General features: G+C 69.9%; 43 protein-coding genes, 3 tRNA genes and 4 pseudogenes. 19 read left to right on the plus strand and 31 right to left on the minus strand.

The genetic code is table 11. The features are described 5' to 3' along the window. Positions 1-303: 303 nt before the first annotated feature. The 5 genes and pseudogenes from AC08OT_RS01485 to mscL form a co-directional block, all read right to left on the minus strand. Positions 304-390: pseudogene (locus AC08OT_RS01485) on the minus strand (DNA-binding response regulator); the annotation flags it as partial. Positions 391-489: 99 nt separating this feature from the next. Continuing rightward, positions 490-1,329: a hypothetical protein gene (locus AC08OT_RS01490; RefSeq protein WP_476602473.1), complete on the minus strand. Its 840-nt coding sequence runs from the start codon at positions 1,327-1,329 to the stop codon at positions 490-492. A 346-nt stretch (positions 1,330-1,675) separates the two neighbouring features. Then, complete coding sequence (locus tag AC08OT_RS01495; protein WP_476592289.1) at positions 1,676-1,942, minus strand: hypothetical protein; 267 nt, start codon at positions 1,940-1,942, stop codon at positions 1,676-1,678. A 403-nt stretch (positions 1,943-2,345) separates the two neighbouring features. Beyond that, complete coding sequence (locus AC08OT_RS01500) at positions 2,346-3,296, minus strand: S1C family serine protease (RefSeq protein WP_476592290.1); 951 nt, start codon at positions 3,294-3,296, stop codon at positions 2,346-2,348. A 1,002-nt stretch (positions 3,297-4,298) separates the two neighbouring features. Then, the gene (gene mscL / locus AC08OT_RS01505; protein ID WP_476592291.1) at positions 4,299-4,694 is read right to left on the minus strand and encodes a large conductance mechanosensitive channel protein MscL; all 396 of its coding nucleotides are present in this window, start codon (positions 4,692-4,694) and stop codon (positions 4,299-4,301) included. 901 nt (positions 4,695-5,595) lie between these two features. On the opposite strand from mscL, the gene AC08OT_RS01510 reads away from it, so the two are divergent. Further along, complete coding sequence (locus AC08OT_RS01510; RefSeq protein ID WP_476592292.1) at positions 5,596-6,414, plus strand: hypothetical protein; 819 nt, start codon at positions 5,596-5,598, stop codon at positions 6,412-6,414. 28 nt (positions 6,415-6,442) lie between these two features. Here AC08OT_RS01510 and AC08OT_RS01515 read toward each other — a convergent pair whose 3' ends face one another. The 3 genes from AC08OT_RS01515 to AC08OT_RS01525 form a co-directional block, all read right to left on the minus strand. Then, positions 6,443-7,621: a CE1 family esterase gene (locus tag AC08OT_RS01515; RefSeq protein ID WP_476592293.1), complete on the minus strand. Its 1,179-nt coding sequence runs from the start codon at positions 7,619-7,621 to the stop codon at positions 6,443-6,445. 27 nt (positions 7,622-7,648) lie between these two features. Next, positions 7,649-7,984: a hypothetical protein gene (locus AC08OT_RS01520; protein WP_462203044.1), complete on the minus strand. Its 336-nt coding sequence runs from the start codon at positions 7,982-7,984 to the stop codon at positions 7,649-7,651. Positions 7,985-8,244: 260 nt separating this feature from the next. After that, complete coding sequence (locus tag AC08OT_RS01525) at positions 8,245-9,132, minus strand: membrane protein (RefSeq protein WP_476592294.1); 888 nt, start codon at positions 9,130-9,132, stop codon at positions 8,245-8,247. Positions 9,133-9,506: 374 nt separating this feature from the next. On the opposite strand from AC08OT_RS01525, the gene AC08OT_RS01530 reads away from it, so the two are divergent. Beyond that, complete coding sequence (locus tag AC08OT_RS01530) at positions 9,507-10,163, plus strand: UdgX family uracil-DNA binding protein (RefSeq protein WP_476592295.1); 657 nt, start codon at positions 9,507-9,509, stop codon at positions 10,161-10,163. Between the two features lie 55 nt (positions 10,164-10,218). On the opposite strand, the gene AC08OT_RS01535 is transcribed toward AC08OT_RS01530, so the two are convergent. The 4 genes and pseudogenes from AC08OT_RS01535 to AC08OT_RS01550 form a co-directional block, all read right to left on the minus strand. Beyond that, positions 10,219-10,953, minus strand: coding sequence for a L,D-transpeptidase (locus tag AC08OT_RS01535; protein WP_476592296.1), 735 nt, complete (start codon positions 10,951-10,953; stop codon positions 10,219-10,221). Positions 10,954-10,973: 20 nt separating this feature from the next. Beyond that, positions 10,974-11,774, minus strand: a complete 801-nt coding sequence (locus AC08OT_RS01540; protein WP_476602474.1) for a hypothetical protein — start codon at positions 11,772-11,774, stop codon at positions 10,974-10,976. 380 nt (positions 11,775-12,154) lie between these two features. Then, positions 12,155-12,889, minus strand: a complete 735-nt coding sequence (pdxH, locus tag AC08OT_RS01545; protein ID WP_476602479.1) for a pyridoxamine 5'-phosphate oxidase — start codon at positions 12,887-12,889, stop codon at positions 12,155-12,157. A gap of 225 nt (positions 12,890-13,114) precedes the next feature. Then, a pseudogene (locus tag AC08OT_RS01550) lies at positions 13,115-13,402 on the minus strand (toll/interleukin-1 receptor domain-containing protein); the annotation flags it as partial. A 430-nt stretch (positions 13,403-13,832) separates the two neighbouring features. Between AC08OT_RS01550 and AC08OT_RS01555 the strand changes: the two are divergent. Continuing rightward, positions 13,833-14,942, plus strand: a complete 1,110-nt coding sequence (locus AC08OT_RS01555) for a citrate synthase 2 (protein ID WP_476592299.1) — start codon at positions 13,833-13,835, stop codon at positions 14,940-14,942. Beyond that, positions 14,935-16,059 (plus strand): phosphoserine transaminase, encoded by a 1,125-nt coding sequence (gene serC / locus AC08OT_RS01560; RefSeq protein ID WP_476592300.1) that lies wholly within the window; start codon positions 14,935-14,937, stop codon positions 16,057-16,059. Before AC08OT_RS01555 ends, serC begins: the two co-directional genes overlap by 8 nt. 85 nt (positions 16,060-16,144) lie before the next feature. Here the strand turns inward: serC and AC08OT_RS01565 are convergent, their stop codons facing one another. The 3 genes from AC08OT_RS01565 to AC08OT_RS01575 form a co-directional block, all read right to left on the minus strand. After that, positions 16,145-17,512 (minus strand): citrate synthase, encoded by a 1,368-nt coding sequence (locus AC08OT_RS01565; RefSeq protein ID WP_476602475.1) that lies wholly within the window; start codon positions 17,510-17,512, stop codon positions 16,145-16,147. 266 nt (positions 17,513-17,778) lie between these two features. Beyond that, on the minus strand, positions 17,779-18,468 hold the full coding sequence (locus AC08OT_RS01570; RefSeq protein ID WP_476592302.1) for a response regulator transcription factor: 690 nt from the start codon (positions 18,466-18,468) through the stop codon (positions 17,779-17,781). After that, complete coding sequence (locus AC08OT_RS01575; RefSeq protein WP_476602476.1) at positions 18,459-19,730, minus strand: sensor histidine kinase; 1,272 nt, start codon at positions 19,728-19,730, stop codon at positions 18,459-18,461. The genes AC08OT_RS01570 and AC08OT_RS01575 overlap by 10 nt, the downstream gene beginning before the upstream one ends. Positions 19,731-19,919: 189 nt before the next feature. On the opposite strand from AC08OT_RS01575, the gene AC08OT_RS01580 reads away from it, so the two are divergent. Further along, a complete protein-coding gene (locus AC08OT_RS01580; RefSeq protein WP_476592304.1) occupies positions 19,920-20,216 on the plus strand; it encodes a hypothetical protein in 297 nt (98 codons plus the stop codon). Between the two features lie 353 nt (positions 20,217-20,569). Further along, a complete protein-coding gene (locus AC08OT_RS01585) occupies positions 20,570-21,001 on the plus strand; it encodes a MarR family transcriptional regulator (RefSeq protein WP_476592305.1) in 432 nt (143 codons plus the stop codon). 36 nt (positions 21,002-21,037) lie between these two features. On the opposite strand, the gene AC08OT_RS01590 is transcribed toward AC08OT_RS01585, so the two are convergent. Continuing rightward, positions 21,038-22,051 (minus strand): Gfo/Idh/MocA family oxidoreductase, encoded by a 1,014-nt coding sequence (locus tag AC08OT_RS01590; protein WP_476592306.1) that lies wholly within the window; start codon positions 22,049-22,051, stop codon positions 21,038-21,040. Positions 22,052-22,270: 219 nt separating this feature from the next. Here AC08OT_RS01590 and AC08OT_RS01595 point away from each other — a divergent pair, with 219 nt between their 5' ends. After that, positions 22,271-22,930 carry a 2'-5' RNA ligase family protein gene (locus tag AC08OT_RS01595; RefSeq protein ID WP_476592307.1) on the plus strand — a complete coding sequence of 220 codons (660 nt, stop codon included), beginning with the start codon at positions 22,271-22,273 and terminating at the stop codon, positions 22,928-22,930. Here the strand turns inward: AC08OT_RS01595 and AC08OT_RS01600 are convergent. Continuing rightward, the gene (locus AC08OT_RS01600; protein WP_476592308.1) at positions 22,897-23,397 is read right to left on the minus strand and encodes a winged helix-turn-helix domain-containing protein; all 501 of its coding nucleotides are present in this window, start codon (positions 23,395-23,397) and stop codon (positions 22,897-22,899) included. The genes AC08OT_RS01595 and AC08OT_RS01600 overlap by 34 nt on opposite strands. Before the next feature lie 373 nt (positions 23,398-23,770). Then, positions 23,771-23,851 carry a putative leader peptide gene (locus AC08OT_RS01605; protein WP_347272474.1) on the minus strand — a complete coding sequence of 27 codons (81 nt, stop codon included), beginning with the start codon at positions 23,849-23,851 and terminating at the stop codon, positions 23,771-23,773. A 207-nt stretch (positions 23,852-24,058) separates the two neighbouring features. On the opposite strand from AC08OT_RS01605, the gene AC08OT_RS01610 reads away from it, so the two are divergent. Then, positions 24,059-24,949 carry a sulfotransferase gene (locus tag AC08OT_RS01610; protein WP_476595441.1) on the plus strand — a complete coding sequence of 297 codons (891 nt, stop codon included), beginning with the start codon at positions 24,059-24,061 and terminating at the stop codon, positions 24,947-24,949. Between the two features lie 43 nt (positions 24,950-24,992). Then, complete coding sequence (locus AC08OT_RS01615) at positions 24,993-25,334, plus strand: DUF2530 domain-containing protein (RefSeq protein WP_476595442.1); 342 nt, start codon at positions 24,993-24,995, stop codon at positions 25,332-25,334. Positions 25,335-25,362: 28 nt separating this feature from the next. Here AC08OT_RS01615 and AC08OT_RS01620 read toward each other — a convergent pair whose 3' ends face one another. Next, on the minus strand, positions 25,363-28,944 hold the full coding sequence (locus AC08OT_RS01620) for a sacsin N-terminal ATP-binding-like domain-containing protein (protein ID WP_476592452.1): 3,582 nt from the start codon (positions 28,942-28,944) through the stop codon (positions 25,363-25,365). Positions 28,945-29,132: 188 nt separating this feature from the next. Between AC08OT_RS01620 and AC08OT_RS01625 the strand changes: the two genes are divergently transcribed. The 3 genes from AC08OT_RS01625 (at position 29,133) to purM (ending at position 32,910) form a co-directional block, all read left to right on the plus strand. Then, positions 29,133-29,945, plus strand: coding sequence for a sterol carrier family protein (locus tag AC08OT_RS01625; RefSeq protein ID WP_476592453.1), 813 nt, complete (start codon positions 29,133-29,135; stop codon positions 29,943-29,945). Positions 29,946-30,193: 248 nt separating this feature from the next. Then, positions 30,194-31,804 (plus strand): amidophosphoribosyltransferase, encoded by a 1,611-nt coding sequence (gene purF, locus AC08OT_RS01630; RefSeq protein WP_476592454.1) that lies wholly within the window; start codon positions 30,194-30,196, stop codon positions 31,802-31,804. Further along, complete coding sequence (purM, locus tag AC08OT_RS01635) at positions 31,801-32,910, plus strand: phosphoribosylformylglycinamidine cyclo-ligase (protein WP_476602477.1); 1,110 nt, start codon at positions 31,801-31,803, stop codon at positions 32,908-32,910. Before purF ends, purM begins: the two co-directional genes overlap by 4 nt. A gap of 254 nt (positions 32,911-33,164) precedes the next feature. On the opposite strand, the gene AC08OT_RS01640 is transcribed toward purM, so the two are convergent. Together AC08OT_RS01640 and AC08OT_RS01645 are read right to left on the minus strand one after the other, a co-directional pair. Further along, the gene (locus AC08OT_RS01640; RefSeq protein ID WP_011434572.1) at positions 33,165-33,371 is read right to left on the minus strand and encodes a DUF3073 domain-containing protein; all 207 of its coding nucleotides are present in this window, start codon (positions 33,369-33,371) and stop codon (positions 33,165-33,167) included. 330 nt (positions 33,372-33,701) lie between these two features. After that, entirely contained in the window at positions 33,702-34,772 is a 1,071-nt protein-coding gene (locus AC08OT_RS01645) for a Glu/Leu/Phe/Val family dehydrogenase (RefSeq protein ID WP_476592456.1), read from the minus strand. A 249-nt stretch (positions 34,773-35,021) separates the two neighbouring features. Here AC08OT_RS01645 and AC08OT_RS01650 point away from each other — a divergent pair, with 249 nt between their 5' ends. The 4 genes and pseudogenes from AC08OT_RS01650 (at position 35,022) to AC08OT_RS01665 (ending at position 37,817) form a co-directional block, all read left to right on the plus strand. Further along, positions 35,022-35,852: a DUF8083 family protein gene (locus AC08OT_RS01650; protein WP_462186996.1), complete on the plus strand. Its 831-nt coding sequence runs from the start codon at positions 35,022-35,024 to the stop codon at positions 35,850-35,852. Between the two features lie 152 nt (positions 35,853-36,004). Beyond that, positions 36,005-36,211 carry a developmental transcriptional regulator BldC gene (bldC, locus tag AC08OT_RS01655; RefSeq protein WP_006540950.1) on the plus strand — a complete coding sequence of 69 codons (207 nt, stop codon included), beginning with the start codon at positions 36,005-36,007 and terminating at the stop codon, positions 36,209-36,211. Between the two features lie 544 nt (positions 36,212-36,755). Beyond that, positions 36,756-37,538 (plus strand): annotated as a pseudogene (locus AC08OT_RS01660) (hypothetical protein). Positions 37,539-37,744: 206 nt separating this feature from the next. Continuing rightward, positions 37,745-37,817 (plus strand) — tRNA-Glu (locus AC08OT_RS01665). A gap of 447 nt (positions 37,818-38,264) precedes the next feature. Here AC08OT_RS01665 and AC08OT_RS01670 read toward each other — a convergent pair. The 4 genes from AC08OT_RS01670 to vapB form a co-directional block, all read right to left on the minus strand. After that, positions 38,265-38,723, minus strand: a complete 459-nt coding sequence (locus AC08OT_RS01670) for a PIN domain-containing protein (RefSeq protein WP_476592457.1) — start codon at positions 38,721-38,723, stop codon at positions 38,265-38,267. After that, positions 38,713-38,982, minus strand: a complete 270-nt coding sequence (locus tag AC08OT_RS01675; protein ID WP_476592458.1) for a type II toxin-antitoxin system Phd/YefM family antitoxin — start codon at positions 38,980-38,982, stop codon at positions 38,713-38,715. The genes AC08OT_RS01670 and AC08OT_RS01675 overlap by 11 nt, the downstream gene beginning before the upstream one ends. Before the next feature lie 392 nt (positions 38,983-39,374). Then, positions 39,375-39,800: a PIN domain-containing protein gene (locus tag AC08OT_RS01680; RefSeq protein WP_476592459.1), complete on the minus strand. Its 426-nt coding sequence runs from the start codon at positions 39,798-39,800 to the stop codon at positions 39,375-39,377. Beyond that, the gene (gene vapB, locus AC08OT_RS01685) at positions 39,797-40,018 is read right to left on the minus strand and encodes a type II toxin-antitoxin system VapB family antitoxin (protein ID WP_462186980.1); all 222 of its coding nucleotides are present in this window, start codon (positions 40,016-40,018) and stop codon (positions 39,797-39,799) included. Before vapB ends, AC08OT_RS01680 begins: the two co-directional genes overlap by 4 nt. Before the next feature lie 1,191 nt (positions 40,019-41,209). Between vapB and AC08OT_RS01690 the strand changes: the two genes are divergently transcribed. Next, positions 41,210-41,968 (plus strand): glycosyltransferase family 2 protein, encoded by a 759-nt coding sequence (locus tag AC08OT_RS01690; protein ID WP_476595448.1) that lies wholly within the window; start codon positions 41,210-41,212, stop codon positions 41,966-41,968. 96 nt (positions 41,969-42,064) lie between these two features. On the opposite strand, the gene AC08OT_RS01695 is transcribed toward AC08OT_RS01690, so the two are convergent. From AC08OT_RS01695 to AC08OT_RS01720, 6 genes and pseudogenes are all read right to left on the minus strand, one after another. Further along, on the minus strand, positions 42,065-43,603 hold the full coding sequence (locus AC08OT_RS01695) for a hypothetical protein (RefSeq protein ID WP_476592462.1): 1,539 nt from the start codon (positions 43,601-43,603) through the stop codon (positions 42,065-42,067). A gap of 225 nt (positions 43,604-43,828) precedes the next feature. Further along, positions 43,829-44,787: pseudogene (locus AC08OT_RS01700) on the minus strand (intradiol ring-cleavage dioxygenase). A 172-nt stretch (positions 44,788-44,959) separates the two neighbouring features. Next, the gene (locus AC08OT_RS01705; RefSeq protein ID WP_476592463.1) at positions 44,960-45,346 is read right to left on the minus strand and encodes a DUF7715 family protein; all 387 of its coding nucleotides are present in this window, start codon (positions 45,344-45,346) and stop codon (positions 44,960-44,962) included. A 213-nt stretch (positions 45,347-45,559) separates the two neighbouring features. Then, the gene (locus AC08OT_RS01710; protein WP_476592464.1) at positions 45,560-45,709 is read right to left on the minus strand and encodes a hypothetical protein; all 150 of its coding nucleotides are present in this window, start codon (positions 45,707-45,709) and stop codon (positions 45,560-45,562) included. A 92-nt stretch (positions 45,710-45,801) separates the two neighbouring features. Next, on the minus strand, positions 45,802-49,572 hold the full coding sequence (gene metH, locus AC08OT_RS01715) for a methionine synthase (RefSeq protein WP_476602478.1): 3,771 nt from the start codon (positions 49,570-49,572) through the stop codon (positions 45,802-45,804). A gap of 215 nt (positions 49,573-49,787) precedes the next feature. Next, the gene (locus AC08OT_RS01720; protein ID WP_476594334.1) at positions 49,788-50,954 is read right to left on the minus strand and encodes a PfkB family carbohydrate kinase; all 1,167 of its coding nucleotides are present in this window, start codon (positions 50,952-50,954) and stop codon (positions 49,788-49,790) included. 376 nt (positions 50,955-51,330) lie between these two features. On the opposite strand from AC08OT_RS01720, the gene AC08OT_RS01725 reads away from it, so the two are divergent. Then, positions 51,331-51,405 (plus strand) — tRNA-Asp (locus AC08OT_RS01725). A gap of 52 nt (positions 51,406-51,457) precedes the next feature. After that, positions 51,458-51,531: transfer RNA gene (locus AC08OT_RS01730), tRNA-Phe, on the plus strand. The last annotated feature ends 770 nt before the right edge of the window (positions 51,532-52,301 follow it).

The raw sequence follows: 52,301 nt of genomic DNA on the forward strand, positions 1-52,301 counted from the left end.
AGTGGAACTACATGTTCACTTCCCGTAGACCCGACATAAAATAATCAAGTTATTTCAATGCAAATCCGTAGATCGTCGGCGGAGGCGACATCGAGAACTCCATTTGCTTGCGTATGTGGTCGCCACAGCCGCAAGCCATGCGCTGTTCCGCGGTGCGGTCTTCCTCGACGGGCGTAGGGGTTGACTCCGTGGCGAGTGTGACGCAGAATCGACCATGTGTTCGGGTGGCTCCTGTCATCCTTTCAAGTGTGCGGGCTTTCAAGTACGCGAGCACAGCCAGAACATGGTGATGATCTTCCGTGAGAGATAACCACTTGTGCTAGCATCATCGGCGAGTAACTCTGCGGCATATTTCTTTTCGACATACTGGCTGAGAACAAGGACCGGGGACTCCGAGTGAAAAATGCGTGATTATGGCGCCGACGGGTCCGGGACCGAACCGCAGTCCCTTCCAGGCCTACTATCGGCACTCGGCGGATCTCGGGATTTTTAACGTCCTGCTCGATCTGGCATCTTTTGAGTATGCCCGTATCCACATTGTTGTGCAATGTGGACTAGAGAAAAGACTAGATGAAAATGGGTAGTGGTATTGTAATCGGATTGATGATCCAGTCGCCTGTGTCGGGCGAACTTGTCCTTCCGGTGGAGAAGCTGCTGGGAGCGGGTCCGGTACTTGGGCTCCCGGGGTTGCCACTCGGTGGGGACGTCGACGTCGGAGCGCCCACCTCGGTCGGTGCCGTCGAGGGTGGGGTGCTCGGTGGTGCCGTCGGCGGTTGGCTGGCTGACGATGGAGTCGTGGTCGGCGGCTGTGTAGGAGTCGTGGTCGGTGGCTCCGTCGTCGGCGTGCGTGGCGCCGGGGCGGTGGACGGCGAGGACGGAGGCGGTGCCGCAGGCGTCTTGACAAAAGCAGGGTCGGGACGGGTGAGAGGCGGAGGGCGAGGGCTTGCTGACCTGCCGCGCGATGGGCTCCATGAGGCGTGGTTCCAAGCCCCCGGGCGACGCAGCCCGGCTGGTGAACGCTCCGGCGACCGTCGGGACGACTGTCGAGGACGTCGCGGCCGCATTGCTGGGTGCGGCCGCAGGCATGGGCGGACGTACCGCGTCCGGGGTCGGCGCCTGCGTCACCTGCCCCTGCGTGATATTCGGCCTGTCCTCCGACAGCAGCTGGGCATCGGAGGTGGGCCAGTTCATGACCGCCGTGAGGCCGGCGACGGCAATGGCCGTCACCACGGCGACTGCCACCGCCGACCGCCTGCGCCATCCCGCGGTGCCGCGGCCAGTATGAGTCTGTGGTGCGTCGGTGAGGTCATTGTCGGAGTCCATGCGCATGAGCGGGAGTAGACGCGTGGGGTGCGTGGTGGCGGCGATGATGGTTTTCTCGGCATCGGCGTACCTGTCACCGCTGGGTGGAGCAGTCGGTACCTTGACGAGATTGACCTTCGGTGTCTCCTTGGTGGTCTCGCCGACTTCGCTCTTAGTATCGGTATCGGTATCGGCCGCGGCGGGCCGCTGCCGCAGCCCGCCGACTGGCGGCTGAGGCTGCGGCTACAGCCGCGACAGCGGCGCGATCGAAGGTGCGCGCGAGGCCGACCCGCAGACTCGCCGGCGCCGGAACCACGGCACCGGTGAGGAGCTCTTCGGGCGAGACTCCATGGGGTACCGGGATGCTGCGCGCCTAGGGCGATCCCGACCAGGCCAGAGCGCTTCCTCGAGCAAGCTCGAGTAGCCAGGACCGCAGCCGGGTGGGATCGCTCAGGGGATTTAGACGAGTGCGGGCGACGAGGGCGAACGCCGTCCCGGCCGCTGCGCGGGCCACGGTGGGATCGCCCAGAATCAGCAGGCACATCGAGAAGACATCATCGGCGTACAGATCGTAGAGATCGTCGAACGCCTGCCGGTCACCACGTCGGACACGGGCCACCAGGTCCGCGTCGTCGTCCATACTCAGCTTCTCCCCGGGGACTAGCGGCGGCCCCGGAACGGGCCGGCATCGCCCCATCGGTAGCCCGGTGAGGCAGTCCCAATGCTAGAAGTTCGTCCCCCGCAGCGGGTGAACGTCGTGAAGATTTTGTTGTCGCCGATTCGACAGTCGATAACGCTTGACTACTGACGTCGTCGCACTTTGATCCCCATCGACTACGGCTGGTTACTTTGCCTGGTAGGTCTCACGGCAGGGTGGCCATGTCCCGTCGGAGACGGGACCAATCCACCCTGGACGAACCTGCCTTCAATGGGTATAAGCCGAAATCTGTCACCAATTCGGCAGAACTGGCGTTCGGAACCGGACCGGCCATTCGCGGCCTTCCGCTGGAAGGCGCCACGCTTCTTGCGGGTCGGGACATAGCTCAGGATGCTGGTGGTTGTTGGGCGAGCCGGGCCTTGACGGTGCCGCTCTGTCCATCACGGGTATAGGTCACTTCCACCTCGTCGCCGATGGCGTGGGACCGGACCGCCGCGATGAGGGAGTCGACGTCGTTGACAGCACGGTTGCCGACCTTCGTGATGACGTCGTCGGCGCGAAGGCCGGCCTTTTCGGCGGGTCCACCCGGAACCATGGAGCGGATCTTTGCACCGTTGCCGCTGGAGGCGGTGGAGCGGGTGTTCTCCTCCGAGGTGGAGGCGCTGACGCCCAGGTACGGGTGTCGGGCGCTGCCCGTAGAGATCAACTCGGTGGCCACCGACCCGGCATAGTTGCCCGGAATAGCGAAACCGACGCCGATGTTGCCGGACTGCTGGCCGCCACCGAAGGGACTTCCACCACCCACGGTCGCGATCGCGCTGTTCACGCCGATGATCTCGCCGCGACTGTTGACCAGCGGACCACCGGAGTTACCGGGGTTGATTGATGCGTCGGTCTGGATTGCGTCGAGCACGGTGTTCTGCTGATCCCGCACGGTTGAATCCCCGGTGCGCACCGGGCGATGCACGGCACTGACGATGCCGGACGTGACCGTGCCGTTCAGCCCGAGCGGGCTGCCGACCGCTACCATCAGTTCCCCGATGCTCAGCGTGTCGGAATTGCCGAACGTGGCCGCCGTGAGACCGGTGGCATTGATTTTGATCACCGCGAGGTCCGAGCTCGGATCCGTGCCTACGACCTGCGCATCGAAAGTACGACCGTCCTGCAGAGTGACCGTCAGCGAGCCGCCATTCGCGGCACCCGAGACCACATGGTTGTTCGTCAGGATATGCCCGTCCGAACGGATGATGGTGCCGGAGCCGGTGCCTGACTCGCTGCTCGATTCCTCGGAGATTGTCACGACACTCGGCAGGATCTTCTGCGCCGCGGCCGACACAGTGTTCGCGGCTGCGGGCGACGTTCCACCGGAACTGTCCACGGTGTTGTGCAGACCGGCGGATGTGACGATGGTCTGCCCCCCGTTGTTGTCGGCGACCAGCGCTCCGACACCGCCACCCACACCGGCCGAGACCAGGGCGATGGCGAGTCCGGCGGCGACGAGCCGCCGTCGGCGCCAAGGGGGCGAGGCGACCATGGTTGTCTCGTTGCCGTAGAGGTCCTGGGTGGGTGGCGAGCCGGCGCCGCTCGGAGAACTCCATGGCGGTCCCCAGGAATACCCTCCGGTCGGGGGGCCCGCGGGAGGTCCCGCGGGGCCGGCCGCGCCGTTCACGGCTCTCGGGGCAGCGGGACCACCGGGTGGCGGACCTGAAGGCGGTCCCCACGGGCCGCCGGGCGACGCCGTCGGAGGCGGGCTTCCCGCGGAGAGCGCGGCCTGCGGCTGGCTGGCCTGGGACGGCCCGGCCGGGTACGGAGAATCCGGATACGGACGAGGATCCCCATGCGGGGGATGGGGATTCGGATACTGAGGATGCTGGCCGGAGGGTGGCCCCAGCGTCGGCGGTTGGCTGTACGGCGAGCCGGGCGGACGGGAAGGCGGGCCCGCCGGGAGGCCGGGTTCGGAGCTGGCGGGACCAGCCGGGTGATCTTGGCCGGCTCGTGTCGCGGCCGCGCCGCCGATGGGCGGAGCCCAAGGGGAGGGGGGGAAGTCATGCCCGGCGCCGGACCCCTCCCTGCCGCCGCCCCTGGGGGCGTCCTCGGCGCTACTGCTGAAGGGGAGACGCGGTGTCATGGTAGGCACTTTCCCTTGAAAGCCTGAGCGATTCCTGAATGCCGACCAACGTTCGGGTAAGCGATCCGGTGTGGAGCCGCGCGGTGTGGAGCCGCGCGGTGTGGAGCCGCGCGGTGTGGAGCCGCGCGGTGTGGAGCCGCGCGGTGTGGAGCCGCGCGGTGTGGAGCCGCGCGGTGTGGAGCCGCGCTGGGTCGGCCCGGGTCGGCTGGGTCAGCCGGTGGGACGGTGTTCCGCCAGTAGATCACGGATTTCCGTGAGCAGGCGTGCTTCGTCGGTGAGTACTGGGTCCTCCTCCGGCGGGACCTGCCCCCGCGTCCGTCGCTCGTTGATGGTGTTCAGGGGGAGTACTACTACGAAATAGATCACTGTAGCGACTGAGAGGAATGCGATGATACTGTTGATGAACTCGCCGTACCGAAACATGCTGCCGTTGATGGTGAAGGTGAGGGCCGAGAAGTCGGGTTTGCCGAAGATCGCGGCGATCAGCGGGGTGAAGATGGTCTTCACCAGCGACGTCACCACTGCGGTGAAGGCGGTACCGACCACGACCGCGACCGCCAGGTCGACGACGTTCCCTCGCATCAGAAACTGCCTGAAGCCCTTCATGCGGCGTCCCCCCTGAAATATGTGCCTGATGACATGGGAGGATATCGGTGCAGATCAGTGGGTGACCGGCGAGGTACCTGGCCGATCCCTTTACGCCTTCGGTGGGCTACTATCAACTAAGCTCGCGCAACGTCGACGCAACGCCGTGGTACAGCGGTGGGACGGGCGGACGCAAGCGGAGCTCGGGATCGGAGGTCGTCTGGTGACGGACGGTGTGCGACGGACCGAGTGGGACGACGACCGGCAGTCTCCCTACTATCAGGGGGGCGGTAGCAGTCCCTCGATGGAGCCGTATCAGCCAGCGGGGCCGGATCCGCGCCCGCAGCATAGCGGCTACGGCCCTCCGACCGGGTCATATGACGCCGCTGGACCGGTGACCGGGCCCTACCACCCGGTACCGGCGAGCCACGGCAATCCATATCAGGGCAGTTCGATACAGCCCGAGGATACCGATTCGCCGTCCACCGGCACCTCGATGCGCCGGGCGCTCGTCCCGCCCGCTCGGACCGAGGGCCGGCGGTCCCGAGTCGTTCCTGGTTCCGCTCCCGCAGCCGCACCCGGGCGTCAACCACCCGAATGGGCTACCGATGGAAGGTCGGATCCACGAGGTGGACCGAATCGGCAGAATGAGGGCGGTCTGCCGCGGGCCAAGACGGCGATGCCGACACGTCGGGCCGACGGTGCCCCTACAGGCGGTCCGTCGACCGGCGGCGCCGGAATGAGGGACGGTGGAACAGGCCTGCGGACGCCCTACGGCAGGGATGCCGGCGACGACCTCGGACTCGACCGGCGCCGTGCCGATCGCACCGATCCCGGTCGGCCTGATCGGCCTGACCGGTCCGGTCGACCCGACCGACCCGAGGCTTACCCGCCGGGCGGGGGGCGGAGCCGGCCGAATCCGGTGCGGTTCGGCGCCGACCAGCGGGTCGCGGCGCGTCGCTCAGGGGGCCTGACCTCCGCCGCGGGCACAGTCGATTTCCCCGACGAGGACGACGCTCGCGATTCCCGGCAGGGAGATCGTGATTCCGACACCATGCCCTTCCTGCATCGGGTCGGGGTGGCCCTGGTGGTGCTGGCCGTGGCACTTGGGGTGGGCGTCGGGGCCGGTGCCGTCTGGGAGACGGTCCGGCCCAGCGGCCGGACCGCCACCAATGCGGCCCCGGCGCCGACGGCAGTATCGTCCGGCGGTCCCGCAGCGGCCGCGCCTAGCCCGAGCACGGGGGCAGCCGGCGGTAAGGCAGCTGGCGGTCAGGCGGCCGCGGGCCAGATCGCGGTGCCGGCGGACTGGACCTCGTTCACCGACACTGTGCAGAAGGCCACCTTCTCCCACCCGCCGGTGTGGAAGCAGCGGCGCGACAACACCGGCATCTTTTATGGCGAGCCCGGCACCGTCTCGGAGTACGGACCGCAGAGGATCGGGGTGGCCCGGGTCGCGGTGCAGGATCCGGTGGCAGCGCTCACGCAGGTCCAGTCCGCCGAGTTCAACACGGTCCCCGGTCTGACCAGGGACCGTTCCGGCCCGGCGACGGACACCAGCGGTCAGCCCACCCAGGAACTCGTCGGCTCGTACGACCGGGAGGGGCAGCGGGTCTCTTACCTCATGCGCACGGTGTCGGTGTCCGGTGCCGTGTACGTGCTCATCGCGCGAGTGTCGACCGACGTCCTGGCGTCGCTCAATACGCTGATGGGCGCGCTGCGATCCTCGTTCGCGCCGGCCTGATCCGTCCCTGCCGGCTGGCCGTCGCGGGTCACATCCGCGGGCCGGGCCGCGCGGAACGGGCCGGAGCCAGCAAATTCCAGATCACCCTGCCCGTGGCGAAGGCGGCCGGTCCGGAGACGGCCGGCCAGCCGTGGGCCAGGGCGGGCAGCAGGAATTGCACGACCCGGGCCGAGGAGGCACAGGGGGTCTCCTTGCGCAGGGCGACGGCCGGTGACGTCACCGTGGTCGAATTCGCGGGCACACCCGGGACGGCGCTCGGCATCAGGACCCGCGGGGCGGCGTTCACCAGCGCGCTTGCAGGGTGCGCCGGCCCGCTTGCCGGGGGCACCGGGGGCACGGCGACGGGCGCGGCCACGTCCGCGTCCGTTCCAACGCTCAGCGCGGACTGTGATGCCACCGGGGCGTGCCATGGCATGCCGGTCGAATCCGTGAGGACAGTGTCCGTAGGCCGGCTCGGGACGGGGCAACGATCCACCGACCGGAACGGGATCATGCTCTCCTCGACCGGCGTGATCGCGGTCCGCAGCACCGGCGACCAGAGGGTCCCCTGGTAGGGCACATGGCCGTCCGCCCCGCCGTGGACGACCACGACGGTCAGCGGGGCGCCCGGACGGCAGTCCGACACCTGACGGCTGGCCGCCACGACGGCGATGCCCGCGAGTTCGTCCCCGTGTTCGCAGGCGTACCGGTAGGCCAGCATGCCGCCGTTGGACAGACCGATCAGGCTGACCCTGTTCCGGTCGATCGGGTAATGCTCGCTGAGATGCGCGATCAACGCGCGTAGCCAGCCGGCGTCATCGGTATGGTTGATCACGGCGGTGTCGCAGCAGGTTCCAGCGTTCCATGCCCTGTTGAGGCCGTCCGGGTACACGACGGCGAGGCCGGCGGCACGGGCGAGGTTGTCCAGGTCCCAGTGCTGCTTGGGGTCCGCGCCGTCGTAGTGCAGGCTGTGCAGCGCCACGAGCAGGGGATAGGGCTTCGGGGCGTCGGACGGGGGCAGGGTCATCCGGATGCGGGCGCCCCGTCCGGAGCGTTCGAACGCATCGGGACCCGTGGTGGGCGCCGGGGTGGCGGCCAGGACTACATGACCACGTCGGGGACCCTCCAGCACGCCGCAGCCGGACGTCGTCAGCAGAAGGGGAACCAGGAGGGTGAGGAGCCAGACCGCGGCGACGCGGCGGCGACGGACGGCCGGCACGAGGGCCATTCTGACGCGCGTCCAGCGCCCCGGGCGTCACCGGTGTCGATGATTGCTCTTCGTGTTCGAACTACTACGAGCGAGATCGCCCTCGGGGGTGCGGACCACATTGAGTCTGGGACGATCCGCGTCGGAAGGCACCCAGCGGCCCGATGATCGTGTCTCCGTGTTTTCCGCGGCCGTGCGGTAACGGTCGAACGCCTCCTGGGCACGGCTTTCCAGATCGCCCACGAGAGCGAGTGACTCGCGTACCCGCCGCTCCCCGGCGGGACCGGCGGCGAGCAGGTCCGACAGACAGTTGTCCACGGCACGCCGCGCCGCCAGCCAGCCGAGGAGCAGTCGGGAGCGCTCCATATCCGAGAGCTCGTCCACCGAGATGTCCCTCCGCTCGCCACTCGTGACGTTGATGAGGTTTCCGCCGTGAGGATCGGCCACCTGCGGACCGATCTGGCAGGGTCCCCTGGCTGGGTCAGGTGTCCGGGTCAGGGCGATATGCGTGGTCGAGGTCAGCGACCGACTTTTACCGTCCGTCCTCTCCCAGAGTGCCCCACCTGAGGCCCGAACACGCCGCAGTTCGCCGAACGCACACCCACCGGCCGACGGCGACCGGGATGTGGGGGACGGACCACACGTTACGTGGGTCCCCCCGGAAGCGGTCGGCCGGCGGGCGGCGGGGGCTCGTCCACCGCAGACGGTGGAGGCCGTTCGGAGGAGCCGGTTTTGGACAGTGGCCCCTCGCCCGGTGGCGGGATCGGGGGTCGAGGCGAGGCGACGGCCGGCGGTGGCAGCGGCCGTTCCGGCGCGTGTGCCGGGGAGGTGGTGGGGCGGCGATCGTGCCACTTCGCCCGAGCCTCGGCGGCGGTGTCCTCGACGTGTTCGAGGATCTCCTCCCATCGGATCTGCATGGGTCGAATGAGGCCGCCTCCCACGCCGACGACGATCACACCGGTGAGGGAGGCCAGGATCGCCCAGAGGACCGGTGTGGTGACCGACGTCGCGAGTCCCACCTCGTCCAACCCCGTTTTGCCGAAGGCGACTACGAGCACGGTGGCCACGATGTTGCCGGCCGCCCGTCCGTACGCGAGGTCGCGTAGTGCCTCCGTGACGAAGGTCCGGACGACCCGGGCGAGGCCGACCCCGATCATGATGACCAGCGTCGCGAGCAGGGTGCGGAGCAGCAGAGCGAGTAGATCGGTCACGGTGTCCTCGGCCGTGTTCGGTCCGAAGACCCCCAGCGCGATCCGCAGCACGCCGAGCAGGCCGATGCCCATGAGCACCCGGAGCCCGCTCGCCCGCACGCTCTGGGCCGGCTGGTGCAATAGCCGCGGCAGGCCGGCGCGATCGATGATCCGATCCAGGCCGGCGCGTTCGGTGAACCGGGTGACGAGGCGCGTACCCGCCCGGACCAACAGCCAACCGAGCAGACAGATCGCGAGGAAGAGGCCTACTTTCGGAGCTGTCGCGGCGATTTGCGACCATGCGTCGGAGAAGCCCCGATCCCACTCCACGGCAAGCGTCACCCGTACAGCACAACAGCAAACGCTGTGTAGTTGAATGATGACACGCCGCTATTTTGCGGGGTGGTCCCGTGGATTGGCCACCCTTGATCCTGGGCAGGGGGATGCGTGGGCAGGATCCCCCGCTCGAAGACCGGCGGAGAAGTGGCGGGCTCCGCCGGAGGTGGTCGCGTCGGCGTGGGATGTGGAGGGCAGCTCACGCACGGCGCGCCACGCATCTCCGCGTACCACGCATCGCTCCGCACCACGCATCGCCCTGTACCACGCATTGCCCCGCACCCCCGGCACCGGGGTCCCGGCACGCCGGGTCTCCCAGGGCTCGTGCGGCTCGTGCGGCTCGTGCGGACGGGCGAGGGCCCGTCCGGTTGAATCGGTGGATGAGCATGCAGCCCGTACACATACCACCACGGGCGGACCTGCCGACCCTGGCGGCGGCGGCCGCCGACTGCCAGGGATGCGACCTCGCGCAGCTGCCCGGTACCCGCACGGTCTTCGGGGTCGGCCCCGCGCACGGCTGGCTCGCCCTCGTCGGCGAGCAGCCGGGCGACATCGAGGACCGGCGGGGTGCGCCGTTCGTGGGCCCCGCCGGCAAGCTGCTCGACCGGGCCCTCGGCGAGGTGGGACTCGACCGTGCCGAGGTGTACATGACGAACGCCGTCAAGCACTTCCGGTATCGCACCGGCAACGGCCCGCGGCGGATCCACCAGACCCCGGACCCGCGGCATGTCACCGCGTGCCGTCCCTGGCTATCCGCGGAGCTCAACCTCGTTCGGCCGGCGATCGTCGTGATCCTGGGGGCTACGGCCGGTATGTCGCTGCTCGGACCGTCGTTCCGGGTGACGAAGATGCGTGGCCGGCTGCTCCCCGGGCCGGCCGGCTCCGGGGCTCAGCTGCTCGCCACGCTGCATCCCAGTGCGGTGCTACGGGCAGATCCCGCCCGCCGTGACGAGGTCTACGCCGGATTCGTCGACGATCTGCGGATCGCCGTGGCGGCCCGTCCCGCCATGGGCCCGTCCGCCTCGGTGGATGCATAGCCCACCCGGGCCCCGGCGATCCTCCGCCGGGAAGGGCCTCGTTACCGATCTTCTTCTAGGCGATGATGTCGATCGGTGTACCGAGGGGAACGGTCTGGGCGAGTCTGGTGATCGCGTCGTTGCTCAGGCGGATGCATCCGTGGCTGACGTCCTTGCCGATGAGCTTTGGTTCGTTCGTCCCGTACATGCCGATGACCGGCTTGTGGCCGCCGAACGAGCTGAGTGATGTCGAGAAGCCGTTAAGCCCGAAGGCATACGGCCCGTACGGACCGTTCGGATCACGCGGCTTGAGCAGCTCCATGAGATAGAAGCGCCCGCCCGGCGTCGGGGTGTCGGCGGTGCCGATCCCCACCGGCTCCTCGGCGATCTGCGTCCCGTTGCTGAACACATGGAGTCGGTGCCTGCCGCGGGAGACAACCAGCCGGTACGACGTCTCGGACGCGGCGACCTGGTCCGCCTTCAACCAGCCGGTGCTGCCGTTCGGCTGCACCGGCAGCAGTACCTGCCACCATCCCGACAGCTTGGCCTGGACGAGGAAGACCCGCTTGACGCCGTTCTCATTCGGACTGGCCAGCGTGGAGGAGGGTTGGGTGTCAGTCGGGGCGCTGTAGACGTCGACGCTGGCACCCACGGCCGTGACCACGGTGCTCTTTCCCTGGCCGAGCCCGGCGACGGCGGCGAGCTGGTTGCGCACCTGCAGGGAGAGATCGGTGGAGGCGTTCCTGGCGCCGTCGCCGCAGCTGGTCAGCACGACGCCACCCAGGATGGCCGCGAGGGCGCCCGCGGCCATCCTGGGACCAGGTCCGGAGCTCATCGCGTGTAGTGCGGATCGGCCGGGACGGCGCTCGTGGCGGCGGGCACCGCGACGGGTAGCGGAGCGGGCGGTGCGAGCGGCAGCGGGGCCGACCCGCCCGTGCAGTTGGAGACACCGACCGTCGGCACGGTCACGAGCAGAACCTTGGTCTTGGCGTCCCAGGGGGAGCCGATTACCGCGAGCGCCTTCGAGGGGACGTCAACGGTCTGCTTCGGCCCGATGTCCAGAATCCCGCCGTGCAGGCTGGTGTCGAACCAGCCGAATCCAAAGGCCTTGTCCGCGGTGTTCTTCAGTTTCCAGGAGGGGACGGAGCCGTCGCAGGTGAAGGTGAGGAACAACGGGTTGACGTCCATGTCGTCGATGCTGTTGATCTGCTTGTCCAGCGGGACCTCGAAGGGCAGCAGGTCGAGGAAACCGTCGAGTGTCGGGTTGCCGGTGCCGTTGATCGGGCTCGCGGAGGACGTCGCGTCCGCCGTCGCGCCCGGAATCAGGGCCGCGGCGTCGGTGGGCGTGGCATTCGGCGTGGCGCTCGGATCGAGGCTCGGAGTGGCGGTCGGGCCGGCCGTCGGGTCCACGCCGGCCAACGGCACCGTCGGGTCCACGCCGGCCAACGGCTCTGTCTTCGGTGTCGCCGTCGGGGCGTCGGCAACGAGGGGGGACGGGCTCGGCTGGGTGACGGCTGTGGCTGTGGCCGTGGGCGACGGTTCCGGAGTTTCGGCGAGCGCCGGGAAGGCCAGTGCGATGGTCGCCGTGCCGAGAACGCCGGCCACCGCGGCACGCATTCTGGTGATACGCATAAATCCGTCTCCTCGACGTGTGCCGAGCACGTTGATTGCGGGCAGGAGCGATTGCAGCCAAGAAGGTAGCAACGCGCCGTTCGTCCCCGGGAGGCCGGGTCCGGCGTAGCGGAACTGTTGGGTGGCGCGGCCGCGGTTTCGTGGTTGTCCGATGGGGTCCGTTGAGTCCGGCACGTTCAGCACCGGCCCAGTACGTTCAGTATCGTTCCGGCACGTTCAGTGCGGATCCGATGGGTTCAACGGCGAGCGGCGAGCGGCGAGCGGCGAACGGCGAACGGCGAACGGCGAACGGACGTCAGTGAAGACCGCTAAGCCGGGCCGAGTCAATAAGGTGTCTCCGGGTGTGTCGCCGGCCGGCGGATGCGCGATTGCCGTGACGGTCAGGGGGCGAGGCGTTCGATGACCCAGAGATCTCCGGCCGCGGTCGGGACGACGGAGTCCGTGCCGTCGCCGTCGGCCGGTACCGACACCCGCCGGTACCGCAGCCGGTCGTGCAGCCGGTCCGCGCGGCCCTGCCAGAACTCCACGATGTCCGGCACGATGCGTAACCCACCCCAGAACTCCGGTGTCGGCACCCGGGTGCCCTCGGGCCAACGGGCCGCGAGCTTGGCGGCGCGGTCGTCGAGCACCGTACGGGACTCGATGATCGTCGACTGGTGGCTGGCCCAGGCGCCGAGCTGCGAACCACGCGGACGCGACTGGAAGTAGCGTTCCGTCTCGGCCCGGCTCACGCGCTCGATCGATCCGATGACGACGACCTGGCGCTCGAGGGCGTACCAGGGGAAGACCAGCGAGCCGAAGGGGTTCTCGGCAGCCTCACGGCCCTTGCGCGAGGTGTAGTTCGTGTAGATCACAAAGCCCCGCTGGTCGAACCCCTTGAGCAGCACGGTCCTGGCACTGGGCCGCCCGGCGGCGGATGCCGTCGCGAACACGGCCGCGTTGGCCTCCGGAACGCCTACCCCGGGGGTGGCTGCGTCGGTGAACCAGGCGGCGAACTGTTCGACCCAGGTCGGCGCGAGATGCTCCGGCTCCAGATGACCGGTGCGGTAGCCCTGGCGGAGCAGGGCGGGATCGGGGACGTCCGGATCGGGGACGTCCGGATCCGGACCGCCCACCGGCGGCTCGTCGGCAGCGGAGGCTGGGGCCACGCCCCGATCCTGCCAGGCAGGCCGCGCGCGCCAGCGGGACGGCCCCGAGGGTGATCCCGCCGGGCCAGGGTCCGTCGTCCTGGTCAGGAGAGCTCGGTCAGGAGCTCGCGGACGCCGAGGTCCCAGCGGAACCGTAAGGTCGGTGCACCGCCGGCCAGCCAGCCGATATGGCGCGTCGCCGCCCGACGACCCCGACAGCAATGCTGGTACCAGGGTGATACCGCGGGCGGCGAGATCATCGGCCAGTGCGGGTAGCCATTCCTGGACGATCCACGGCGCGTGGATTCCCAACGTGGAGTATCCGAGCACGAGAAAGTCGGCGGCGGCGAGCGTCTCATTCATGAACATGGACACGGTGTCGCCGATGCGTATCTCCCAACGGTCCAGGTGCACCGCGTGCCCCGCCGCGCTGATCGCCCGGCCCAACCGTTCGGCGGATGCGATGTCCGCCGCGCGATGACTGATGAAGACGAACGCCATGATCCTCCCGTCGTGTTCGCGCTGCGTGACTGCCGCCGGTCAGGCGTTCCAGGCACGAGGCCCGACCGTAGCGCGGAATGATCTCAGTTGACCAAACTTTCCGTTCACCGCTCTCGGCATATTCGTATAAATAGTAATATGATGAAAAAACTGTTGTGACTTACGTCATATTTTATGGGTTTCGCGTTGCCCAGTGCATCGGTCTGTGCGCGGTCGGTTCCAGATCAGGGTTGGATGGAGCATCGCGGGGCACGCGGGGCACCTGCGCCCTGGCGCGGTGGGATGCCTCGCGGCAGGATCGGATGGAGCAGCACCCACGGGGCAGCACCCACGAAGCAGCACCGACGGGGCAGGACGCGGACGGGCCGCCGGCGGGACCATAGAGACAGAACCGGTGGGACCAAGAGACAGAAGCGGAGATCCGGACTCGATGGCCGAGAAAACAAGCGATTTCAAGCCCGGTCTGGAAGGTGTGATCGCCTTCGAGACGGAGATCGCCGAGCCGGACAGGGAAGGTAGCGCGCTGCGTTACCGCGGCGTCGACATCGAAGACCTTGTTGGCAAGGTCGACTACGGCCACGTCTGGGGGCTGCTGGTCGACGGGGCGTTCGAGCCCGGACTGCCGCCGGCCGAGCCCTTTCCGGTCCCGGTGCACTCTGGTGACATCCGGGTGGACGTGCAGAGCGCGCTCGCGATGCTCGCGCCCTACTGGGGCCTGGGCCAGCTGATCGACATCACCCCGGAGCAGGTGCGGGACGATCTTGCCCGGGCGTCGGTCGTGGCGTTGTCGTTCGTCGCCCAGTCCGCGCGGGGCCTCGGTCAGCCGGCGGTGCCGCAGAAGGAAGTTGACCGGGCCCGGACGATAACCGAGCGGTTCATGATCCGTTGGCGTGGTGAGCCGGATCCCAGGCACGTCCAGGCCGTGGACGCCTACTGGGTCTCGGCCGCCGAGCACGGCATGAACGCCTCGACGTTCACCGCCCGGGTGGTCGCCTCGACCGGCGCGGACGCCTCGGCGGCGCTGTCGGCCGCCGTCGGTGCGCTGTCCGGTCCGCTGCACGGCGGTGCTCCGTCCCGGGTGCTCGCGATGCTCGACGAGGTCGAGCGCACCGGCGACCCCCTCGGCTACGTCCGCCGCGCCCTGGACCGTAAGGAGCGCCTGATGGGCTTCGGGCACCGGGTGTACCGCGCCGAGGACCCGCGGGCCCGGGTGCTGCGCCGGACCGCTCGTGACCTGGGCTCGACCCGCTACGAGGTGGCGGAGGCGTTGGAGGCCGCCGCGATCGAGGAGCTGGCCAACCGGTTCCCGGATCGCCCGCTGCGGACCAACGTCGAGTTCTGGTCGGCGGTGGTGCTGGACTTCGCCGAGGTGCCGGCCCATATGTTCACGTCCATGTTCACCTGTGCCCGCACCGCCGGCTGGAGTGCCCACATCCTGGAACAACAACGCACCGGGCGGCTGATCCGCCCGTCCGCGCGGTACGTAGGCCCCGCTCCGCGCCCGCTCGGTGACGTCCTGCCGGGGGTCAGCCGTGGCTGACGCTCCCGCGATCGTGCTGCCCGACCGGCTGCGTCCCCGGGACGGCCGGTTCGGCTGTGGCCCGTCGAAGATCCGTCCTGAGGCGGTCGAGGCCCTCGCCGCGAGCGGGGCGACCTACCTCGGCACCTCGCACCGGCAGAAGCCGGTCAAGAGCCTGGTCGGCCGGGTGCGGGCAGGCCTGTCCGAGCTGTTCTCCCTGCCCGAGGGCTACGAGGTCGTGCTCGGGATCGGCGGTGCCACCGCCTTCTGGGACGCGGCCGCCTTCAACCTCGTCCGGACCCGCTCCCAGCACCTCGTCTTCGGCGAGTTCGGGGGCAAGTTCGCCGACACGACGAAGGGCGCGCCGTTCCTGGCCGCGCCGTCGGTGATCTCCTCGCCGCCCGGTACGCATCCGGACTGGGCGCCGGAGGCGGGCATCGACGTCTACGCCACCCCGCACAACGAGACCTCGACCGGTGTCGCCCGTCCGGTCCGCCTGCCGGTGGGTGCGGACGACGGCGCCCTGCACCTAGTCGACGCCACCTCGGGAGCCGGCGGGCTGCCGGTCGATGTGCGCGAGGTGGACGTCTACTACTTCGCGCCGCAGAAGAGCTTTGCCTCCGACGGCGGCCTGTGGACGGCGCTCGTGTCCCCGGCGGCGATCGACCGGCTCGCCGAGATCGCCGCAACGGACCGGTGGATCCCGCCGTTCCTCGATCTCGCCACGGCCCGGGACAACAGCTCCAAGGACCAGACCTACAACACCCCGGCGGTCGCGACGCTGTTCCTGTTCGCCGACCAGATCGAGTGGATGCTCGCCCAGGGCGGGCTGGACTGGTGCGTGCGGAGGACCGCGGAATCGTCGTCCATCCTCTACACCTGGGCCGAGAAGACTTCCTACGCGACACCGTTCGTCGCCGACCCGGCCGCGCGTTCGCAGGTCGTCGTGACGGTCGACTTCGAGGGGGTGGACGCCGCCGCCGTGGCCAAGGTGCTGCGCGCAAACGGTGTCGTCGACGTCGAGCCCTACCGCAAGCTCGGCCGCAACCAGCTGCGGGTGGCCTGCTTCCCGGCGGTCGAGCCGGCCGACGTCGAGGCGCTCACCGCGAGCATCGACTACGTGGTCGAGCACCTGTAGGCGCCGGGAACCGGCGGGAGCCGCCGGCAACCACAAGGGCCGGGGCCGCGGGAGACACCGCGGCCCCGGTGGGGGCTACGGCCGGTCAGCGCAGCGGGCGCTCCGGTGCCGCCTGGGCCGCCTGGGCCGCGATCGGGTCGGTCCCGCTGTCCACGACCCCGCTACGGTCGTCGATCGGGACATATGGCCGCTGGTCGTAGCCGATGTACAGCTGGCGCGGTCGGGCGATCTTCTGCTCGGGGTCGAGCAGGCCCTCTTCCCACTGTGCCAGCCATCCCGGCATCCGGCCGATGGCGAACAGCACCGGGAACATCTCCACCGGGAAGCCCATCGCCTGGTAGATGATGCCGGTGTAGAAGTCGACGTTCGGGTAGAGCTTGCGCGCGACGAAGTACTCGTCCTCCAGCGCGATCCGCTCCAGCTCCATGGCCAGGTCGAGGAACGGGTTCGTGCCGGTGACCTTGAAAACCTCGTCGGCGACCTGACGGATCACCCGGGCCCGCGGGTCGTAGTTCTTGTAGACCCGGTGGCCGAAGCCCATCAGCTTTTTCTTGCCCTCCTTCACCTGGGCGATGAAGGCGGGGATGTTCTCGACCGACCCGATCTCCGAGAGCATCCGCAGCACCTGCTCGTTGGCGCCACCGTGCAGCGGACCGTAGAGCGCGGAGATCGCGGCGGCGGCCGCCGAGAACGGGTCCGCCTGCGAGCTGCCGACCGCGCGCATCGCGTTGGCCGAGCAGTTCTGCTCGTGGTCGGCGTGCAGGATGAACAGCACGTCGAGGGCGTGCTCCAGGTTGGGGTCCGGCTCGTACTTGAGCTCGGTGGCCTTCCACATCATGTTGAGGAAGTTGCCGGCGTAGGACAGGTCATTGTCCGGGTAGACGTACGGGAAACCGACCGAGTGCCGGTAGGAGAACGCTGCCAATGTCGTGATCTTGGCGATCAGGCGGACGATCTGCAGCCGGCGCAGCCCCGGGTCGTCGATCGTCTTGGCGTCCGGGTAGAAGGTCGACAGCGCACCCACCGTGGAGACTAGCATGCCCATCGGGTGCGCGTCGTGGTGGAAGCCGTCGATGAACTTCTTGATCGACTCGTGGACCAGGGTGTGATGGGTGATCTCGTCTTCCCAGGTCGACAGCTCCTCGGCGGAGGGAAGCTCGCCGGCGAGGAGCAGGTAGGCGACCTCGAGGAAGCTGCTCTTCTCCGCCAGCTCCTGGATCGGATAGCCGCGGTAGCGCAGGATGCCGGCGTCACCGTCGATGTAGGTGATCGCACTTCTACAGCTCGCCGTGTTCGTGAAGGCGGGGTCGTACGTCATCAGCCCGAAGTCGTCGTCGCTCGTTTTGATCGAGCGAAACGCACTCGCACGTACCGTGCCGTCCGTAACCGGTATCTCATATGTTTTTCCGGTGCGGCTGTCGGTGACGGTCAGTGTGCTGACCTGCTCGGACACGCCGGGCTCCTCTCGCTGTGGCGGTGCCGCAATGACGGCACTGGCCCAAGTCGGGGCGCGCGTCCGGGTACGGAGCGCTCACGCCGGTTCGCTGGCTCACATGGTTGTTCCCAAGTTTGGCCGTTCGTGCCTGCACATGCCCGTGATCGGGGGGCTCCGTCCCACGTGGGCTGCGCCACCCCGGTGGGACAGAGTCTTCCGTGGCTGCGCTCGGGGGTGGAATCACGCTTCGATGGTCACTGCGGCTCGCCCAACCGGGTGGACCGCTACTCGGAGAGCGAGGAGTGGTCCTCGCCGCCGGCCTCGCCACCGGTGGCTCGGAGCCAGGCCAGCACGGCCAGTACCCGACGGTTGTCGTCCGCGGAGGCCGGCATCCGTAGCTTCGTGAAGACGTTGGCTACGTGGTTCTCGACGGTCTTCGGCGCCAGATGGAGCTTGGCGCCGATGCCCTGGTTCGATCGCCCCTCGGCCATGTGCCGGAGCACGGCCCGCTCCCTGGCGGTGAGGCGTTCCAGTTCGCCGGCCCGCCGGCGATGGGTCAACAGGCCGGCGATGATCTCCTCGTCGACGACGAGCCGACCGCTGACCACCCTGCGTAACGCGTCGTGCAGCGCGGTGATGTCGTCCACCCGGTCCTTGAGCAGATATCCGATGCCGCCGCCCCCGTCACCCAGCAGCCGCAGCGCGTATGGCGTCTCGGCGTACGTGGACAGCACCAAGACGCCCATCGCGGGATGGGCCGCACGTATCGCCTCGGCCGCTAGCAGCCCTTCGTCGGTGAACGTCGGAGGCATCCGGATGTCCAGGATGACGGCGTCGGGCCGGCCGCAGGCGAGCTGGTCGATGATCTCGTCCGCGGTCCCGGCCTGCGCGACGACCTCGACTCCCGCGGCAGCCAGCAGCATGGCCAGCCCCTCGCGGAACAGTACTGAGTCATCCGCGACGGCTACCCGCACGGGATGCTCGCCGTCAGTCGGGTGCCGCCGCCGGACGGGCTGAGGATGCTCAGGTCGCCGCCGAGCGCACGTACCCGGTCCGCGAGACCCGCGAGCCCGCCACCCTCGACCACGACGGCACCGCCCTTACCGTCATCGGTGACCTCGATCAGGATGCCGTCGTCCACGCACCGGACCGTCACCCGGACCTGGGCCGCCCCGGCGTGTTTGACCGTGTTCGTCAGCGCCTCGCAGATCGTGTAGTAGGCGCCGGCCTCCAGGATCGGCTCGAACCGGACGGTCGGGATGTCGAACTCGACCTTGACGGGGAGGGGCTCGACCACCACCTCCAGGGCTGGGAGCAGCCCACCCTGACTCAGCATGGCCGGGTGGATTCCCCGGGCCAGACTGCGCAGGTCCTGGAGAGCATGATGCAGATCCTCGCGAGCGGCTTCGATGGCAGAGATCGTATCGGGGTCGGAGGTCTTTGTCCGGGCGAGTCCCAGCCTGGTGGCGAGGGCCAGCAGCCGTTGCTGGACGCCGTCGTGCAGATCGCGCTCGAGGCGGCGCCGTTCGATCAGGCCGACCTCCACGATGCGGGCCCGGGAGGCGCGCACGGCGTCCAGCTGCGCGGCCACGGCGGCGTGCAGCCGGGCGTTCTCCAGCGCCATGGCGCTGGCCTGCAGTGCGACCGTGACCAGGTCGCGGTTGCGCTCCTGGGCGGCGGCGGCGGAGATCAGCGCCAGTGGCGCGCCCGACGAGGTCGTCACCGGCACGAGCAGCCGGCTGGCTCCGGGACGGGGCGGGGTGGCCGTTGCGCCTTCGGCGTCGACGTGCCGCCGCTCCTGCGGCATCCACAGGAAGAGCCCGGCGGAGTCGTCGTGCAGAGCCGTACGCAGGATGTCTCGTACGGCCGGGACCGTCGGCGGCATCGGCAGCGTCGCCAGGAGCTGTGCGATGCGGGCGCGGGCGAGCTGGCGGCGTACGCCCGCCGCGGCGAAGGACAGGGGGATGGTCAGCAGCGCGAGCGCGATGAGGATGAAGGCCGGCGGGACGTAGGCTCCGCTGGGGTTGTAAACGAAGATGTTGACCGTGGCGACGAGGGTGAACGCGACCAGCAGTGCGATGGCGACCGGTCCGAAGATCCGGCGGTCGAGCGCGGAGTAGCGGCGCAGCCGCGCGCGGACAACCCAAAAAAGGCCGCGGCCAGCACGAGGGTCAGGCTGTTGAGGACCCAGATGATCTCCTCGAAGACATCCCGGTCGATCGGCGAGCCATACCACCAGACATTTCGGGAATATCCGAGCCAGGTCGGGTCGGAGATGCCGACCAGTCCCAGGTTCGCCACCGGGATGACGAGGACGGCGCTTGCCAGCAGGGCGCGCTCGCGGTTGCTCTGCAATCGCCCGACCGGATATCGCAGCGCGCCCCAGCCGAGACAGACCCAGAAATGCGTGTAGGCGAACGTGGAGATGAAAGCCGACGGACCCTTGTCCCATGCCACGGTCCAGGTCAGTGCCCACAGCAGACCACTGAAGATCATGGCTCCGGTGGCGCTGCCCAACGCGTCCTCGCCGTTCAGCAGCACTCCGGTGAGGACGAAGGCGAGCGCCACCGAGACGTTGATGCCCGCCGCCACCGGGTTGTCGGAGAATGCCGGCCACTGGCAGGCGACCGTTCCGGCCGTGGTGGCTATACCCCCGATGCTGAAGCACCATGAGCGGTGGCGGGCGGCGCAGGCGGCCAGTCGGCGGGGTACACGCGGATGAGGCACCTCAATCCACCATATGTAGCCGGAATCTCACCGAACAAGCGTCGCACATGACGACCGGGGGTTTCGAGGGTTCCCCCCTACTCTCCTGGCGGCAACCCCCCGAAGAACTCTGGAGCTGCCCCCGAAGCCAGCGGTGGCATCGAAGGTGGAGGCTGGGAGAAACGGGTCGGTGTCCCTCGGGGACCGGACCTTCGGGGGCCGAGCCTTCGGGGGCCGGAGATCGCGAGAGGCCTCCTGTGGTGGTGGGTCGGCTGCCGCTGGGGGGTAGCCGGCCCGCCTCCTGCTGTTTTCGGCGGTTCACCAGAATGTCATTCGTTTCTGAGTGTCGCTAACGAGTACCGTCGTGAGATGGAGACCGAGACGGCACGTGAGGCCGAACTCGCGTCCGCGCTGCGCCTGTCGGTGATGCGGCTTTCTCGGCGCATGCGCCAGGAGCGGTCGAGCCGGTTCACCCCCACGCAGACTTCCGCGCTTGCTACACTGGAACGGCATGGCCCTATGACGCTTGGGGAGATCGCCGTCCACGAGCGCGTCCAGCCGCCGTCGATGACCCGGGTGATCGCGCATCTGGCCGTCACCGGGCTCGTCGAGCGCCGGCCGCACCCCACCGACGGCCGTCAAGTGATCGCTGAGGTGACCGAGGCGGGTCGAGCCCTGCTCGAGGACGACCGTCGGCGCCGGGACGAATGGCTGACCGATCGGCTGGCCGAGCTCTCACTCGAGGAGATCGCCGCGCTGAACCGCGCCGCACCGATCCTGGACGCGCTTGCCGGCTCGTAGGCCGCCCGCCGATCCGAGCATCGTTCCAAGCGCCATTCAGAGCTCCACCCAACCGCCCCGCTGATGGGAGGTCTGCGCGGCGGCCATCAGATGGTTCGCAGTGAGCAGGTCGTGGAAGGTGGCGCCGCGGACCAGCCGGGCGTCGTCGAGTTCGGTGGCGCGCACCACGTCGTAGGTGGCCTCCACCAGCCCCGGCCGGGAGGTCGGCACGGTCGGCATCATCAGATCCCGGATGCCGCTGCCGTCCTGGCGGCGGACCAGACGGCCCTGGACGACGATGCGTCCGGAGTCGCCGCACACCGTGAGGGTGGCGGTGCCGAGGTCCCCGCCCATCTGCTCGTTGATCAGAACCGTCGCGCCGCTCGCCGCCAGCAGGGCCAGCGTCACCGGTGCGTCCGGGGTGAGCGCCGGGGCGGGCATCGCGGCCGGATCGGCGCAGACCGCGAGGATCTCGCCGCACCAGCGCGTCGCCAGATCGATGATCTCGACCCGCCCGGCGGGCCCGTCCGGCGCGCCCACCACGGTCATCTGGGTGAGCCGGCCCAGGGAGGGAACGGTCGCCGCGACGTGGGTGGCGGCAGGCCAGGCCCGCCCGTCGAGCGCGACCACGTGGGCGAGATCGCCCTCCTCGGCGAGGTCGGCGACCGCGCGCAGGGCCTCGGCCTCGACGATCGCCGGCCCGGCCAGGAGCACGTGCAGGCCGATCTCGGCCGCTTGCCGGGCGACGATGTCGGACGCGGGCGGCGGCATCTCCACGCAGACCGCCTCGATGTCGTCCGAGAGCAGGGTGAGCAGATCTGCGTACGCCCGTCGGACACCTGCCTCGGCGGCCCAGGCCAGGGACTCCAGCGGTTCCGGGGCGAGGAGACCGACGACGTCGACCCCGGCGTCGCGCAGCACCTCGGCGGTGGTGCTGTCCGAGCCATCGGTGACCAGGGCCATCGCGAGGGGCAGGTCCGGCTGCCGCCGGCGCACGACGCGCCGCAGCTCCCGCCATGCCTGAGAAAGGGCGGGATCGCGCGGCGGCACCAGATCGGGGAGCGTCGTCACAGCATTGATAGTGCTCCCCGTCTGGTGGCGAGGGTCGCCGGTCAGCCCGATTGTCGCCGAGAATCTACCGGAGGCCGAGCGCTCGCCATCCGAGCCCGGAGCAGGTCCGTGTCGCACTGTTCGTCTCGTCCCAGGGAGACTGTCGTCCCAGGGAGAGGGAGCCTGTCATTCCAGGGAGGTTGTCGTTCCAGGGAGGTTGAGCTGGCGACCAGACTGTTCGTGGCGGCCGTCCCACCCCCCGAGGTCGCCGAGGCGCTGCTCGCGGCCGTGCACAGGACGCGCGCCGCGGCGGCGGATCTGCGCTGGCCCACGCCGGACCAGTGGCACGTCACGTTCGCCTTCCTCGGGCCAGTGCCGGACGACCGGCGCGCCGAGCTCGACGCGAGACTGGCGCGGGTGGCACGCTGGCACGGCCCGTTCGCCGTCGAGACGGTCGGTGGCGGACCGTTCGGCGACCGGGTGCTGTGGACCGCGGTGCGGCAGCCACCGCCGGTGACCGCGGACGCATCCGTCGACTGCATTGCCGCAGCCGCAGCCGCCGGTGACGTGGCAGGCTCGCGAGCCAGCCCACGCCTGACGGCGCTGGCAGTGGGGGTCCGGCGGGCCGCCGAGCGTGCCGGGGCGGCCGGCCGGGACACCCGTCCGCTGCGCGCACATCTGACGTTCGCCCGGGTGCCGAACGGGCGCGGGCGGGCACTGCAACCGCTCGTCGAGCTGTTGCGTGCCGATGTCCCACCGCTGCCCTGGAGCGTCGAGCGTCTCATCCTGATGAGCAGCTCGGGCGGCGGCGAGTCCGGATCATCCCCCACCTACCGGGCGGAGACGGTCTGGGACCTCGTCGGCGGTCAACCGTCGGTCGAGGGATCCGCCGGGCGGTAGCGATAGCCCACGCGGCGGATGGTCTCGATGCGATCCCGGTGCTCCGGGCCGAGCTTGCGTCGCAGCCGCGTCACCAGGACATCCACCGTGCGGATATCGGGAGCCGACTCGTCGTCGACCTGATGGCCCCAGACCGAGCAGAGCAGTGCCTCCCGACTGTACGCCTGCCCGGGATGGCGGACGAAGAAGTCCAGTACCTCGAACTCCAGGTAGGTCAGCTGCAGGGCCCGGCCGTCAACGGTGGCGAGCCAGGCGGTGCGGTCGACCCACACCCCGCGCCGGGGCGGCGCCGCGATCTCCCACTGGCCGGTCCGGAGGCCGGCGCCGGGCGTGTGTGCAGGCGCCGTCGCGGGCAGGGATGGTCTCGGCAGGGACGGTCGTGGAAGGGACGCCGCCGGGACGGACGCCGCACGGGCGGGCGCGGTGCGGGGCGTCCGGTACGGGAGGACGGTCGTCTGTGGGGGCATTGCTGGCCTTTCGGTCAGGTTTCTCTCGGTCACCGAAGATCGGGCGGGCGGCGAGATGCCGTCGACGTGTCAGCGTTCTGGACGGTGGGTGTTCTGGACGGTGGGTCCGCCGGGTACGCGGCGCGGTGGCGCGAAGATGGTGGCGGTGCCTCTCACCGTCGGCGGCGGGGGAGGGCGGGGCCGATGCTGTTCGGGGGAGGTCGGCATATGCAGCTACCAGCGATGACGCTGCCCGGTGGGGCTTTCCTGGCGATACTCGCCGGTTCACGCGAGACGAGGCAACGTCGGTCGACAGGCGGTGGTGTGTCCTAGTAAAGCGTCCGGATCGGCTGACGCTTCGTGAAGCGCCGTGCGGGAGACAGGCGGCTGCCCGTCAGGCCGCCGGACAGGCGGCCGAGGCAACGCGGAGCAGATCAATGTGGCCCCGGGTGACCAGGATCAGCCGCTTCAACACAAGAGCAACGGAAGCACACTGCTTTGGCGGTCGCCAAGCATTGAAAAGTATGACTTATCTCACTTCTTGGTCTTTCGGTTGGATCTGTGGTGCATGGCGCAGGCCGTGGAGGTCCCGGGATGTCAATCTTCCCGATGGAAAATCGTGAATATACTCACGGGCCTGTTCCAGGAACCGCGGCCGGGGACGTCGGGAACAGGAGATGCCGTGGCTCTGCCTGATTTCTTCGTGATCGGTGCTCCCGACGCGGGTACGGAGGTCTTGCACGAGGAACTCGGCCGCCATCGATCCATCTTCATGTCCGAGATCCCGCAACCGGGGTACTTCCTGGCCGGGCGCATGCCGGAAAGCGGGCTCGATGTCACCACGGCCGGCCGGGCCGGCGTCGTCTGTTCCGCTTGGGACGAGGCCGGCAGGAGTGCCGGCCTTCCGGGCTGTGTGGCTTGCGCCGGGCCGGGCGAGCGATCACTTGTCCGTCGGCGATCCGACTACGAGGCGCTGTTCGACGCGGCTCCGGCGGGCGCGGTGCGCGGCGAGAGCACCCCGTATTATCTCGCCGACTTTACGGCGTTGCGGCATATTCACGAACTGCTTCCCTACGCGAAGCTCATCGTCGTTCTTCGCGATCCGGTGGAGCGGGCCTACGCGAACTGGGTCCGGATGCGGCTGGCCGGTCTTGAGGACCTCGACGATTTCGGACGTGCCGTGGCTGCCGAGGCCGCCCGGACGGCCGCGGGCTGGCCCTGGCCGTGGCGCTACCTGGCTCTGGGCAGGTACGGTACGCAGCTGCAGCGGCTGTTCACGCTGTTCCCCCGCGAGCAGGTACTCCTGACGGCGCACCGCGATCTGATCGGGGATCCCGCCGCCGTCATCCGACGAGCCCACGGTTTGCTGGGGGTCGAGCGCCGAGGCCGACCCGGACTACCCGGGACGTCCGTGCCGGCGCTCCCGTCCGTGCTGGCTTTCCCGGCCCCCCGGCTGGATCCGGCGATCGGGGCCCGGCTGCGGGACGGGTTCCGCTCCGACATCGCCCTGCTGAGCGACGTGACGAGACGCCGGTTCGACGAGTGGCTCGTCGAACCGGTGGACGACTCCTGACCAGCACCTTGGCCCGCGAGCCAAGAGGGTAGCGTCGACCGGGATGAGCGTGTCAGCAAGCAGCGATTCCACGGGTGGTGCGCACGCCCCCGAGGTCCCGCCCGTCCCGGGGGACGGCGAGCCCGCCGCCGCGACAACCCGCCCGCCCACGCCCGAACCGTTGCCCTACGACGGGGTCGCCTCCGTCGCGGTGGGAACCGTGCTGTGGGCCATTGCCGCGCTGGTCCTGGCGTTCTTCCTCGACGACCTGCGGGACGACGGCCGGCTCTGGTGGTTCGCGACGGCGATCTGCGGCTTCGTCCTCGGGCTCGCCGGCCTGTGGATCGTGATCCGCCGCCGCAACCGGCTGCGGGCGCGGGGAACCCCCGACCACACGGATCGATAGTCCAGCGACCGGAACCCACCGGCGCGGCTCAGGTCTCGTCGAGGTCGTCCTCCGCGGCTCGGAAGGCGGTACCGTCAGGGTCGCGCAGCGCCGCGGCCAGCGCATGCCGCCGGTCCCACTGCCCGCCGCGCCAGGCCAGGGCCCGCGCGAGCGCGTCCGAGCCGGCCTCGGCATCCACGTGGATCTCGCCGCCGATCCCGCCGAGTACCCGCCAGGGCACCCGGGTCGGCCGGCCGGCGAGATCCTCGACCAGCAGCGGGTCGTGAACCCGGTACGGTGTGCCGTCCGGTGCCTGCCGGGCCTCGCCGGGGCCCGCCGAGACGATCTCGCAGGTGCCCGCCTCGGCGGCGAGGCGCACGCCGAGGACGTGGGCCACCTCGGCCGCCCGGTCCAGCGGGAGACGCAGCCCGAAGCGGTCCGCGCCGAGCAGCCCCAGCATGTCCGGTGCGTCCACCACCACGACGTCGGCGCAGGCCCGGACGCCGTCCGGGGTGCGGACGGTCAGCGGCGGGTCGAACCGCCCGTCGTGGGCGGAACCGTCCGGCGCCGTCAGGACCCGGGCCACCGCGTCGACCGCGGCGATGTACAGCGTGCGAGCCGCGGGCCACGGTACGTCCCGGTCGGCGTCGCCCAGCCGGTCGAGCAGGTCCATCACCGCGCCCAGGTCGCCGAGGACGTCCTCCAGCGTCAGCCGGCAGCCGAGGTGGCGCAGGAACTCGTCGTCGACCCCCGGGAGCGGTGCCGCCGGCGCGAACAGCCCGGTGAGCAGGGGGTCCGCGTCGGGTAGGACGAGCTCGCCCGGAGGCAGAACCCTGCCGTCCCGGTGCGCCAGGTGTTCCGCGGAGCGCTCCGCCGGGTGTTCCGCGGAGTGGGGCGCCCGGCCGTCGCCACCGACGGGCAGCACCGCGTGTCGCGCCAGCCACCAGCGCGTATAGGACGGCTCGGGGGCGAACACGACGTCCCGCAACGGTGATCGGGCGAGCTCGGCGAGCGCCTCGGGCCAGGCGGCCCGGTCGACGAGTTCGAGGTCGCGTACCGCCGCGAACACCCCGATCATGGCGGGTGCCGGTGGCCCGCCGGGAGGCGGACGACGCAGGTTCGCCGAGCCGCCCGGCGCACCGTGGTCGTCCGCCGTGACGTCGTCAACCCAGGTATCGCTGTCGTCGAGGTCGAGCAGGATCTGCTCGTCGGGATCCAACGGCAGGTCGTGGGCGTGCAACACCCCGAAGGTATGCAGCACACCGACCTTCGCCAGCACCTCGGCGGGCCAGGCCCGCGCGACCTCGGCGCTCAGGGTGCCGAAGGGTGCGTCCTCGGCGAGCACCCGATCCAGGGGGCCTCCCTGGATCAGCAGCTCGCCGGCCGGGGTGAAGCCACCGTCGCCGTCCGGCAGCAGCAGCTCGTCGAGCCAGCTCAGGTCGGCCGTGGACTCCTCGCTCGCGTCCCGGGCCAGCGCCAGCACCGCGTTCGCCAGGGCAATGAGATCATCGGGATCGTCCTCCGGATCGGCGTCCAGGACCGCCTCGCGTACCGCCGCATCCCGTAGGACACCCGCCGGAGTGCCCTCAAGCGCGCCGAGGGTGCGCAGGGCATCCCGCGCCGCGTCCTGGGCGCAGGCGTCGGGATGTACGACCCGCAGCGGCAGCCCCGATCGGGCCAGCGCGACGATGTCGAGGTCGGCGGTGGGCAGCAGGGTCCCACGCGGACCGGTGACCATCCGCGTCCGCAAGGCGCTGGACCCGGCTGCGCCGCTCGGCTCGGTGCCCTCCCAGGGCGCGGGAACCTCCGCGACCGGTACTGGAAGCGCGCCGAGCGCGTCCCGGTCCGGCGCCCCGACCAGGAGCGGATAGAGACGTCCCCACCAGTGTGGCGGGCGGGACACCCCGGAGAGCAGCTCGACCAGGGCGGCGCTGTCCACCCGTCGAACGCCCAGGGTGGAGAGTGCGGTACGCCACCGGCGGGCAGCATAGGCCGCCGGGAGCAGGCCGGGAACCTTCCCAGCGACCTTCGCCGCGACCTTCGCCGCGACGGTGTCGTCACCATCCGGACCCGCCCCGTCCGTGCCGGCGATCTCGGCCGGGTCGGTCCCGGTCCAGGCCTCGGCCAGGTCGGCCCCGGTCCAGGAGGAGCGCAGCAGCTCGGTGACCGCATCGGTCGCGGGGCCGAGATCGCAGACGGAACAGTCCCGGCCACGCAGACCGCCGGGCAGTAGCGCCGCGTCCGGGAGAAGTCGGGTCAGCGCGTCCCGTAGCCTGCCGTCGATCTCGCCCACCGGCAGCCCCGTCGGCACGAGGGCCAGCGCGGCCAGCGGGTCGCCAGGCGTCTCGTCTGGATCTCTGCCGGCATCTGGATCCCTGCCGGCGCCCAGGTATTCGGCCAGCGCCACGGTGGCTGCGCTCAGCTGATCGGTGAGCCAGTCCTGTAACGGACCCGATACCGTGTGTCGACGCGAGGGATCCAGTGGCAGCTCGACGCTCGCCAGGATCGGCAGCGAGATCGGTTCGTCCGTCGGCTGAGGTGCCCGCACGACCCGGGCGACGCCCTCGGGCCATCCGCCGTCGCGGACCATGACCCGGGCGGTGAAGCGGTTCCGGCCGCGCTCCTCTACCGGGCGGTCGGCCAGCAGGCTGGCCGGGATCATGCCGCTACGGGCGATGCCGCGCCAGCGCTCGCCGTCGAGATCGCCGTCGAGCTCGGCGATCTCCACACGCGTCGACGTCGCGCTCGACGCGGGCTGGGATGAGCCGCCCCCGCGGATCCATCGACAGGTGATCGTTCGAACGGTCCCGTTGACGTCGACCACGATCTCGCTGGGACCGCCGAGGACGAGCGGCAGGGTCGGATCGAGCCCGGCCAGCAGATCCCGGGCCGCCGTGGCCGCCGCGACGTCCCGCAGCGGGAGGCGGACCACGGTGTCGTACCCGTCCGGCGGTGCAGGCGGCGCGGGAAGATCGAACGGTAGCCGGAGGATGGGTACCGCCCCGTCGCGCCGGGCCAGTTCTTCGGGCAGGCCCGGCGCCGGCGCCGTGGTGCCGGCGCCGCCGCCCACCCCCGCGGCCGTCACGGCCTCGATCACCCTGCTCTTCGACCAGGTGACTCCGGACGCCCCCGCGCCCGGGCAGGACCGGGAGACGATCGAGGGATCGTCGCTCACCGCGAGTACCGCGGCGAATCCGGCGCCGAACCGCCCTACCGACGTGGTGTCCCGTTTCGCCGAGGCACGCAGGGTCGACAGCGCCTCCACCCCCGCCGGGCTCAGCGGTGCCCCCGTGTTGGCGATCTCTAACAGGCCGCCGGGACCGGCGCCGGTCTTCGAAACATCAGGAGCATCCGGGGCAGCTAGAACGTCCGGTGCATCCGACTCCGAAGCGGAGGTGCGCAGCCGCAGGTACACCCGGGCCGGGACGCCGGCCTCACGCGCGGCGTCGACCGCGTTCTGCACAAGTTCGACGACGAGGCGGTCGCGGTAGGCACCGAGAGCCGCGTCCTCCTCGGCATTGGCGTCTTCCCGGAAGCGGGCCGGGGAGGCGGCCCAGGCGTCAAGAACCCGCTGCCGGATCGCGGCGGTTCCGTACTCGTCGGCGGGAGCGCGCGGGATCGTCACTGGCACCCGTCCATACTCGTCTTCCCGCCCGGCAGGGCGGGGAGTCGGGTCCGGCACACCGGCGCGCACGGACGGCCGGATACGACCGCGTACCGGTTTGTACCTGGTGGTACCTGGTGGTACCTGGTGGTACCTGGTGGTACCTGGCAGGATGGGATACCCGGCCAGGACGCGGTGCCGGGCAGGATGGAGGGATGCCACCCCGCGGACGCCGCCAGGATCCCCTGGCGACCGGTACCGAGCTGGCCGCGACGTTGGCGGACCAGTGGCAGCAGATCGTCGATGCGGTGAGTGTCCTGCCCGACGGGACTCTCGGGGCGCCGAGTCCGCTGCCCGGCTGGATGGTCGGCGACCTCGTCCTGCACGTCTCCCGCTCCGCGACCGCGCTCACCGAGGCCCTGGCCCCCGCGGTCCCGGCATCCCGGCGCACGACGGATCTCGTCACGGCGAGGGATCTCGTCACCGCGAGCGGCTACCTGACGGGCGCCGGAACCCGGGCGGAGGCCGTCGCGGACACCGCCCGCTCGCTGGCGGCAAACCGTGGGCCGGCCGAGATCAGAGGCCGGCTGGCCGGCGAGGTGTCGGCCGCGGTGGCCGCCATGGCCGCGGCGACTCAGGAAGCGGTGGTCCCGACGCCGGGCGGCCCGATGCGACTGGCGGAGTTCCTGCGCACCCGAGCGGTCGAGGCGGTGGTGCACGGCCTCGAGCTAGGCGTCACGCCGGCCCGGGGGGCGCTCAAGGCGGCGACGAAGGTGTTCGCGGAGATGTTCGCCGAGCGGGCACCCGGACGCTCGGTGGAACTGCGGGTGCCGCCGTTCACGGCCGTGCAGATCGTCGAGGGTCCACGCCATACCCGGGGCACACCGCCGAACGTCGTCGAGGCCGAACCTGTCGCCTTCGTCCTGCTGTGCGCGGGCCGCCTGCCGTGGGCCGAGGCGGTGGCCGACGGCCGGGTCGCGGCCAGCGGCGAGCGCGCCGACCTCAGTTCCTACCTGCCCCTCCTGTAGGTGCGGGTTGGCTGGGCCGGATGATCTACCAGGGACGATCTGGTCCGTCCGGGGCATGCGCGCACAACGGCCGATGCGCGTCCTCACTGCTAGCGTGGTGGGAGGTAGCTGCCGGGGCGAGGCGGTGGTCGGAGTGGTCGGCGCGTCTCGGCACGTCGGCGGACGAGCCCGGCACCTCTATAGTCCCGCATGGTCCCGCGCGAGATCGTCCGCATTCTTCGGTATCCCTGACCTGTCGAGGAGTCCTGGTGCCAGACGTCGCACCCCGCTTCGGCGCCATCCCCGGATGGGAATCCGACCTCTCCGACGAGCCGGGGCCGCGTGACGCCTGTGGTGTGTTCGGGGTGTGGGCGCCCGGCGAGGACGTGGCGAACCTGGCCTACTACGGCCTGTACGCGCTGCAGCACCGCGGTCAGGAGGCCGCCGGCATCGCGGTCGGGGACGGCCGGACCGTGGTGGTCTTCAAGGAACTGGGGCTCGTCGCTCAGGTCTTCGACGAGGTCACCCTGTCCAGCCTGAGCGGCCATGTGGCGGTCGGCCACACCCGGTACTCGACGACGGGCTCTTCTACCTGGGAGAATGCCCAGCCGTCGTACCGCACCGCCCGCTTCGGCGGCCCCATCGCGCTCGGGCACAACGGCAACCTCACCAACATCGTCGAGCTCGCGCGGACGCTCGGCGCGGAGCGGGACCGTCTACGGGCGACCACCGACTCGGACCTCATCACCGCCATGCTCGCCGACCATCCCGGCCCGACCCTCGTCGACGCGGCGATGGACGTGCTGCCCCGCCTGACCGGGGCCTTCTCGCTGGTCTTCTCGGACGCCTCGACGCTGTATGCCGCCCGGGACGCGCACGGGATCCACCCGCTCGTGCTCGGCCGGCTCGACGGCCATCCCGACGGCGCGTGGATCGTCGCCAGCGAGACGGCTGCCCTCGACATCGTCGGCGCCACTCTCGTGCGGGAGATCGTTCCCGGTGAGCTGGTCGTTATCGACGCCGAGGGGATGCGTTCTCGCACGTTCGCCCGGCCCGATCCGCACGGCTGCCTGTTCGAGTACGTCTATCTCGCCCGCCCGGACACGTCGATCGCCGGACGCTCCGTGCACGCCACCCGGGTCGACGTCGGCCGGCAGTTGGCCCGCGAGGCGCCGGTGGAGGCCGACCTGGTCATCCCCGTGCCGCAGTCCGGGGTACCCGCCGCGGTCGGCTACGCGGAGGAGTCGGGCATCCCGTTCGGCGAGGGCCTGGTCAAGAACTCCTATGTCGGGCGCACCTTCATCCAGCCCTCGCAGACGATCCGGCAGCGCGGGATCCGGCTCAAGCTGAACCCCCTGCGGGACGTGATCGAGGGGCGTCGCCTCGTCGTGGTGGACGACTCGATCGTCCGCGGCAACACGCAGCGCGCGCTGGTGCGCATGCTGCGGGAGGCCGGCGCGGCCGAGGTCCACATCCGGATCTCCTCGCCGCCGGTACGGTGGCCCTGCTTCTACGGCATCGACTTCGCGACCCGCGCCGAGCTGATCGCCAGTGAGGCGGGCATCGAGGAGATCAGAACCTCTCTCGGGGCCGACTCGCTGGCCTACGTCTCGTTGGAGGGCCTCATCGAGGCCTCCCGCCAACCGGCCGGCACGCTCTGCCGGGCCTGCTTCGACGGCGTGTACCCGGTTCCGCTGAACGATTCTGACAAGCTGGGCAAGCATCGGCTGGAGGCGACGGGCGGCGCGGAGACCACCGAGGACATGATCGCCGAGGCGCTGCGGCACGGCGTGACGCTGGGCATGAACGGTGCTGATCCCTCCCCGGCCAACCACGACGCCGAGCCCGAGCCCCAGCCGGCCGGGGTGAGGCCCGCATGAGCGGTGGATTGAACTCGTATCGGGCGGCCGGGGTCGACGTGGCTGCGGGCGAGCGTGCCGTCGAGCTGATGCGTGGTCACGTCGCGCGCGCCACCCGGCCCGAGGTCGTCGGTTCGCTCGGCGGATTCGCCGGCCTGTTCGCGCTGGACACGGCGCGGTACCGCCGGCCGCTGCTCGCCTCGTCGACCGATGGTGTGGGTACCAAGATTGCCGTTGCCCGGGCCCTGGACACGCACGGCACCGTGGGTATTGATCTGGTCGCCATGGTCGTCGACGACCTCGTGGTGTGCGGCGCGGAGCCGCTGTTCCTGCTCGACTACATCGCGTGCGGCTCCCTGGTCCCCGCGCGCGTGGCCGAGATCGTCTCCGGCATCGCAACCGGCTGCGAGCAGGCGGGGGCGGCGCTGGTCGGCGGGGAGACCGCCGAGCACCCCGGGCTCATGGGTAGCGACGACTACGACCTGGCCGCGACGGGGGTCGGGGTCGTGGAGGCCGACGACGTGCTCGGGCCGGAGCGAGTCCGGCCCGGGGACGTGGTGGTCGCGATGGCATCATCCGGCATCCACTCCAACGGTTTCTCGCTCGTACGGCATATCTTGTTCGGTCCCGTCGATTCTGGCCAGCCAGGTGGGATTCCCGAGACCGCGCGGGAGGATCTGGAGTCATACGTCCCGTCCCTGGGGGGCACGCTGGGCGCGTCCCTGCTGGTTCCGACCCGCATCTATGCCCGGGACTGCCTGGCGCTGGCCGCGGCTGTCGAGGTGCACGCCTTCGCCCACATCACCGGCGGCGGTCTCGCGGCGAACCTCGCCCGGGTCATCCCGCCGGGCCTGCTGGCCACGGTGGACCGGGCGTCGTGGTCAGTGCCCCCGATCTTCAGTCTGCTCGCCGAGCGCGGCGGGGTGACCCAGGCGGACATGGAAGCCACCTTCAACCAGGGAGTCGGCATGGTGGCGGTCCTGCCGGCCACCGCGGTCGCCGACGCTCTCGCGCGGCTCGCCGCGCGGGACGTGCCGGCCTGGGTGGTAGGGGAGGTCGGCGCGGCGGGCGCTCCGGAGCCAGCCCGTGCGGCCAGGGCTCGGCTCGTCGGCCGGCATCCACGCTGAGGCGGCCCCTCCGGGGGCAGCACGCCCGGGCAGGGCACACCCCCCTAGGCAGGGCAACCCCCCGGGCAGGTTGGGCAACCTGTCCGGGCAGCCTGGGCTGATCAGGAGTGAACTGGCGAAGAAGCATGCAGCGCAGCCAGGATCACGGCAGCACGTTATGGCGGTGGGAGCCCGGGCCTGAGCCCGGACGACCACCATCGGCGACGACCACCGCGGTGAGCCTGCCGCGATGAGCGACTACCGAAGCGACGCTGTCAGCGGGAGGAACGTCGATCGTCCTCGTCGTCTGCGTAGGCGTCGTATCCGTAGTCGTCATCTACGTACGAGTCGTCGTTGTTGTTCTCGCGCGTCGAGCCCGCGCCCAGATCCGCCTTCAATCGGTCGAGATCCATAGTGGGCGAGTTGTACTTGAGCTCGCGGGCGACTTTCGTCTGCTTGGCCTTAGCTCGGCCGCGCCCCATGGCTCGACCCCCTCGAACATGACGACGGGGACCCGCCCCGGTGCTCTCACTGTCTCGTGCTTCCCGAGACTACAGGGACCGGAGGCTTCTCGGCACGCCAACCCGACAGTTGCCTGTCCCCGGACAAGGTGCCCGCGATCGGAAACGGTGTATGAACCCGCTTGTCCGGTGGGTTCGATCGGGGATATCTGCTCGTCCCCGCCGTCGGCGGCCCGTTTGACGGGGCCTAGATGTGATCATCGTCACCTGTCCCCGTTGACGTTCAGGCCTCCGCCGGGCGGGTGATCGTTCCTGGTGGCGGGGGTGTGCCTCGCCCCACCCCGGTCGGCATCAGGGCAGCAGGATCCCCCGCAGGCGTCCCACGTCGGTCATGCGGCGTTCGGCGAGCCGCTCCGCGGCCTCGGTCGGGGTCACCCCCTCGGCTTCGGCGAGGCGGAACACCTCCGAGGTGGTGTCGAAGATCTGCGCGGCCCTGGCCCGGGCCCGCTCCGGCGAGTAGCCCTCGATCTCGTCCGCGACCTGGATCAGGCCGCCGGCGTTGACCACGAAGTCGGGGGCGTACAGGACTCCGGCGTCGGCGAGCTGCCGCCCGGCCTCGGGCTGCGCGAGCTGGTTGTTGGCGCCGCCGCAGACAACGCCGGCTCGCAGCCGGCGGACGGTCTCCACGCTCAGCGCTCCGCCCAGCGCGCAGGGGGCATACACGTCGACGTCGAGGTCGAGCAGGTCGTCCGGGTCCGGCACGGTCTCGGCCGCCGGGAACTCCACCCGCAGCCGGGCCAGGGCCACCGGGTCCACGTCGCCCGCGACCACCGAGGCGCCGCTGTCGAGGAGATGCCCGACGAGCCGCCGCCCGACCTTGCCGACTCCCGAGACCGCGACGCGGCGCCCCGCCAGGCTCGGTGTTCCCCACCGGTGCCGGGCGGCGGCGCGCATGCCCTCGAAGACTCCGTAGGCGGTCAGCACGCCGGAGTCGCCCGAACCGCCGTGCACCGGTGACCGTCCGGTCACCCACCGGGTTTCCCGGGCGATGATGTCCATGTCCGCCACGTAGGTACCGACGTCGCAAGCGGTGATGTACCGGCCGCCCAGTAAGGCGACATGGCGGCCGAAGGCGCGCAGCAGCGGCTCCGACTTCGCGACGGCCGGATCACCGATGATGACGGCCTTGCCGCCGCCGAGGTCCAGCCCGGCGCAGGCGGCCTTGTAGGCCATCGCCCGGGACAGGGCGAGGGCGTCCGCCAACGCGACCTCCTCGTCGGCGTAGGGGTGGAAGCGGGTACCGCCCAGCGACGGCCCCAGCGCCGTCGAGTAGACGGCGATGATCGCGTGAAGACCCGAGGGACGGTCCGAGCACAACAGCACCTGCTCATGGTCACAAATGGCGCTGAACAGGGACGACATGGCGCACCTCTCTCCTCGGGGCCTCCTGGGGCCTCCGTGGGGCACGCGGCCCCCACCGCCCTGATCCCGCGCCGCGGGCCGAACCACCCGCGCCGCGCCCAGGGCCCGCAGATCGTGTCCTGGCGAACCCTACGGCGCCGGTAGGCCGGACGGCTTGTGTGCGGACGTGCCAGGATCGAGGCATGCCAGGATCCAGGGCATCCGCGTGGGTGTCGTCGGTCGGATCGCGCGCGGTACGTGGGTCCTGAGGTGCCCGTCGTCTCCCCCGCGGCGTATCTGCGGGTGTACGAACCGCTCGCTGCCTTTCCCGCGGCCGAACGTGGCCGCTGGCAGCGTTACGCCGCCGCGGGGCCGCCGTCGCGCCGGGCCGGTTCCCGCCGGGAGCGGGTCCTGGCGCTGGTCGCGACCGTCCGTCCCACCCTTGACGTCGCCGACGAGTCGGCCTTCGTCCAGTGGATCGACGGTCTGATGTTCGTCTGTCCGTGGTCGACCCAGCTGCGGGTGTGGCAGGCGGCGCTCGAGTTCCGCGGCCTGATGCCCGACCGCGTCGCGGAGGCGTTCCTGCCACGGCGGATCATCGAGCCGGCCGAGGTCGAGCTGGACCGGTGGAAGGCCCGCCGCCCCGCGCTCAAGGTCCACGTGCAGACCTGTACCTGGATGGTGCCACCGCCGTGGTTCCTGCTCTTCGACCCGGCCGAACGGTCCCTGGTCACGGGGGACACCGCCGAGCGGTCCATGATCTACCGCACCACGATGAGCCTCGCCAGACGGCGGGCGGGCCGGGCGGTGGAGGCGGTGGAGGCGCTGCGGGCGAGCTCTCCGGACGCCCCGGGAGTCGAGGGCGTCGGCGAGCTGGCCCGTTGGCTGGGGTCCTTCCATCCACAGAGCAGGGTCGAACTGGACTACGACGGGCTAGTTGACCTGCTGGACGATGACATGCTTCGGCGCGACAACTCTGTAGAGGACATCGTCGAGGCTGTCAGTGCGTTACGCCGTGGGCGAACAGACCTAGCGGTCGAAGCCTACGAACGAGTCCTGATGAGGTGGAGGCCCCTGCAGGCACGGGAATCCGCGAGCTGATCAGCGCATTCTGTTAACTGAGAGTTGCCGCCCGCTTCGGACGAGCTGTGACTAGTCAGTAGATGGTCCTGACGTGCCATGTCCGAAATGCCCCCGAAGGATGCACGATCTGTATGGGACGGAGCGACGCTCTGTGACGGGAGGCCAACGCAATGACGACACGAACGCCAGACGCTGAGCCGCTGCTGACGCCCGCCGAGGTTGCCACGATGTTTCGGGTGGACCCGAAGACCGTGACCCGGTGGGCGAAGGCCGGAAAGCTGACGTCGATTCGGACCCTGGGCGGTCACCGCCGGTACCGAGAGGCGGAGGTGCGTGCCCTGCTGAAGGGAGTTCCGAGCATCGGAAGTGACATCTAGGTTCGCGCCAACCTGGCGCGTTGCACGAGCCCCCTCCTCTCCTCGGGTGCGGGCCGCACGGCTGACAGTGCGAGGGTGTCGGTCGTGAGTCCCGCGGAATAGGGCCGAAGGTCTCGAGAGCGGTTGATCGTCCCGTATCGGACGACAGCCGGAGGCTGCAGTATCACCATCGGGCCGCTGATGGAGGGGTAGATAGATCCAGGCGTCGGGTCGTCCGGCATGTGGGTGAGCCCATGCGTCGGGGTCCTGTCCCGCCGACGTCCCGCGTCAAGGACCACCTCCGCACCGGGAGGGCGCTGGGTGGACCTGCTGGGGAACCGGCGGACGGCTGTTACGGCTGTCCGCCGGTCTCGTCGCGCTGGGCCGAGGCACTGGACGGACAGCCGAGGCGCTGGACAGCCGAGAGGCTGGACAGAGATCGCTGGACAGAGATCCGAGCTGCCCGGAGGTTGATCATCGTCGGACCGCCGCCTGGCGCCGTAACCCGCCCGGCACCGTGACGTCGGGCGGCGCCGATGACCAGGGCTGGGGGCGGAAGTCGGCTGTGCCCGGTTTCCGGCCCAGTACCAGCGCCTTCCGGTTCACGAACAGCTTCGCTCCGCAACCGTTGCTGGCCGTTTCGGCGCCATGGTCGACTCGGCGGCTGGGCCTCGGCGACGCCAGCCGGGGCCTGTGCGGCGGGATGATCTACGCTGTGCGTGATCTGTTCGAGGCCGGAATCGGGCCGCCGCCTGACGTCGTGGCGCCGGCCGTCGGGTCCCCGCTGTACGCGTACCTCGTCCGCCGCCTGCTGGAGAGCTTCAACATCCCGCGGGGGTGGCCCGCTACTACCGGCTCATGCAGGGTGCCGACGCCGACGCCAACCGGGGGATCCGGGTCCGGCCGGGGGCCGCGCGGACGAGCCTGGCGGACGAGTGGCCACGGATCCGGCTCGATCTGGACGAAGGGGTTGCTGTCCCCGATCGGGATCATCACGGTGCGGTCCTCCGATCCGCGGCTGCTCGGCCTGAACCATCAGGTGCTCGCTTACGCCTATGTCCAGGCCGGAACGTCGATCACGCTCCGTGTCTATGATCCGAACACTCCCGGGGACCGGGCCGACGAGGTCACGCTGAGTTTCGATCTCGCCGAGGTCCATGATCGCGGCGATCCCGCCGGGCCGGCGCGGATCGAGCACTCGATCGCGATCGGGGGGCGGCCGGTCCGAGCCTTCTTCCGTTCCCGCTACCGATGGGTCGACCCGCGCCGCGCCATCGCGCCCGCGGCCGGCCGCCCCGCGGGGCAGGAGGCGCCGCCGGGCCGTTCACGCCTGGAGAAGGGTCGGTGACGCGGCAGCCGGGTGGCCGGGCAGTCGTCGGGCAGCCGGGTGGTCGGCTGGCCGGCCAGGGGAGCGTTCCCACGGGGATGCCGAGCGGTCGGGATGGCCCGGGAAGGGTTTGTCGTCCGACCGGGCCATCCCCTATGCTTGCGGTGTTTCAGACGATCGACGTCGCGGCTGGGCGGATGCGCAGCCTCGCTGAGGGTCGTCGCCGCGCCCCCATCGTCTAGCGGCCCAGGACGTCGCCCTTTCAAGGCGGTAGCACGGGTTCGAATCCCGTTGGGGGCACGGATAGTAGTTAATAGGTTATTTTGTGCAACCAGCCGAGGTGCCTCCGAGCGGCAGCGATGACAGCAAATTGATCGACTGCTTCTTCAAGTTATCAATCATGCCGTCCGTAATGTCAGATTATGTGACATTCATTCCTGATGTACCGCGGTGCAAGGCCCTCGCCGCCTTGGTTGCACGGGGGAGACCTCGGCAATGATCCCCGTTGAGCCAGCGGCCGGATGCAAGTGTGTCATCTGGGCCAGGCCCCGGAGGAACTTCAGTGGCGACTGTTCGAGATCACCCAGCTCACCGTGCGTCTCCATTCGGACAGTGACCGCGTCACCCTTCACATCAAACTGCCCAGCGACTACCAGCGCCCACCGCCGAAGGGGCAACGGCCAGCCGGCCGGTGAGATCCACCCGGATGTGGCCTGTCCGGGCCCACCCGACGACAGTCCTGAGCGCTTACCGGTCGCCGGGGGTCTTGGAGCGGGTGACGGGGACGACGGTGAGGAGATCGTCCAGCCCTGTGAAGTCGTCGGGGTTGGTGGTGTACAGCGGTAGGTCCTCGGCGATCGCGATAGCGGCGATCATCAGGTCGGCCACGCGCCGTCGGGGCTTGCGGCAGGCGCTGATCACGGCAGCGCAGACCCGGCCATAGATACGGGCGGCTTCCGCGTCGAACGGGATCGCGTCGAACTCGTTCTCCGCGCGCTGCAGCACATCCAGCCGCCGGGCCCGTTCGGCGTGCTCGTCGTACTCGTTCTGCTCCTCGTGCCGGCGCACCTCGTGCGGGCCCGCGGACAGCTCCGCCAGCGTGACGGCGGTGATCGCCATTTCGGCGGGCAGCTCCTCGGGATCCACCCATCTGCGCAGGATCATGATGTTCGTGTCGAGCAGCCCCTGCGCGTGGTCACCGGCCATACGGGTCGTCCGCTTCCTGCTCTGCCGTGGCGTCCTGGTCGGCGCGGAAGGCGTCCAGGGAGATGCCGGGGGCGCTGCGGGACATCGCCGCGAACTCGCTGCGGGACACAAACCGCCTGCGGCGCCGCAAGGGGACCAGTTCGCCGATCTGGTGTCCGTCACGAGTGACCGTGAACGCCTGGCCGCTCTGGACCGCGTCCATGATCTCCTTGGACCTGCTGCGCAGGTCACGCTGGGTGATCTCAGGCTGTGCACTCATACACGTATGATATCCGAGCGGTGCCACGCGGTGCCACGCGGTGGCACCTCGTGGGATGCGGCAGTGGAAGGACTCCGGGATGTCGGTAATCGACCTCACTGCCGGCCGGGAGCCCCGTTCGCACGCGCATCCGTTCCGATGCCGTGGGGATACGGCCGGCACGGCGTCACCGGGCCGTTCTCAATGGCCCTTGACACCTGCACTATTCTGTGTTAGTTCCCGTTGGGGGCACACTTCGATCAGCAGCCTGAAGCGCTTGCCTACCAGGCGTTTCAGCCTCGATGTCCCCCTGGGGCCGTCCGGCTCGCGCCGGTGAACTCCGGTCGGCTGTGCCGAAGTGATGCCGAAGTTCGGCGGCGGCTACCCGTGGGTGGGCGGGCTCCTCCTGGCCGCTACGACAGGCGGAGTCGCTCGGTGGGCTGCCCGGTGACCACGGCGATCAACTCGAAGTCCTTGTCGACATGCAGCACCACAAGCCCGGCCAGCTCGGCCGTCGCAGCAATGATCAGATCGGGGACGGACGGCGCGCGATGGTGCCCGAGGCCGGCGAGCAGCCCTTGAACCTCCACTGCCCTGGACTCGATCCGAGGCGTCACGTTCTCGACGGGCATCGCCGAGGCCGGCGGCCGGCGTAACCTGACACGAAGATCGTTGACGGATCTCGCGGAAAAGCCGACCTCCAGAATCGTGACCGTCGTGATACGGACCAGACCTCGCTGGATACGGGACAGCCACAGGTCGGCATCGGGACTCTCGCTCAGCCGGACGAGGGCGGACTTGTCGACAAGCCAACGCTGCGTCTCGGCCGTGGTGGTCACGTCCAGGCCTGCCGCATGACCTCGGGGTCGCTGAGATCACGAAACGCGGCGCTGAACCAGCGCAAGTCGTCCAGGGTCACCGGGGCTATCGAGCGCGCCGCGTCCTGGGCGAGTTGCCGGCGAAGGTACTCGTTGCGAGACAGGCCGAGCCTGGCGGCATGAGCCTCGACGGCGGCCAGCACGTCATCGGGTACGTCACGAATGAGCACGTCGGACATCGACCGCACCTCCAAGGGCTGAACCTGCAGGCGATATCCAATGCTATCAGGACCCGACTGCCCGTACCTGACCGCGTCGCCGCGTCGCCGCGTCATGCCCGGCAGGGCCGAGCCCGGATGGCTTGGCTTCGGACCTGGAAGCACGGTCGACTGTCGATCTGGCCCGTGGTCAAGCCGATCATCGGGAGCGGGCCCCTCGGCCCGGGCGTCGAGGTGCTTCGCCAGTTCCGGGACCTGGGAGCCAGTTCCGGGACCTGGGGAGGTGGAGAGGGGCGCGACGGCGCGCGTGGGGCTCAGGGCCTGCTGGTTCTGTCCGGTGGGGCGCCAGGGTCGGGCTGGTGTCGGCCGGTGATGATCCAGGTGCCGGCGATGATGAGGGACGCGAAGAGCAGGAGTCCCGCGCCGAGGATGGTGAGCAGGAGGGCCCGGTCGCGGAAGGTAAGGGTCCCGGTGAGGGTGATCTGGAGTGAGCCGACGGCGAAGGCGATGGCGGCGGTGAAGACGGTGACGAGTTCGACGGCGCGGATGGCGGAGGTCTGGAGGGTCCGGCGGAGGTCGCGGTTGGCGGTGTCCTGGTCGCGCCAGCGGGTTTGCTGGCTGGTGGTCCATTCCGCGAGCTCCAGCCCTTTCTGGATGATGTCGCGTTCGCGTAGGTACTGCTCCTGGAGGAGTTGGTGGCTGATCCGGGTGCCGATCGCGGGTAGCAGGCGCAGCGCGGTGTCGATGGTGGCCAGCGCCTCGGTGTAGTCGCCGCACCTGCGTTGACCGCACGCGAGGCGGAACCGGAAAAGATGATCGTCGGGGAACTCCGCGACGGCGTCGGTGGCGCGCTGGCGTAGCTGTTCGCCCTGGCCGGGGAACGGTGGGGCGGCTCCCAGGGCGTTGAGGCAGACGTCGACGACGGCACGGGACCGGGGGACGGCGCTCCAGGCCGTGTCGAGGAGTTCGAGCGCGTGGCTGGTAGGGGTCGGTGACGAAGTCCGCCGACGGGACCCGGAAGGGGGGTTCGATGTTCGCGTCGATCAGCTCGGCGGCGACGTCCTCGCAGACCCGGTCCAACTCGCGGGAGTCGGCTGAGGCTGCCTGACCGAGCCGCGCATTGATCGATGCGACGTCCATGTGCCCCCTCCGTCGGATCTTCTCCGGATATGTACCACACGGATGCGGGGCGGATCGGTACATACTGCAAACATGCGGGTCGATGTGGTCACCGCGGTACACGCCGAGTACGCGGGCTACCTGCCCGCGGCGTGGGATTCGCTGCACCGGCAGAGCCATCCCCACTGGACGTGGCGGGTTCAGGTCGACGGGTTGCCCGACGAGGTCCTCGACGCGCTGACCGCCTGCGGAGCGGCGGGCGATGGCCGGGTCCGGATCGCCGCGCACGGCACCCAGGAAGGCCCAGAGGTCGCCCGCAACATCGCCCTCGGCGCGTGCACCGCGCCGCTGGTCCAGAACCTCGACGCCGACGACGAGCTCGAACCCGACGCGCTCGCCGACCTCAGTGGCGCGCTCGCCGCCCATCCCGCGGCCGGCTACGCGGTCGGCCATGCCCGCGACCTGCACGCTGACGGCACCCTGCGCACCGCGCCGCTGGCAGTGCCCGCCGGGCCGCTGGCCCGCGGTGCGCTGGCCGTCGCGTGGGCGTCCGCCTTACCCGACCGCACCCTGCCACCCGTGCATCCGGCCGGGGTGATGTGGCGCCGAAACCTGCTCCTCGTCGTCGGGGGATGGGCGGCGCTGCGCGGTGTCGAGGACACCGCGACCCTCATCGCCGGCTCCGCACTCGCCACCGGAATACTGCTCGACATCCCCACATTGCGCTACCGACGCCACGACGCACAGCGTTCCCGCCAGAACGGCAATTTTTCGGGGGGGGGGGGTCAATATTTGCTCATCTGGCAGCGCGCCGCCCTACTCGCCGGCGGACCCCCCTGGGAAGAGCGATAACCAGCAGGGTCGTGCGGGATGATCGGCTGAATAGCATTCGCGGTCCAGTACAAAGGGGCTGGGTCTACCAGAGCTCGGTTTACCAGAATTCGGTGTTTACCAGAGTTCGGTGAGTGCGGCGAACAGCTGAAGCTGGTGCTGTAGCCAGCCGAGGGTGCGGAAGTTGCCGCCGAGGCTGGCGGGCGGGTTGCTGACCAGGGTGTCCCGACGTAGGAGATCAGCAAAGTCGATGGTGGCGCCTACGGCTCCGGGCACGTTCGCGCGGGCCAGGATCGCGAGCATTTCGCTGGCCATGATGCCGTAGCCGATGCTGGTGGGGTGGACGCCGTCGAGCGCGATAAGACCTCCCTGGGTGCGGCCCCGGGCGTCGGAGAGGAAGAACCGGGTGTCGGGCCGGGGGTGCAGCTCGCGGAGCGCCTGGGGTAACGGATAGGGGCCGTACCGGTTCCACCAACTCGGCCGGGTGGTCGGGTCGTCGAGATAGCGGCGGTAGGCGAGCCGGTCCAGCAGGGCGCACAGGTCGAAGACCCGCCAGTCGTCACCGGCCTGCCGGTGCGCCCTGACGTGCTCGATGATGACTTGGTTGTACATGTCGATGGCGCTGTCGATCTGCCGGCACTGCGTCCCGGTCAGGCAGGGGTCGGCAGTGTCGAACTGGTCGTCGCTGATCCAGGCGTAGGTGTAGCGGGCGAAGTATCGCGAGCCTTCCGGCTTGTAGCCGACCCCGCGGGCGAGCGGTGCGACGGTGACGTGGGGGACGGTGACCAGCACGACATGCCGGGCTCCCACCTTTTCGATTTCGGTGACGAGCTGGTTGTACTCCTGCTGGAAGTGGGCGGGGCGCCATACCGTGTAGGCGTTCTTCCCGTTCAGGTCGGCGAAGTCGTCTCCGCTCCAGACCAGCCGCAGCCCCAGAACGCTGGACAGCGCGTTGTTAGCCCCGAGGGCGACCACGAGCGTGCCGACGCCCTCGGCACCGAGTTGCTGCGCCGCCGTCAGCTGGGTGGTACCCGGGTCGCTGGGGCCGGCCAGGGCGCGCAGGGCAGCGATCGGCCCGTCGTTCTGGACCAGGAGTCTGCGCGGATTCCAGGACCGGCGGGCGGGGTGCTCGGCCAGCTGTTCCTGGCACCAGCCGACGTTCTTCGAGAGTGCGTCGCGGACATCCCAGCCGTAGATCGCGAGATTGTGGTTGAATTCCGCCTGCTCGACGGGGAGCCGGCCCGGGCCGAAGTCCCAGTAGCGTTGCACCCCCCGCGCCTGGGTGTACAGCGTGACTATCAGGCGTAGCGCGTGCGCCGGTAGCGGCCGGCCCTTGGTAATGGTGTCCGCGTGGCGCAGCAACTCCTCCATGTTGAGGGGGAGGCCGGCGCAGCCATCCGGCCCGGGATAGACCGGATAGCGAAACGGCGTCACCCCCATCGCCTCGGCCAGTAGAGCCGGCCACGACCGGTCGGTGTTGCGGACCGCCAGATTCTGGAAGCCATGGGTGAGCGAATCACCGATCGTCACGAGCGGATGGGCGACATCCACGTCGGACTCGACGGTGAACTCAATGCCGAGGTCGTCCCGAACGGGCTCCGGAGCCTCCGCGCTGATCACCAACTCGTCCGGCGCTGGCACCTCCGGCACGGACATCGCGGCTCTCCTTCCCCCAACCCACGATTTCCCCCAACCCGCGATGTGTGAGTCGCCCCGAGGTCGAGAGCGCCATTGTGCACCCACGCACCTGTCCAGTCCCCCGAGTCCCCGGAGACCCGAGCCCCGGGGACCTGCTCGACCACCGGGATCGTCGAGTTCGACTCCGTGAACCGGAGGGGGTTGGCCGTGACGACGGGGTGTCCTCCCGAGGCGTCGTGTGGGTCAGCTCGGCGCACCCGGTGGCCGCCCGCCGGGAGCACCGGCGGGCTGGCCGCTGGACGGGGTGGTCGTGGTGTCGACGCCGACGGCGAGGGAGACCGTGTAGCCGCTGGTGACGTTGCTGGTCACGGTGGCGAGCTGGCGGGCGCCGTCGTCGTCCCCGAAGACGTTGTCGCTGTCGAGACTGACCTGCGACAGGTTCGCGATCGACGCCTCGTAGCCCTGCTGCGCGTAGACCTGGTCGCAGACGTTCTTCGGCAGGGCGACCTGGGACGTGGCGATCGCTTTGGTGGCGTCGGTGATGCTGGCCTGGTCGGGGTAGACCTCGAAGTGGATGTGTGGCCAGCGTCCGCTGTAGCAGGCCGGGAAGATGCTGGTGAAGCGCACCTTCCCGGCCTTGTCGGCGATCTGGACGCCGCGCAGGTAGTTCTGGTCGGTGATGCCGTTGGTTGTACATCGAGTAGCGGCCTTCGCGGTCACAGTGCCACACGTAGACGGCCACTCCCGAGAAGGGGACGCCGCCGGCGAGGTCGGTGATGGTCATCTCCAGCGTCATGGGGACGCCTTCGGCGGTGCCGGTGGCTCCCCCGAAGCTGGACCGGATGTCGCTGCGGACCACGCCGCTCTGCTCGAGCACGTCCGGCCCGTTGGAACCGTCGCCCGGGTAGGGGCCAGCCGTCTCCTGGGGGATCTCCCCGGATGCCCCGCTGGTCGAGGCGGATGATGACGTGCTGGGCGACGCGGTGGAGCCGGACGATCCCGAGGCTTCGGCCCCGCCTGTCCCGCAGGCTGTCAGGCCCGCCGTCGCGGCACCGAGGCCGAGAAAGGTCAGCATCCCGTCGCCGGCTCAGCAGCGTGCCGAGGTCGAAGCCCAGTCCCTGGTCGACGGCCTCCTCCTCGGGCCGGGGCAGGGGACGCCCCTCGTACGTCGGCCTCCGGCCGTCCCGCTGGTAGTCCGCCATGCGCTCTCCTTGAAATCGACTGATCCTGTGCCTTCACCATGGCGGGACAGTCTTTGCCCGCACTGTGCGCCCGCTGTGCCGCGGCTGTGCGTACCAGGTCCCCATCACGGCGGCGGGAAGACCGGCCAGCACGGGCCGGGCCGTATGACGGTACCGGTGGGGCTGAGGCTGGCTACGGGATGGTCCATTCGCGCACGGTGACGATGTCCAGCCTGCGTTCCACGACGCCGCCTGCCGGCCAGCCGTCGACGAGCCGGGTCAGCTCGTCGGCCAGCGATTCGGAGCCGACGGCGTGCCACCTCTGCGCGGCGAGGCCCGCCCGTAGCGCCTCGGCGTAGAAGCTCCGGCTCATCTCGGCGATGTCGCGAACCATCGCCGTCGTCGTCACGAGGTGCGAGGACAGTCCCGTGAACGACCGCCTACAGCCACATCCGCCGTCGGGGTCCGCCCGGTCGATCGCGCAGATCAGGCCGATCCACACCAGTTCCCCCTCGGCACAGTGGTTGAAGTCGTTGTCGCGTTGGCCCTGGGTGGCCGCGGTCGCGGTCAGGATCTTCATGTCGGCTCCTCGGGGCAGGGAGGTATCAGCAGGAACGGGCACGAGACCGGTCACTGCTGTTCGTCGCGGCGACCCGCGCCCCCGACGACCTGGCGATCTTCTGGCACGGCCGGCCAAGCCCGTTCCTGGCCGCCGCTTGGACGCGGCGTCGCGCCGTTGGGTCGAGCTTGCGCAACTGACGAAGCGCATGCGGGGCGATGCCGACCGGGTACCTCAGGCCAGCCCGAGGTCGGCCTTGACGGCCGCGACCCGCCGGCCACGGCGGGCGAGGCAGGCCGGCGTGTGGTCGGCGCGAACCTGGTCGATGATCGCCGTGAGCCGCTCTCGGACTTCCGGCACGTTCAGTTTAGGCGACACGGTCATGCACTCAACGTACACGCAGGGTATCTTCCTGTATGTGGACATCTCCGCCGGTCTGACCGATCTGGCCCGGGTAGGTCGGCCGGCCGGGGCGTCTACTCGGGATCGTAGGCGAGGTTGGGGCGCAGCCAGCGCTCGACGTCGGAGATCTTCAGGCCCCGCCGCCGGGCGTAGTCCTCGACCTGGTCCCGGCCAATGCGCCCGACGGTGAAGTACCGCGACGACGGATGGGCGAAGATGAGCCCGCTGACGGCGGCCGCGGGGGTCATCGCGAAGGACTCGGTCAGGCCCATCCCCACCCGCCCGGCGTCCAGCAGGTCGAACAGCGCCTGCTTCTCGCTGTGGTCGGGGCTCGCCGGGTAGCCGAAGGCGGGACGAATGCCGCGGAAGCGCTCGGCGTGCAGATCCTCCAGCGACGGCTCGGCGTCCGGCTCGAACCAGGCGCGTCGCGCCTCAAGGTGGACATACTCGGCAAACGCCTCGGCGAGCCGGTCGGCCAGGGCCTTCACCATGATCGCCCGGTAGTCGTCCTGCCGAGCCTCGAAGCCGGCCGCGAGCGTGTCGGCGCCGTGGACGGCCACGGCGAACCCGCCGATGTGGTCCCCGGCCGGGGCCAGGTAGTCGGCGAGGCTGCGGTTCGGCCGCCCCGCGGGCTTGGCCGTCTGCTGGCGCAGCATCGGCAGGCGCAGCCGCCCCGTGGCACCCTGACCCGACGTGGCACCCGGACCCGACGTGCCACCCGGACCCGACGTGCCGTCGCTGTTCACCGCGCCGACGTCGATCAGATCGATCAGATCGATCAGGATGTCGTCGTCCTCCGCGACGGCGGGCCAGAAGCCGTAGGCCCCGCGGGCCTGAAGGCTACCGTCCGCAATGATCTGATCGAGTAGGACGTTCGCCTCGTCGTACAGCTCGCGGGCCACCGGCTGGTCCAGGATCGCCGGGAACTTGCCCTTCAGCTCCCAGGCAAGGAAGAAGAACTGCCAGTCGATCATCGCGCGCAGCGCGCTGAGGTCCGGGGTGACGACGCGGACGCCGGTGAAGGCGGGGACGGGCAGGTCGTCGAACGTGACCTGCTCGCGGTTCGCCCGGGCCTGCGCGAGGGGGAGCAGCGGGCGCTGCTGGCGGTTCTCGTGCTGCTCACGCAGGAGCTTCTGCTCCGCCCGGTTACGCACGGCGAGCTCCCCGGCCCGGTCGGCGTCGAGCAGGTCCGAGACCACGCCGACGACGCGGGAGGCGTCCAGCACGTGGACGGTGGTGGCGTCGTAGGCGGGGGCGATGCGGACGGCGGTGTGCTGGCGCGAGGTGGTGGCGCCGCCGATCAGCAGGGGCAACTTCAGCCCGCGGCGCTGCATCTCGGTGGCGACCGTGACCATCTCGTCCAGGGACGGAGTGATCAGGCCGGACAGGCCGATCGCGTCGGCGCCCTCCGCCACTGCCGTGTCGAGGATGACCGTGGCGGGGACCATGACCCCCAGGTCGATGACCTCGTAGTTGTTGCAGCCGAGGACCACACCCACGATGTTCTTGCCGATGTCGTGCACGTCGCCCTTGACGGTCGCGAGCACCACCGTGCCGTTGCCACGGTTGCCACGGCCGGTGCCGGCCAGCAGCGCCTGCTGCTTCTCGGCCTCCATGAACGGTTCCAGGTAGGCGACCGAGCGCTTCATCACCCGGGCGCTCTTGACCACCTGCGGCAGGAACATCTTCCCGGATCCGAAGAGATCACCGACGATCTTCATGCCGTCCATGAGCGGTCCCTCGATCACGTCGAGGGGGCGGGCCGCCCGCGCCCGGGCCTCCTCCGTGTCGGGCTCGATGAAGTCGACGATGCCGTGCACGAGCGCGTGCGCCAGGCGCTCCTCGACCGGCGCCTCGCGCCAGGACAGGTCCACCGTGCGCTTCGTGCCGCTCCCGCTCACGGTCTCGGCGAACGCGACGAGCCGGTCGGTGGCGTCGTCGCGCCGGTCGAAGAGCATGTCCTCGACGAGTTCGAGCAGGTCGGCGGGGATGTCCTGGTAGACGGCGAGCTGGCCGGCGTTGACGATGCCCATGTCGAGCCCGGCGCGCACGGCGTGGAGGAGGAACGCCGAGTGCATCGCCTCGCGGACGATGTCGTTGCCGCGGAAGGAGAACGACAGGTTCGAGATGCCGCCGCTGGTCCGCGCTCCCGGGCAGCGCTGCTTGATCAGCGGCAACGCGTCGAGGAACGCCTTCGCGTAGCCGTTGTGCTCGGCGATGCCGGTGGCGACGGCGAGCACGTTCGGGTCGAACACGATGTCCTCGGCTGGGAAGCCGACCCGCTGGGTGAGCAGGTCGTAGGCGCGGGCGCAGATCGCCACCTTGCGTTCGGCGGTGTCGGCCTGGCCCCGCTCGTCGAAGGCCATCACGACCACGCCGGCGCCGTAGTCGCGGATGCGCCGGGCCTGCTCCAGGAAGGGCTCCTCACCCTCCTTGAGGCTGATCGAGTTGACGACGCCCTTGCCCTGCACGCAGCGCAGCCCGGCCTCCAGCACGCTCCACCGCGAGCTGTCGACCATGATGGGCAGGCGGGCCGCCTCCGGCTCGGTGGCGAGCAGGTTCAGGAACGTGGTCATCGCCCGCTCGCTGTCGAGCAGGTCGGCGTCCATGTTGACGTCGAGCAGGTTGGCCCCGCCGCGCACCTGCTCCAGGGCGACGTCCACGGCGGCCTGGTAGTCGTCGGCCTCGATCAGCCGCCGGAACCGCGCCGAACCGGTGACGTTGGTGCGCTCCCCGATCATGACGAAGCCGGTATCTTCGCCGATCTCGAACGGCTCCAGCCCGCTGAAGCGGGTGCGCACCGGCGGGGCCGGAACCGGGCGCGGCGCCGCGCCGGCGGCGGCGGCGGCGATCCGCGCGATGTGTGCCGGCGTCGTCCCGCAGCAGCCGCCGACGATGTTGACCAGGCCCGCGGCGGCGAATTCGCCGATCAGCCGGCCGGCCTCGTCCGGGGTCTGGTCGTAGCCGCCGAAGGCGTTCGGCAGGCCGGCGTTGGGATGGCAGGCCGTGAACGTGTCGGCGAGCCGGGCGAGCTCGGCGACATGCGGGCGCATCTCCTCGGCGCCGAGCGAGCAGTTCACCCCGACGACCAGCGGATGCGCGTGGGCGATGGAGCTCCAGAACGCCTCGACGGTCTGCCCCGACAGCGTCCGCCCGGACAGGTCGACGATCGTTACCGAGATCCACAGGGGCAGCCGCGGGGCGACCTCGCGGGCGGCGGCGATCGCGGCCTTCGCGTTGAGCGTGTCGAAGATCGTCTCGATGAGCAGCAGGTCGACCCCGCCGTCCGCCAACGCCTGGATCTGCTCGGCGTAGGCGGCCCGGACCTCGTCGAAGGTCACCGCCCGGTACGCCGGATCCTCCACCCGCGGAGACAGCGAGAGCGTGACGTTCAATGGGCCGATCGAACCGGCGACGAACCGGCGCCCCCCGGTCTGCCGGGCGGCCTCGTCCGCGGCCTGGCGGGCCAGCCGCGCGCCCCGCAGGTTCATCTCCCGCACCAGCGACTGCAGCCCGTAGTCCGCCTGGCCGATGCTCGTCGCGGTGAACGTGTTCGTCGTGGTGATGTCCGCGCCGGCCGCAAGATACTGCCGGTGCACGTCGAGGATCACGTCCGGACGGGTCAGGTTCAGCAGGTCCGGGTCGCCGGCGACGTCCTTCGGGTGGTCGCGGAACCGCTCCGTGCGGTAGTCGGCCGGGGTGAGCCCGGCGTTCTGTAGCATCGTGCCCCAGGCCCCGTCGAGCACGACGACCCGCTGGGCCAGCAGCTCCTGGAGCTCCCGCTCGCCGGCCCCGACCGTGCTGGCCTCGATGGCCACCTCGTCGACCGACCTGGACCCTGCCATCAGACCACCTCCCGGTTATGGGAGGCGCCCTTACTGAACGGTGCGGGCCGAGCGTGGCGGACCTGGGCCCGTTGCAGCGCCTCTCGACCTGTGAGTGACGATACCGTGCCATCGTGATCACTTCACGTCGGCTCGAGTGTTTCCTCGCCGTTGCTGCTGTCGCTTGAGAGTCGCACGCCACCCGGGCGGGACACCGGTCCGCGCCGCGCGTGAGCTCATCCGGACTTGGCGGAGGTGCCGGCATACAGCGCACGGATCTGGGCGTCGGTCGGATGGTGGCCCGTGCCCGGGAAACCGACCGTCCAACCGGCGACAAGCACCGCGCGGTCGATGGCACGGTCGGGATCGCCGGTGGCCAGCCAGTAGTGCAGGAACCCGGCGAACAGCGCATCACCCCCGCCGGTCGTGTCCACCACGCCCAGCGGTGCGACCGCCGCGACAGCGCGCACCGGCCGGTCCGCCACCGCCAGCAGGCAACCCCGCGCGCCCAGACCCACGACCACGATCCGTGCCGGTCCCCGGGCAAGCAACTGCCGGGCAAAGGCATCGGGGGGTACGGTGAGGTTCTCCGCCGAGCAGAACACGATCGACGCCCGGGTGAGCCAGTCCTGTGCATAGGCGTCGTCCTGCCCAACCAGGGACGCCAGTCGCACGTCGCTGCCCAGCGCAGCGAGCCCGCGGGCGACGTTGTAGCCGACCCCGGCGACTTCCAGGCGCAGCGACCGGTTCAGATAGCGCACCGGGGGGTAGGCGAAGGGGAAACCATCGACCGGGATCGTCTGCTGGACGTTGACGACACCGGCAACCGCCACGGACAAGCCCATAGGCCCGCAGTGTCGCACCGCCGGGCTGAGTGTCGTGAGCATCGTGGGGCCATACCTGCGCGATCTGTGCACCGAGGAACAGCGGAAGCGCTGGCTGCCCGGGGTGGCTGCCAGCAAGGAGGTGTCCATCCGGGCGATGGCGTCGGTGAGCGCGTCCGCGCGGCTGCGTTCCAAGTCCCCGTTGCGTTCCAGGTCCGCGTAGACCCGCGCCTTGATGGCGGCCAGGGACATCGGTGAGCAGGACCGCGCGATGTCGGTGGCGTAGCGCACCGCGTGGTCCAGTACGTCGCCATCCGTGATCATCTGGTTGACCAGCCCGAGCTCGGCCGCCTCGGCGGCACTGACGGCGTGGCCGGACAGCAGGAAGTCCGAGACCCGGGCGGTGCCCATGATCCGGGGAAGATGCCAGGACAGACCGTATTCGACGACCAGGCTGAGGCGGGAGAAGCCGGAGTTGACGAAGGCGGAGGCCGCGATGAACCGGACCTCCGGGTCGGCGTCCGCGGCACGCAGGGCCTGCGCGTAGGCGGTGGCCATCGGCAGGGTGAACGCGTTCATGACCTCGAGCCGGTTCAGGGTGACGACGGCGACCCCGTCCTCGACCCGGGTCAGAACGGGATCGGCAACGGCGGTCTGGATCGACTCCGTGCTGCTGCGCGCCTTTCGCTCGATTCCCTCGAGGTCGGCGGCGTGCCTGGCGTTCCTGGGCGCGCCCGGCGTGCCGCCGCGCCCGCCGCGCGGACTCCGCAGATCTCATGCCGATGTCGCGTCTTCGTAGCGAATCGTGAGCGATCGTGTGCGTGTCCTGTTGGGCAAGAATCCTGGGCTCCCGGCCCTTCGAGTGGTCCCGGTGTCGTGTAGCATGACCTCCAGATCCGGACAGGGACCGTGACTGGCACCTGGAGGGCGACAACTGAAGATCGATCTAGAGCATGGTCCCGTGGTGAAGCCTGGAGTTCACGCCGCCCTGTCAAGGCGGAGGTCGCGGGTTCGAGTCCCGTCGGGACCGCGTTCGTAGGGCTAACAGTGCGCTGTGGCTCATGCGAGAGTCGCACTACCCGGGGCAGGTAGCTCAGTCGGTACGAGCGTCCGCCTGAAAAGCGGAAGGTCGGCGGTTCGACCCCGCCCCTGCCCACCGGTTTAACCTGCGGAAATGGCAGGATTTGTCGATCACTGCTTGATCGTTATGTGGCAACGGGTGTGGCAACGGCGTCGTGTGATCCCGGTGGCGGCCCGTCTGTCACCCCGGCTGACCTGCGCAAACGGTGGAGTTGACCATCCGCTTTTCGGGTGGGAGGTCACGAGGCCTGTGTCCACGGACGTTGCCACAAGTCGCGGGCCTTGTGCGGCAACGGAACACGTCTGACCTAGTCGCGTCAGTGCCCTGACCTGCAACGATGTGCAAGATCGTGCTCGTGGACCGTCCGCTTTCGCGGCAGACGGTCCACGAGGCGGCTCTCCCCGCTGCGGCGCTGAGTTCGACGACTCCGGCGAGCCGATCAATGGCAACCAGGCCCCGCTGTTCCTTCGCCGATCAGATTTCCAGAGCATGCTTTTGTTCCTGTGCAGGTGGTTGGGAGAGCCGGGACGGTAATCAGGGTCAGATAGCAGCGGCGGTGATCACTGGGTTTGTCGGCCCGGTCAGAGGGCGCCTGGGCCCGACGGCGTCGGCGTCCTTGGCAGGCGCTCGTTCCACGAGCCCGGCGGTCAGCTGCTGGTGATTGGTCGGAGTCGGCATAAGTCAAGCGTTCCGCTCGTGATCGTCTCTCTGCATCGAGTCGCTCTCGGCGGTGGGGCCAGACGGCGTCCGCCGCTGGTCAGACACTCCCATCAAGGGCGGATCCGCACCTTCGACAATGCCATTTCCGCTAAGTTGATCAAGCTGCGGTCTGGGGTTTCATGGGG

The sequence above is a fragment of the Frankia sp. CgJB1 genome, from assembly GCF_977947065.1.

Bases quoted from the DNA above. Each gene is read 5' to 3' on its own strand.
- mscL (WP_476592291.1), bottom strand. From the start codon at position 4,694: ATGAAGGGCTTCAGGCAGTTTCTGATGCGAGGGAACGTCGTCGACCTG.
- bldC (WP_006540950.1), top strand. From the start codon at position 36,005: ATGACGACACGAACGCCAGACGCTGAGCCGCTGCTGACGCCCGCCGAG.
- AC08OT_RS01495 (WP_476592289.1), bottom strand. From the start codon at position 1,942: ATGGACGACGACGCGGACCTGGTGGCCCGTGTCCGACGTGGTGACCGG.
- AC08OT_RS01515 (WP_476592293.1), bottom strand. From the start codon at position 7,621: ATGGCCCTCGTGCCGGCCGTCCGTCGCCGCCGCGTCGCCGCGGTCTGG.
- vapB (WP_462186980.1), bottom strand. From the start codon at position 40,018: ATGTCCGACGTGCTCATTCGTGACGTACCCGATGACGTGCTGGCCGCC.
- AC08OT_RS01490 (WP_476602473.1), bottom strand. From the start codon at position 1,329: ATGCGCATGGACTCCGACAATGACCTCACCGACGCACCACAGACTCAT.
- AC08OT_RS01695 (WP_476592462.1), bottom strand. From the start codon at position 43,603: ATGTCCGTGCCGGAGGTGCCAGCGCCGGACGAGTTGGTGATCAGCGCG.
- AC08OT_RS01720 (WP_476594334.1), bottom strand. From the start codon at position 50,954: ATGAACGCGTTCACCCTGCCGATGGCCACCGCCTACGCGCAGGCCCTG.
- purM (WP_476602477.1), top strand. From the start codon at position 31,801: ATGAGCGGTGGATTGAACTCGTATCGGGCGGCCGGGGTCGACGTGGCT.
- AC08OT_RS01675 (WP_476592458.1), bottom strand. From the start codon at position 38,982: ATGAGTGCACAGCCTGAGATCACCCAGCGTGACCTGCGCAGCAGGTCC.
- AC08OT_RS01645 (WP_476592456.1), bottom strand. From the start codon at position 34,772: ATGTCGTCCCTGTTCAGCGCCATTTGTGACCATGAGCAGGTGCTGTTG.
- AC08OT_RS01625 (WP_476592453.1), top strand. From the start codon at position 29,133: ATGCCACCCCGCGGACGCCGCCAGGATCCCCTGGCGACCGGTACCGAG.
- AC08OT_RS01585 (WP_476592305.1), top strand. From the start codon at position 20,570: ATGGAGACCGAGACGGCACGTGAGGCCGAACTCGCGTCCGCGCTGCGC.
- AC08OT_RS01535 (WP_476592296.1), bottom strand. From the start codon at position 10,953: ATGGCCGCGGGCGCCCTCGCGGCCATCCTGGGTGGCGTCGTGCTGACC.
- AC08OT_RS01530 (WP_476592295.1), top strand. From the start codon at position 9,507: ATGAGCATGCAGCCCGTACACATACCACCACGGGCGGACCTGCCGACC.
- AC08OT_RS01600 (WP_476592308.1), bottom strand. From the start codon at position 23,397: ATGCCCCCACAGACGACCGTCCTCCCGTACCGGACGCCCCGCACCGCG.
- AC08OT_RS01580 (WP_476592304.1), top strand. From the start codon at position 19,920: ATGAAAGCCGACGGACCCTTGTCCCATGCCACGGTCCAGGTCAGTGCC.
- AC08OT_RS01555 (WP_476592299.1), top strand. From the start codon at position 13,833: ATGGCCGAGAAAACAAGCGATTTCAAGCCCGGTCTGGAAGGTGTGATC.
- metH (WP_476602478.1), bottom strand. From the start codon at position 49,572: ATGGCAGGGTCCAGGTCGGTCGACGAGGTGGCCATCGAGGCCAGCACG.
- AC08OT_RS01540 (WP_476602474.1), bottom strand. From the start codon at position 11,774: ATGCGTATCACCAGAATGCGTGCCGCGGTGGCCGGCGTTCTCGGCACG.
- AC08OT_RS01670 (WP_476592457.1), bottom strand. From the start codon at position 38,723: ATGGCCGGTGACCACGCGCAGGGGCTGCTCGACACGAACATCATGATC.
- AC08OT_RS01615 (WP_476595442.1), top strand. From the start codon at position 24,993: ATGAGCGTGTCAGCAAGCAGCGATTCCACGGGTGGTGCGCACGCCCCC.
- AC08OT_RS01690 (WP_476595448.1), top strand. From the start codon at position 41,210: ATGCGGGTCGATGTGGTCACCGCGGTACACGCCGAGTACGCGGGCTAC.
- AC08OT_RS01705 (WP_476592463.1), bottom strand. From the start codon at position 45,346: ATGAAGATCCTGACCGCGACCGCGGCCACCCAGGGCCAACGCGACAAC.
- AC08OT_RS01640 (WP_011434572.1), bottom strand. From the start codon at position 33,371: ATGGGGCGCGGCCGAGCTAAGGCCAAGCAGACGAAAGTCGCCCGCGAG.
- AC08OT_RS01710 (WP_476592464.1), bottom strand. From the start codon at position 45,709: ATGACCGTGTCGCCTAAACTGAACGTGCCGGAAGTCCGAGAGCGGCTC.